General features: G+C 74.2%; 53 protein-coding genes, 2 pseudogenes and 1 riboswitch (2 of these 56 only partly in view). Of the genes and pseudogenes, 31 read left to right on the top strand and 24 right to left on the bottom strand.

The genetic code is table 11. From position 1 onward, the window contains the following. On the top strand, window positions 1–1,076 hold the 3' portion of the coding sequence (locus BJ961_RS15730; protein ID WP_271413454.1) for an MDR family MFS transporter. Its footprint begins 541 nt before the window's first position; 1,076 of the gene's 1,617 nt are visible here — the last part of the coding sequence; its start codon lies beyond the left edge, outside the window; it ends in the stop codon at window positions 1,074–1,076. A 77-nt stretch (window positions 1,077–1,153) separates the two neighbouring features. Here BJ961_RS15730 and BJ961_RS15725 read toward each other — a convergent pair whose 3' ends face one another. The 7 genes from BJ961_RS15725 to BJ961_RS15695 all read right to left on the bottom strand — a co-directional run bounded on the left by BJ961_RS15725 (window position 1,154) and on the right by BJ961_RS15695 (window position 9,409). Next, a complete protein-coding gene (locus BJ961_RS15725; protein ID WP_271413453.1) occupies window positions 1,154–2,158 on the bottom strand; it encodes a twin-arginine translocation signal domain-containing protein in 1,005 nt (334 codons plus the stop codon). Between the two features lie 25 nt (window positions 2,159–2,183). Next, entirely contained in the window at window positions 2,184–3,464 is a 1,281-nt protein-coding gene (locus tag BJ961_RS15720) for a TRAP transporter large permease subunit (protein WP_271413452.1), read from the bottom strand. Window positions 3,465–3,467: 3 nt separating this feature from the next. After that, on the bottom strand, window positions 3,468–4,082 hold the full coding sequence (locus tag BJ961_RS15715) for a hypothetical protein (RefSeq protein ID WP_271413451.1): 615 nt from the start codon (window positions 4,080–4,082) through the stop codon (window positions 3,468–3,470). Further along, complete coding sequence (locus BJ961_RS15710) at window positions 4,079–6,208, bottom strand: hydantoinase/oxoprolinase family protein (RefSeq protein WP_271413450.1); 2,130 nt, start codon at window positions 6,206–6,208, stop codon at window positions 4,079–4,081. Before BJ961_RS15710 ends, BJ961_RS15715 begins: the two co-directional genes overlap by 4 nt. A 101-nt stretch (window positions 6,209–6,309) precedes the next feature. Beyond that, window positions 6,310–7,908 (bottom strand): FAD-dependent oxidoreductase, encoded by a 1,599-nt coding sequence (locus tag BJ961_RS15705; RefSeq protein ID WP_271413449.1) that lies wholly within the window; start codon window positions 7,906–7,908, stop codon window positions 6,310–6,312. A 45-nt stretch (window positions 7,909–7,953) separates the two neighbouring features. Continuing rightward, window positions 7,954–8,988, bottom strand: a complete 1,035-nt coding sequence (locus BJ961_RS15700) for a LacI family DNA-binding transcriptional regulator (protein WP_271413448.1) — start codon at window positions 8,986–8,988, stop codon at window positions 7,954–7,956. 172 nt (window positions 8,989–9,160) lie between these two features. After that, window positions 9,161–9,409, bottom strand: a complete 249-nt coding sequence (locus tag BJ961_RS15695; RefSeq protein WP_271413447.1) for a hypothetical protein — start codon at window positions 9,407–9,409, stop codon at window positions 9,161–9,163. A 128-nt stretch (window positions 9,410–9,537) separates the two neighbouring features. On the opposite strand from BJ961_RS15695, the gene BJ961_RS15690 reads away from it, so the two are divergent. Further along, the gene (locus BJ961_RS15690; protein ID WP_271413446.1) at window positions 9,538–10,122 is read left to right on the top strand and encodes a sigma-70 family RNA polymerase sigma factor; all 585 of its coding nucleotides are present in this window, start codon (window positions 9,538–9,540) and stop codon (window positions 10,120–10,122) included. Further along, window positions 10,122–10,873: pseudogene (locus tag BJ961_RS15685) on the top strand (anti-sigma factor). Before BJ961_RS15690 ends, BJ961_RS15685 begins: the two are co-directional and overlap by 1 nt. Before the next feature lie 43 nt (window positions 10,874–10,916). On the opposite strand, the gene BJ961_RS15680 reads toward BJ961_RS15685, so the two are convergent. The 5 genes from BJ961_RS15680 to BJ961_RS15660 are packed head-to-tail and all read right to left on the bottom strand — an operon-like array spanning window position 10,917 to window position 16,339. Further along, complete coding sequence (locus tag BJ961_RS15680; protein ID WP_271413445.1) at window positions 10,917–11,732, bottom strand: DUF1295 domain-containing protein; 816 nt, start codon at window positions 11,730–11,732, stop codon at window positions 10,917–10,919. Beyond that, on the bottom strand, window positions 11,729–13,039 hold the full coding sequence (locus BJ961_RS15675) for an SAM-dependent methyltransferase (RefSeq protein ID WP_271413444.1): 1,311 nt from the start codon (window positions 13,037–13,039) through the stop codon (window positions 11,729–11,731). The genes BJ961_RS15680 and BJ961_RS15675 overlap by 4 nt, the downstream gene beginning before the upstream one ends. Then, window positions 13,036–14,322 (bottom strand): SAM-dependent methyltransferase, encoded by a 1,287-nt coding sequence (locus BJ961_RS15670; RefSeq protein WP_271413443.1) that lies wholly within the window; start codon window positions 14,320–14,322, stop codon window positions 13,036–13,038. Before BJ961_RS15670 ends, BJ961_RS15675 begins: the two co-directional genes overlap by 4 nt. After that, a complete protein-coding gene (locus tag BJ961_RS15665) occupies window positions 14,319–15,062 on the bottom strand; it encodes a DUF1365 domain-containing protein (protein WP_271413442.1) in 744 nt (247 codons plus the stop codon). Before BJ961_RS15665 ends, BJ961_RS15670 begins: the two co-directional genes overlap by 4 nt. Next, window positions 15,059–16,339, bottom strand: coding sequence for an NAD(P)/FAD-dependent oxidoreductase (locus BJ961_RS15660; RefSeq protein ID WP_271413441.1), 1,281 nt, complete (start codon window positions 16,337–16,339; stop codon window positions 15,059–15,061). Before BJ961_RS15660 ends, BJ961_RS15665 begins: the two co-directional genes overlap by 4 nt. Window positions 16,340–16,525: 186 nt before the next feature. On the opposite strand from BJ961_RS15660, the gene BJ961_RS15655 reads away from it, so the two are divergent. From BJ961_RS15655 to BJ961_RS15640, 4 genes are all read left to right on the top strand, one after another. Further along, window positions 16,526–17,287 (top strand): alpha/beta fold hydrolase, encoded by a 762-nt coding sequence (locus BJ961_RS15655; RefSeq protein WP_271413440.1) that lies wholly within the window; start codon window positions 16,526–16,528, stop codon window positions 17,285–17,287. A gap of 203 nt (window positions 17,288–17,490) precedes the next feature. Next, window positions 17,491–19,125 (top strand): ABC-F family ATP-binding cassette domain-containing protein, encoded by a 1,635-nt coding sequence (locus BJ961_RS15650; protein WP_271413439.1) that lies wholly within the window; start codon window positions 17,491–17,493, stop codon window positions 19,123–19,125. An 80-nt stretch (window positions 19,126–19,205) separates the two neighbouring features. Then, the gene (locus BJ961_RS15645; protein WP_271413438.1) at window positions 19,206–20,951 is read left to right on the top strand and encodes an ABC-F family ATP-binding cassette domain-containing protein; all 1,746 of its coding nucleotides are present in this window, start codon (window positions 19,206–19,208) and stop codon (window positions 20,949–20,951) included. Continuing rightward, window positions 20,936–21,391 carry a flavodoxin family protein gene (locus BJ961_RS15640; protein WP_271413437.1) on the top strand — a complete coding sequence of 152 codons (456 nt, stop codon included), beginning with the start codon at window positions 20,936–20,938 and terminating at the stop codon, window positions 21,389–21,391. Before BJ961_RS15645 ends, BJ961_RS15640 begins: the two co-directional genes overlap by 16 nt. Window positions 21,392–21,432: 41 nt before the next feature. On the opposite strand, the gene BJ961_RS15635 is transcribed toward BJ961_RS15640, so the two are convergent. The 6 genes from BJ961_RS15635 to BJ961_RS15610 form a co-directional block, all read right to left on the bottom strand. Then, window positions 21,433–22,206 carry an ABC transporter ATP-binding protein gene (locus tag BJ961_RS15635; RefSeq protein ID WP_271413436.1) on the bottom strand — a complete coding sequence of 258 codons (774 nt, stop codon included), beginning with the start codon at window positions 22,204–22,206 and terminating at the stop codon, window positions 21,433–21,435. Next, entirely contained in the window at window positions 22,203–23,231 is a 1,029-nt protein-coding gene (locus tag BJ961_RS15630; protein WP_381161112.1) for a FecCD family ABC transporter permease, read from the bottom strand. Before BJ961_RS15630 ends, BJ961_RS15635 begins: the two co-directional genes overlap by 4 nt. A 32-nt stretch (window positions 23,232–23,263) precedes the next feature. Next, window positions 23,264–24,340 (bottom strand): ABC transporter substrate-binding protein, encoded by a 1,077-nt coding sequence (locus BJ961_RS15625; RefSeq protein WP_271413435.1) that lies wholly within the window; start codon window positions 24,338–24,340, stop codon window positions 23,264–23,266. A gap of 63 nt (window positions 24,341–24,403) precedes the next feature. After that, window positions 24,404–24,589: riboswitch (cobalamin riboswitch) on the bottom strand. A gap of 74 nt (window positions 24,590–24,663) precedes the next feature. After that, window positions 24,664–25,323, bottom strand: a complete 660-nt coding sequence (locus BJ961_RS15620) for a fasciclin domain-containing protein (RefSeq protein WP_271413434.1) — start codon at window positions 25,321–25,323, stop codon at window positions 24,664–24,666. 320 nt (window positions 25,324–25,643) lie between these two features. Continuing rightward, window positions 25,644–26,576 carry a M56 family metallopeptidase gene (locus tag BJ961_RS15615; RefSeq protein WP_271413433.1) on the bottom strand — a complete coding sequence of 311 codons (933 nt, stop codon included), beginning with the start codon at window positions 26,574–26,576 and terminating at the stop codon, window positions 25,644–25,646. Between the two features lie 6 nt (window positions 26,577–26,582). Beyond that, entirely contained in the window at window positions 26,583–27,011 is a 429-nt protein-coding gene (locus BJ961_RS15610; protein WP_381156201.1) for a BlaI/MecI/CopY family transcriptional regulator, read from the bottom strand. A 112-nt stretch (window positions 27,012–27,123) separates the two neighbouring features. On the opposite strand from BJ961_RS15610, the gene BJ961_RS15605 reads away from it, so the two are divergent. Beyond that, window positions 27,124–27,699: a TerD family protein gene (locus tag BJ961_RS15605; RefSeq protein ID WP_059296699.1), complete on the top strand. Its 576-nt coding sequence runs from the start codon at window positions 27,124–27,126 to the stop codon at window positions 27,697–27,699. Here the strand turns inward: BJ961_RS15605 and BJ961_RS15600 are convergent. The 4 genes from BJ961_RS15600 to BJ961_RS15585 form a co-directional block, all read right to left on the bottom strand. After that, window positions 27,689–29,407, bottom strand: a complete 1,719-nt coding sequence (locus tag BJ961_RS15600) for a tetratricopeptide repeat protein (RefSeq protein ID WP_271413431.1) — start codon at window positions 29,405–29,407, stop codon at window positions 27,689–27,691. The two genes, BJ961_RS15605 and BJ961_RS15600, sit on opposite strands and share 11 nt — an antisense overlap. Before the next feature lie 119 nt (window positions 29,408–29,526). Then, window positions 29,527–30,213 carry a lytic polysaccharide monooxygenase auxiliary activity family 9 protein gene (locus BJ961_RS15595; protein WP_271413430.1) on the bottom strand — a complete coding sequence of 229 codons (687 nt, stop codon included), beginning with the start codon at window positions 30,211–30,213 and terminating at the stop codon, window positions 29,527–29,529. A 190-nt stretch (window positions 30,214–30,403) separates the two neighbouring features. Then, complete coding sequence (locus BJ961_RS15590) at window positions 30,404–32,479, bottom strand: DUF1996 domain-containing protein (protein ID WP_271413429.1); 2,076 nt, start codon at window positions 32,477–32,479, stop codon at window positions 30,404–30,406. Between the two features lie 110 nt (window positions 32,480–32,589). Beyond that, window positions 32,590–33,603, bottom strand: coding sequence for a zinc-binding dehydrogenase (locus BJ961_RS15585; RefSeq protein ID WP_271413428.1), 1,014 nt, complete (start codon window positions 33,601–33,603; stop codon window positions 32,590–32,592). Between the two features lie 112 nt (window positions 33,604–33,715). On the opposite strand from BJ961_RS15585, the gene BJ961_RS15580 reads away from it, so the two are divergent. The 21 genes and pseudogenes from BJ961_RS15580 to catB all read left to right on the top strand — a co-directional run bounded on the left by BJ961_RS15580 (window position 33,716) and on the right by catB (window position 51,570). After that, on the top strand, window positions 33,716–34,300 hold the full coding sequence (locus BJ961_RS15580) for a TetR/AcrR family transcriptional regulator (RefSeq protein ID WP_271413427.1): 585 nt from the start codon (window positions 33,716–33,718) through the stop codon (window positions 34,298–34,300). Window positions 34,301–34,391: 91 nt separating this feature from the next. Beyond that, the gene (locus tag BJ961_RS15575; RefSeq protein ID WP_271413426.1) at window positions 34,392–35,189 is read left to right on the top strand and encodes an SDR family NAD(P)-dependent oxidoreductase; all 798 of its coding nucleotides are present in this window, start codon (window positions 34,392–34,394) and stop codon (window positions 35,187–35,189) included. A 78-nt stretch (window positions 35,190–35,267) separates the two neighbouring features. Next, on the top strand, window positions 35,268–35,966 hold the full coding sequence (locus tag BJ961_RS15570) for a class I SAM-dependent methyltransferase (RefSeq protein ID WP_271413425.1): 699 nt from the start codon (window positions 35,268–35,270) through the stop codon (window positions 35,964–35,966). A gap of 108 nt (window positions 35,967–36,074) precedes the next feature. After that, the gene (locus tag BJ961_RS15565) at window positions 36,075–36,392 is read left to right on the top strand and encodes a gas vesicle protein GvpO (protein ID WP_271413424.1); all 318 of its coding nucleotides are present in this window, start codon (window positions 36,075–36,077) and stop codon (window positions 36,390–36,392) included. A 36-nt stretch (window positions 36,393–36,428) separates the two neighbouring features. Then, window positions 36,429–36,937: pseudogene (locus BJ961_RS15560) on the top strand (gas vesicle structural protein GvpA). Then, a complete protein-coding gene (locus BJ961_RS15555) occupies window positions 36,934–37,755 on the top strand; it encodes a GvpL/GvpF family gas vesicle protein (RefSeq protein WP_271413423.1) in 822 nt (273 codons plus the stop codon). The pseudogene BJ961_RS15560 and the gene BJ961_RS15555 overlap by 4 nt, the downstream one beginning before the upstream one ends. Before the next feature lie 4 nt (window positions 37,756–37,759). Next, window positions 37,760–38,038 carry a gas vesicle protein GvpG gene (locus BJ961_RS15550; protein ID WP_271413422.1) on the top strand — a complete coding sequence of 93 codons (279 nt, stop codon included), beginning with the start codon at window positions 37,760–37,762 and terminating at the stop codon, window positions 38,036–38,038. Further along, complete coding sequence (locus BJ961_RS15545) at window positions 38,035–38,583, top strand: hypothetical protein (protein ID WP_271413421.1); 549 nt, start codon at window positions 38,035–38,037, stop codon at window positions 38,581–38,583. Before BJ961_RS15550 ends, BJ961_RS15545 begins: the two co-directional genes overlap by 4 nt. Further along, on the top strand, window positions 38,580–39,560 hold the full coding sequence (locus BJ961_RS15540) for an SRPBCC family protein (RefSeq protein WP_271413420.1): 981 nt from the start codon (window positions 38,580–38,582) through the stop codon (window positions 39,558–39,560). Before BJ961_RS15545 ends, BJ961_RS15540 begins: the two co-directional genes overlap by 4 nt. A gap of 27 nt (window positions 39,561–39,587) precedes the next feature. Beyond that, on the top strand, window positions 39,588–39,932 hold the full coding sequence (locus BJ961_RS15535) for a gas vesicle protein (protein ID WP_271413419.1): 345 nt from the start codon (window positions 39,588–39,590) through the stop codon (window positions 39,930–39,932). Further along, the gene (locus tag BJ961_RS15530; protein ID WP_271413418.1) at window positions 39,929–40,768 is read left to right on the top strand and encodes a GvpL/GvpF family gas vesicle protein; all 840 of its coding nucleotides are present in this window, start codon (window positions 39,929–39,931) and stop codon (window positions 40,766–40,768) included. Before BJ961_RS15535 ends, BJ961_RS15530 begins: the two co-directional genes overlap by 4 nt. Next, window positions 40,765–41,013 (top strand): gas vesicle protein, encoded by a 249-nt coding sequence (locus tag BJ961_RS15525; RefSeq protein ID WP_271413417.1) that lies wholly within the window; start codon window positions 40,765–40,767, stop codon window positions 41,011–41,013. Before BJ961_RS15530 ends, BJ961_RS15525 begins: the two co-directional genes overlap by 4 nt. Further along, window positions 41,010–41,306: a gas vesicle protein K gene (locus BJ961_RS15520; RefSeq protein WP_271413416.1), complete on the top strand. Its 297-nt coding sequence runs from the start codon at window positions 41,010–41,012 to the stop codon at window positions 41,304–41,306. The genes BJ961_RS15525 and BJ961_RS15520 overlap by 4 nt, the downstream gene beginning before the upstream one ends. Window positions 41,307–41,385: 79 nt before the next feature. Then, window positions 41,386–42,492, top strand: a complete 1,107-nt coding sequence (locus BJ961_RS15515) for a substrate-binding domain-containing protein (protein ID WP_271413415.1) — start codon at window positions 41,386–41,388, stop codon at window positions 42,490–42,492. Between the two features lie 126 nt (window positions 42,493–42,618). Then, entirely contained in the window at window positions 42,619–43,950 is a 1,332-nt protein-coding gene (locus tag BJ961_RS15510; RefSeq protein WP_271413414.1) for an ABC transporter substrate-binding protein, read from the top strand. Between the two features lie 26 nt (window positions 43,951–43,976). After that, window positions 43,977–44,963: a carbohydrate ABC transporter permease gene (locus tag BJ961_RS15505; protein ID WP_271413413.1), complete on the top strand. Its 987-nt coding sequence runs from the start codon at window positions 43,977–43,979 to the stop codon at window positions 44,961–44,963. After that, on the top strand, window positions 44,960–45,823 hold the full coding sequence (locus BJ961_RS15500; RefSeq protein WP_271413412.1) for a carbohydrate ABC transporter permease: 864 nt from the start codon (window positions 44,960–44,962) through the stop codon (window positions 45,821–45,823). The genes BJ961_RS15505 and BJ961_RS15500 overlap by 4 nt, the downstream gene beginning before the upstream one ends. Beyond that, the gene (locus tag BJ961_RS15495; RefSeq protein WP_271413411.1) at window positions 45,820–46,851 is read left to right on the top strand and encodes a hydroxyacid dehydrogenase; all 1,032 of its coding nucleotides are present in this window, start codon (window positions 45,820–45,822) and stop codon (window positions 46,849–46,851) included. The genes BJ961_RS15500 and BJ961_RS15495 overlap by 4 nt, the downstream gene beginning before the upstream one ends. Then, window positions 46,848–48,743 (top strand): DUF2264 domain-containing protein, encoded by a 1,896-nt coding sequence (locus BJ961_RS15490; protein WP_271413410.1) that lies wholly within the window; start codon window positions 46,848–46,850, stop codon window positions 48,741–48,743. The genes BJ961_RS15495 and BJ961_RS15490 overlap by 4 nt, the downstream gene beginning before the upstream one ends. A 184-nt stretch (window positions 48,744–48,927) precedes the next feature. Next, window positions 48,928–49,155, top strand: coding sequence for a hypothetical protein (locus BJ961_RS15485; RefSeq protein WP_271413409.1), 228 nt, complete (start codon window positions 48,928–48,930; stop codon window positions 49,153–49,155). A 135-nt stretch (window positions 49,156–49,290) separates the two neighbouring features. After that, entirely contained in the window at window positions 49,291–51,570 is a 2,280-nt protein-coding gene (gene catB / locus BJ961_RS15480; RefSeq protein ID WP_271413408.1) for a catalase CatB, read from the top strand. A 54-nt stretch (window positions 51,571–51,624) separates the two neighbouring features. Here catB and BJ961_RS15475 read toward each other — a convergent pair whose 3' ends face one another. Next, entirely contained in the window at window positions 51,625–52,506 is an 882-nt protein-coding gene (locus tag BJ961_RS15475; protein ID WP_271413407.1) for a YegS/Rv2252/BmrU family lipid kinase, read from the bottom strand. Between the two features lie 72 nt (window positions 52,507–52,578). Beyond that, window positions 52,579–54,177, bottom strand: coding sequence for an FAD-binding oxidoreductase (locus BJ961_RS15470; RefSeq protein ID WP_271413406.1), 1,599 nt, complete (start codon window positions 54,175–54,177; stop codon window positions 52,579–52,581). A 71-nt stretch (window positions 54,178–54,248) separates the two neighbouring features. On the opposite strand from BJ961_RS15470, the gene BJ961_RS15465 reads away from it, so the two are divergent. Both BJ961_RS15465 and BJ961_RS15460 read left to right on the top strand, forming a co-directional pair. Continuing rightward, window positions 54,249–54,866 (top strand): TetR/AcrR family transcriptional regulator, encoded by a 618-nt coding sequence (locus BJ961_RS15465; RefSeq protein ID WP_271413405.1) that lies wholly within the window; start codon window positions 54,249–54,251, stop codon window positions 54,864–54,866. Then, on the top strand, window positions 54,863–55,603 hold the 5' portion of the coding sequence (locus tag BJ961_RS15460; protein ID WP_271413404.1) for a glycerol-3-phosphate dehydrogenase/oxidase. The gene runs 843 nt beyond the window's last position; 741 of the gene's 1,584 nt are visible here — the first part of the coding sequence; its start codon is at window positions 54,863–54,865; the stop codon falls past the right edge of the window. The genes BJ961_RS15465 and BJ961_RS15460 overlap by 4 nt, the downstream gene beginning before the upstream one ends.

Below are 55,603 nucleotides of genomic sequence, written 5' to 3'. Positions count from 1 at the left end.
TCTTCATCGGAGTGCCGTTCGCGCTGCTCGCCATCGCGCTGCTGCAGCGCACCCTGCGCCTGCCCACGGTGAAGCGCCAGGTGCGCATCGACTGGCTCGGCGCCTTCCTGATCGTCGCCGGTGTCTGCGCCCTGCTGATCTGGGTGTCGCTGGCCGGCAACGAGTTCGACTGGGCGTCCTGGCAGACCGGCGCCCTCGCGGGCGGCGGCGTGGTGCTGCTGGTCGCGGCGGTGTTCGTCGAGGCCCGCACCGCCGAGCCCGTCATCCCGCTCGACATCTTCAGGAACCGCACGGTCACCCTGACCACCGTCGCCAGCCTCCTGGTCGGTGTCGCCATGTTCGGCGGGACCGTCTTCCTCTCGCAGTACTTCCAGATCTCGCTCGGCAAGACGCCGACCGTCGCGGGTCTGATGAGCCTGCCGATGATCCTCGGCCTGCTGGTGTCGTCCACCGTCGCCGGACAGGTGATCAGCAGGACCGGCAAGTGGAAGCGGTACCTGGTGGCGGGCGCGGTCGTCATGGCCGTCGGCCTCGCCCTGCTGGCCACCATCGACGCCAAGACCAGCTTCGGTCTGCTGAGCCTCTACATGGCGGTCCTGGGTGTCGGCGTCGGCATGCTGATGCAGAACCTGGTGCTGGCCGCCCAGAACGACGTGTCCGCCTCCGACCTGGGCGCCGCGACCTCCGTGCTGTCCTTCTTCCGCAGCATGGGCGGCACCATCGGCGTCAGCGTCCTCGGCGCGATCCTCGCCAACCGGGTCGCCAGCGAGACGGCCAAGGGACTGAGCGACGCGGGCATCACCGTCCCGGGCGGTGAGGGCTCCGGCGGGAGCAGCGTCCCGGACATGTCCACGCTGCCCGCCCCGATGCGGGCCATCGTCGAGCACGCCTACGCCGTCGCCACGGCCGACCTGTTCCTGGTCGCCACGCCGTTCGCCGTGCTGGCGCTGGTCGCCGTGGTGTTCATCAAGGAGAAGCCGCTGAAGACCACCAGCGGCATGGAGCGCCTGGCCGAGGAGTCCGGCGAGGGCCCCGCCACGCCGGTCGACAAGGACCCGGCGGCGCCCGTCGCCTAGGCACACCCGACGACAGCGGGGCCGCCCGTCCGATCCGGACGCGCGGCCCCGCTGTCGTGTGCGGCGGCGGGCCGGGGTCAGCCCCGGGCCATCGCGATCGAACCGGCCAGCCGCTCCCCCGCCTCGTAGATCATGTAGGGCACGCCGTGGTCGGTGCCGAAACTCGGCGCCGCCGCGCGGCCGTTCTCCGGTGCCGAGCCGCGGGAGTCGTAGAAGACGCCGAGGTGCCGGCGGAGCGAGAAGTCGTTGCCGACCTCGGTGATCATCAGGTCGCCGCCGCTCCCCTTGTCCTTGTTGTAGACGACGTACGTGCTGTCGTTGCGGTGCAGCAGGTGCGGGCCGCCCACGTTGACCGCGCCGACGTCGCCGTGGCGCACCAGGGGCTCCTGGGCGAACGTCCAGGTGCGGCCGTCCGCGGACCAGCCCCAGCCGATGTCGCGGTGGTCGGACGTGTTGTTGGTCATGAACACCATGGCGTAGTGCGCGCCGCGCGAGGGCAGTTCGTGCGGGAAGACCCGCGCGTACGAGGTCTCGGTGGTGCCGGAGGGCAGCATCGAGGTGGTCAGCACGACCTTGTCGTAGGTGAAGTGGATGCCGTCGGTGGAGCGGGCGAGCCTGGTCGTGGTGTTCTCGCCGTGGAAGTACAGCCACATCTCCTTCCTCCCCGCGTGCCACATGACGTGCGGTGAGGAGACGTGGCTGACGGAGTAGTGCGGCGACCACTTGTTGGAGACGATCGGGTTGTGGGGGTACTCCGTGAAGGGCCCCTCCAGTGAGTCGCCGTAGGCCAGGCAGATGCCGCCGGGGGCGTCGTGCGGGGCGTAGTAGAGGTAGTAGCGGCCGAGCCGGCCCTTCGCGGGCAGCCGGTCGTAGACGCCGCGGACGGTCGGGAAGATGATCTCGCCGGTGGGGTTGTAGGCGAGCCGGGACGGCGTCAGCAGGGTGCGGACGTAGGTGTAGTCGGGGAATCCGCCGGGCGCTGCGGAGGCGGTGGGCACGGTGGTGGTGCCCAGGGCGAGGGCGGCGCCGGTGACGGCCGTGCCCTTCAGGAACAGACGGCGGTCGAGGTGCGGCTCGTGCATGTCGACTCCTGGGGAGAGGGGGGTGTCACACGTACAGGGCGGCGGTGACGCACATGCCGCCGAGGGCGACCAGCCACACGTAGGGCAGGGTGCGGACCATGACCTGCTGGGGGCTGACGCCCGCGTACTGCGCGGCCCACACGGTCTGGGTGCTGGTGGGGTCGGCGACGCCGAAGACTTGGTTGTAGGAGGTGGCCATGCCGAGGACGGCGACGGCCGGGTAGATGCCGGTGGCGATGAGGACGCCCGCGATGCCGGCGCCGAGACCGAAGACGTTGAGCGGGCCCCGGTACAGGCACAGCGGCACCAGCGCGGTGAAGACGATGACGAACAGCACCGGGTTCTGCGGGCTGACCGCCTTCATCAGCGGCTCGAGCGCGTCGACCGCACCCGGGAGTTTGACGGCCGCGAGCAGGATGCCGATCGCCACGAACAGGGCGAGCGGCGGCGCGGCCACCTCGAAGCCGCCGTAGAGGGTGCGCAGCAGCCGCTTGTTCATCTCGCCGGGGCGGGTGGTGCTGACCAGTGCGTAGAGCACGCCGGCCAGCATGGAGGGGATGATGGCCACGTCCAGGCCGAGGGCCAGGACCAGCGGGATCACGGGGGCGAGCAGCGCGTACCAGGGCGCGTCGCCGAGGCGTTCGCGGCGCGGTGCCGGGCGGGCGGAGACCGACTTGAGCGACCAGGCGTGCTCGGTGCCGCGCCGCCGGTTCTCGATGACGACGTAGGCGACGGCGGCGACCAGCGCGAACGGGAACAGCTTCACCATGAAGCCGCGTACGGTGTCGACGGGCAGGTCGAGGGCGGTGGAGAAGAACTGCCAGACGGGCAGTTCGAAGGGGACGCCGACCGCGATGCCCATCAGCACGGTGCCCGCGGCGGTCACCTTGGGCACGCCGACGGCGACCATCGCGGGGATGCCGATGATGCCGGCCAGCATCGCGGCGGGCGCGGAGCCGGTGACGGTGCCGACGAGCGCGGAGACGGCGAGGACACCGAGGGCGACGACGGTGGGCCGGTCGCCGCCGAACTCGACGATCTTGCGGACGAGGGTGCCGGCGATGCCGGTCTCGTCGAGCAGTCTGCCGAGCCAGGAGCCGAGGATGATCGCGACCATCGTCGCCGCGAGCGCCGGGGCACCCTCCTGGAGCACCGTGTCCAGGACGCTGTTCTCGCCGGTCAGGGGGGCGCCGGAGAGGAAGGCGATGACCACGGCGAGCAGGACCAGCGCGAAGGCGGTGGGGAGCTTGCGGGTGAGCATCGCGGCGACACCGGCCGCCATGACGAGGAGGATGACGACACCCATGGGTCAGTTCTCTCTTCTTGCGTCACGTGCGGGTGAGGGGACGGTTCCGGTCTCGGCCTCGGCGGCCAGGGCGGCGGTCAGCAGCAGGGGGCTGCGGCCGAGTCCGCAGACGGTGCGGGCGTAGGCGTGCGCGGCCACCTCCTCGGCCCCGGCGACGTGGCCGGGAACGCGCAGCCGGCCCAGGCGCAGGGCGTTGTGCCCGAGGGCGCGCTTCAGCGCGGCCTTCGCCGCCCGGTGGTGGAGGTGGACGTGCACCGCCTCGTGGGCGAGGGCGGCGGCCCGTACGGAGCCGGGCGGGTACCAGTCGCGCCAGCCGCGGGCGTCGACGACCCGCTCGGCGAGCGCGAGGGTGTCGGTGAACAGCTCCACCGTGGGCGGTCGGGAGGTGTAGCGGGCCAGCAGTCCGAGTCGCAGCCCGCCGTCGCTCTCCACGGTCCGCGCGGTGCACTCGACGGGCGCGAGCGCGGCGCCGAACGCGTCGGCCGCCCGCGCCCAGTGGCGCAGCAGTTCCGGGTCGCGGTGCTCGTGGGTCGGGGTGGCGGCCAGCAGCCGTACGGCCCAGCCGATGTCGTCGGTGGCGGCGAGGCCGTCCGTCACCGGGGCCCGGGAGGCGCTCATTCGCGCACCTCCAGTACGGCGACCACCGGCTCGTCGGCGGCGCGTGAGCGCAGTTCGCTGCGGGCGAGGGCGAGCAGCGGCTGCGGGTCCAGGACGCCGGAGAGGTCGGCGACGCGGGAGCCGAGGAGCAGCCGTACGGCGGGGGCGCGGACGCCTCCGTCGCCGTAGGAGGTGTGCTCGGTGACCAGCTTGGCGAGGACCTCGGGGGCGGCGGCGACGGTGGTGGCCTCGACCCGGGCGTCGGGGGCGTGGTGGCGTACGACGCCGTCGGCGTCCACGACGCGGACCGGGTGGCGGACGGGCCGGAAGCGGCGGTGGACCTCGGTGCCGTACACGGTGTGGGCGGGGGTGCCCGCGAGGACGTGCACCTTCGACGGGTCGGTCTTGAGGCTGGCGGCGGCCAGCCGCAGGCGCTCGGCGTCGTCGGCGCGGTGGGCCCGGTCCTGGGTGCGCAGTTCGGTGGCGCCGGTGGCGATGGCGCGGACGACATTGGTCTGCGGGTCGACGGTGACCTCGACCTCGACGCCGTCGGCGGCGGCGCCCTGTTCGACGACGGCGCGCTCGGCCTCGGCGCGGACGGCGAGGATCTGCTCCTGGGTGGCGCCCGGCACGATCCGCTCGACCTGTTCGCGGACCAGGGCGAGGGCGACGCCGATGGGGCTGATGACCTCACTGTGCCGGGCGATGCGGCCGGTCATGCCGGTGCGGGCGGCCAGGTGCGGGGTGACCGAGGCCGCGCCGCCGCCTCCGCCGATCAGGACGGCGGTGTCGGTGTCGAGGCGGTACTCGCGCACCAGGTCGTCCACGACGGACTTCACCTGGCCGGTGCCGGCGTCCAGCAACCGGGCGGCGGCGGTGGGTACGTCGGTGCCGAGGGCAGCGGCGAGCGGGGCCAGCGCGGCGCGGGCGGTCTCGGGGTCGGCGTGGGCGAAGTCGCCCTCGGGGACCCGGCCGAGCGCGTTGGCGGCGCAGGTCATGGTGAGCGCGAACCGGCCCCCGGCCGCGTCGAGGACCGCGTAGTCGGCGGCGTCGCCGGGCAGCGGGCTGATCGTGCTCAGCTTCGCGTCCCGCAGGTCGGCCGGGTCGGCGTAGCAGGCGTACGGCAGCCCGGCGATGTGCGCGCTGCGCGGTCCGGTGCCGGTGACCCGGCCGCCGGAGACCCGCACCATGGAGCCGCCGCCGACGCCGACGGTGCGGACGTCGAGGGCGTTGAGGTAGGAGGTCCGGCCGAGCAGCACTGCGTGCCGCACCGCGACCTTGCCGCGCCTGACGACGCTGATGTCGGTGGAGGTGCCGCCGGTCTCCAGGAACACGCCCTCGCTGACGCGTTCCTGCATCAGCGCTCCGGCGACCCCGGCGGCCGGCCCGGACAGCACGGTCAGCAGGGGCCTGCGCCGCATCTCGTCCAGCGACATCACTCCCCCGTCGCAGCGCATCACCATCAGCGGGGCGGTGACGCCCGCCTTGGTGATGGAGGCGTCGACGAGGTCGGCGGTGGCCAGCATGCGCGGCAGGATCGCCGCGTTGACCACGGCGGTGCGGGTGCGTTTGCGCAGCCCGTAGAGGGAGGTGATCTCGTGCGCGGCGGTGGTGGGCAGGCCGGTGACGCGGGCGGCCTCCGCGACCGCCTCCTCGCCCTCGGGCCGGTCGACGCCGAAGGGTTCGCTGGCGACCAGTGCCTGGGCGCCCGCGGCGGTGAGCTGGTCCACGGCGGCCCGTACGGCGGGAGCGTCCTCGGGGTCGGAGACGTGCGCGTAGTGCAGCGGCAGCCGCTTGCCGGGGGTGAGTTCGAGCTTGGCGAGGGTGGCGAGCCGGCGGGTGAAGTACGTTCCGCCGCCGGTGCCGATGCCGAGCAGGCCGACGGTGGCGACGTCGCCCTCCAGCAGGGCGTTGGTAGCCTGGGTCGTGCCGTGCGCCAGGAAGGCCACGTCGGCGGGTGCGTGTCCGGTCTGTGTCAGCAGCCGGTCGAGCGCCTCGACGATGCCGTGCGCGACACCGTCCTCGTGATGGTGGCTCGTGGAGACCTTCACCTGGCCCACGAGCCGGAGCGTCGTGGCGTCGACCGCCACGGCGTCGGTGAAGGTTCCGCCCACGTCGATGCCGACGCGGATGCGGTGGGTGGTCATGTCCGGGCACCTCCTTGTGCTGGGTCGGTCCACGCGCGGGCGGTCACCGGGCGGGGCAGGTGGTGCTGCCCCGCCCGGACTCGCTCCGCGCGCGGGGTCGTTCAGTAGCCCCTGACGTCGGGCCAGTGACGCTGTACGCCGTCGCGGTCGAGTACCTTGGCGAACTCCTCGAACCTCTTGTCCTCGGCCTGCACCTGGTGCGGCTCGACGTCCTCGGCGAGGCAGTGCGCGGCGAGGGCTCCGGCGACCTCGCCGACGTTCCACTCCACCGGGTGCAGCCGGTAGCAGCCGTTGGTGATGTGGGTGGTGCCGAGGTTCTTGCCGGCCGGGAGCAGGTTGCGCACCCGGCGCGGGACGAGCGCGCCGAGCGGTATCTCGAAGGGCACGGAGCCGATGTCGACGTAGCCGTCGCCGCCGGTGGAGGGGTGCAGGTCGATGCGGTAGTTGCCGACGCCCACGGAGTCCCGGTGGCGGGTGCGGCCGTAGGGGCCGATCAGGTCGATGGAGACGTCGTGCTCGGTGACGGTGGTGACGGCCTTGATGCGGCGGGACTCGCGGACGTAGGCCGCCTTGGCGAGGCCGTCGGCGGTGCCGGTGACGTCGGGGCGCGGGCGGAGTCCGGGGAATCCGGTGCCGCCGTCGGTGCGGGGCGCCTCGGTCTGGAGCCAGTACAGGACCGACAGGGACAACTGCCGTGCCTCGCGCAGGGCTTCCGCCTCCTGGCCGATGTAGGGCCTCAGCCAGTAGTCGTTGAGCGGCCAGTTGACGAGGGTGATGTCCGAGTCGAAGGCGCCGTCGGTGTGCAGCTTGCGGGCGAGGATGCGGCGGAAGCCCCACAGTTCCTTGTCGCCCGCGTCCGCGCTCTGGTCGGCGCTGACGGCCAGCGGGTCGAGGTCCGGGTTGGGTTCGAAGGTGCGCGGCACCGGTTCCAGGGTGCGCGGGTCGGGGGCCTCGAAGCCGAGCAGCGGGCCGGGCCAGAAGTCGGGCTTGTAGTCGCGCCAGAAGTCGTAGTCGGCGGGACGGTCGATCGTGTGGTCCTCGCCCTCGTGGTGGGAGAGGGCGAAGCAGACCGTGATGCCCTGCTGATTGTTCGGCTGGGCCTCGTCGGGGGCGTGCGGTTCGTCGAACTCGGCGCGGGACTCGGCGCCGTTGACGTGCTCGACGCCGGCGAGGTGCAGCAGTTCGCCGGTCTCGGTGGCGTCCAGGACGTAGCGGGCGGGGACGGTGCGTCGGGTGCCGTCGCGGACGTCCTCCAGGGTGACGGCGCGTACGACATCGTTGTCCGCCTCGGCGGCCACCGGCCGGTGCTCGGTGAGGACGGTGAGGCGTCCGGCCGCCCGGTGCGGGGCGAGCATGCCCTCCAGGACCGCGAGGGCGACGCGCGGCTCGTGGCAGAGCTTGCTGACCCGGCCGGCGCCGGGGTTGAGGTCGGTGAGGGCCGCGGCCTCGGCGCGCAGGGGGTACCACTGGCGGTAGTACTGCCGGATGCCCTCGCGCAGGCGCCGGTAGGTGGCGGTGGTGCCGAACTGTTCGACCCAGGGGTGTTCGTCGGGCGGTACGGCCTGGCTGGTGAGCTGGCCGCCGATCCAGTCCGTCTCCTCGGTCAGGACGACACTGCGGCCGGCCCGGCAGGCGGCGAGGGCCGCAGCGACGCCGCCGAGGCCGCCGCCGACGACGAGGATGTCGGGTTCCGGTATCACGCTGCTCCTTGGGTGGTGCGGTCGGTTCTGTGGGTGGGGCGAGGTTCAGGGGCGGGTTCGAGGGGCGGTCGGCGGGCCCGCGGTCGCGCCCGGTCTGAAGGCGCAGGCGACGAGGGTGCCCTCGGCGGGCCCGCCCGCGATGCGGGCGGCGAGCAGCCGTACGGCCTCCGCGCCGAGCGCCGGGCGCGGGATGTCGAAGCCCATCGGCGCCGGTCCGTCGGCGAGGTCGGCGGGCGGGCTGCCGAGCAGGGCGAGGGACACCTGGCCGGGGCAGTCCAGGCCCGCCTCGTCGACGGCTGCGCGCAGGGCACGCCAGGCGGCGCCGGTGTCGGTCTCCTCGGCGACGAAGGCGGTGACCCCGTCGGCCAGCCAGCCGCGGAGCCGCTCGGCGGTGAGGTCGCGGCGCGGTTCGCCGGAACGGAACACGGCCCCGGGGCCCGCGGGCAGTCCGCTGTCGGCGAGCCCGTCGAGGAAGCCGCGTTCACGGTCGGTGGAGGCGGGCGCGTCGTCGTCCTCGCGGACGAGCAGGACGCGGCGGTGGCCCAGCCCGGCGAGCGCGGTGACGACCTCGCGGCTGGCGCTGACGTAGTCGGCGCCGACCCAGGCGAGGCCCTCCGGCTCGTCGCGGCGGCCGACGTGGACGACGGGGAAGTCGTCGGCCACCAGGCGGCTCAGTTCGTCGGCGGGGGCGTGGCGGCCCAGGAAGAGGCAGCCGTCCGCCAGCCGTACGCGGTTGAGCGCCCCGGCACCCCCGGCGCCCGCTCCCCCGGTGCTCGACCCGGTGAAGAGCACCAGGTCGTAGCCCTGCGCGGCGGCTTCCTGCTCCACGCCGACGAGGAACGGGTAGTACGAGTGCCGCACGTCGGTCGGGAAGGTCGCGGTGAAGCTGAAGACGCCGAGCAGGTTGTTGCGGGCGGCGGCGAGGCGGCTGGCGGCCGGGTCGGGGACGTAGCCGAGGCTGCGGGCGGCGTCCAGGACCTTGGCCCGGGTCTCCGCGGAGATCGGCCGCCCCGTCGCGAGGTCGCGCCCGGAGAGCACCAGGGACACCGTCGCCTGCGAGACACCGGCGAGCCCGGCCACCTCCGCCTGCCTCGGCCGGGCCCGCCGACCGGCCGGCGCGGGAGCCCTCCCCGGCCTCGCCCGCCCTGCGGCTTCCTTCGCCACCACTGCTTCCCCTCTGTCGCGCCGACGTTGTTAATGCGCATTACCTCATGCGCATTAACCAGTAATGTGGAGGACCGCGGACGTCGGGTCAAGGGGTTGCGCGGAGGAAAGTGCCGCGGGACGGCGGGTGGACGGCGACGGGGGCCGGGCACAGCGCCGGGCGGTCGCCGATGTGGCAGCGGGCCGGCAGGGCGCGGCCGACCGGGAGGCCGGCGTCGTCCACCGCGACGCGGGACAGGCCCTCGGTCCACGCCCCGGGGACGGCGCGCGGCGCGTCGACGAGGGCGGCCTCCTCGGGGGGAAGGCGGCGCGGACGGGTCCGGGACCCCCCGTGCACCCGTGGGAGGGTGGGCTGCGGGCGAGGCCACCGCGGCTTCGCGCGACCCGCGACCAATCCGCGGGGGGCGCTGCCTCGTATTACGCGGGGACCTCCCCGCCGTCGCACATTCTTTTGGAGCAACCGTCGTGAAGGAAGCCGTACACATCGGCAGAAATCCATCGTCCCAACCCGATCTGCAGCAGCTGATCCGTGAGGTGGCCCTGGGCGATCAGGACTCCTTCGCCGCCGTGTACGACGCGGTGGCGGGGTCCGTGCTCGGGGTCGCCCGGGCGGTGCTGCGCGACCAGGCCCAGTCGGAGGAGGTCGCGCAGGAGGTGCTGGTCGAGGTGTGGCGCACGGCGCCCCGCTACCGGCCCGAGCGCGGCACGGTGGTGAACTGGATCCTGACCCTGGCCCACCGGCGGGCCGTGGACCGGGTGCGGTCGGTGGAGGCCGCCGCGGCCCGCGACCACAAGGCCGCCCTGCTCGACCGCACGCCCGAGTACGACGAGGTGACCGAACAGGTCGAGTCCCGCCTGGAGCGGGAGCAGGTGCGGCGCTGTCTGCGCACCCTGACCGAGATCCAGCGCCAGTCCGTGACCCTCGCCTACTACCGCGGCCTGACCTACCGGCAGGTGGCCGAGGCGCTCGCGCTGCCGCTCGGCACGGTCAAGACGCGACTGCGCGACGGTCTCATCCGGCTCCGCGACTGCCTGGGGGTGAGCGCGTGATGCGCACCGAGGACCTGCACAGCCTGACGGGCGCCTACGCCCTGCACGCCCTGCCCGACGACGAGCGGGACGCCTTCGAACGCCACCTGGCGGACTGCGCCACCTGCGGGCAGGAGACCCGGGAGTTCGCCGCCGCGACGGCCCGGCTGGGGCTGGCCGCGACGGTCGTACCCGGACCGGTGCTCAAGGACCGGGTACTGCACCGCATCACCACCGTGCGCCAGGTTCCGCCGGGCGGCGGCACGGCCGGGAAGACGCGCCGCGTCGTGCCCGCGGGCGCGGTCTGGCCCGCTGGGCGCTGGCCGCCTGCCTGGCCGCCGCGGCGGGTCTGGGCGGCACGGCGGCGTGGCAGTACGACCGCGCGCAGGACGCCGGGGAGCGGGCCGCGCAGGCCGAGCGGCGGGCCGAGACCCTCGCCGGAGTGCTGGCCGCGCCGGACGCCGAGTCCCGCACGGCGCGACTGGCCGACGGGGCGAGCGGCACGCTGGTCGTCTCCGAGGGCCAGGACCGGGCGGTCTTCCTCGCCTCGGGCATGGCCGAACCGCCGCGGGGCAAGGTGTACCAGCTCTGGTTCGACGACCACGGCACGATGCGCTCGGCGGGCCTGATGGACCCCGGCAGCACCAGCCAGGCGGTCCTGATGGAGGGCGCCGTCGACGGTGCGGCCGGTGTGGGCATCACGGTCGAGCCGTCCGGCGGGTCGGAGCAGCCGACCTCGGACCCGATCGCGCTGATGAGCATGCCGGCCTGAAGGGGGTGAGGGCCGCGGCCCTCACCCCCTCCCGGGTCCCGTCCTACGCGGACCGGCGCGGCGGACGCGGGAAGAAGCCACTGGTGCGCGCCGCGTACTCGGTCCACCCCGGCCGGTCCGCCATGTGCCGCTCGAGGAGTCGCTTCCCGCTGCCGCCGATCAGCAGGTACGTCATCACCAGCGGGGCGACGACGGACACCGCGGCGGCGGCCGGGCCCGCGTCGCAGGCGATCAGGAACAGGCCCCACCAGACGCAGAGGTCGCCGAAGTAGTTGGGGTGCCGGGTCCAGCTCCACAGGCCGCGGTCCATGATGCGGCCCCGGTTGGCCGGGTCCGCCTTGAACCGGGCCAGCTGGGCGTCCCCGACGGCCTCGAAGGCCAGCCCCACCGCCCACACGGCCGCCCCGGCCCAGGCCAGGACCGACAGGGGCCCCGGCCCGTACGAGGCGGCCTGCACCGGCAGCGACACCAGCCAGACCAGGGCGCCCTGGAGCAGGTACACCATGCGCAGGGCGTAGAGGTTCCGGTTGCCGCGCGCCTTGGCGAGCATGGCGTCGTAGCGCGGGTCCTCGCCGTGGCCCCGGCCGCGCCGCGCGATGTGCGCGGCCAGCCGCACTCCCCATACGACGGTGAGGGCCCCGACCAGGGCCTGGCGCCCGGCATCGCCCTCCCCCCTCGCCGCCGCGACCGCGCAGGTCACGACGGCGACGGCGGCGAAGCCGAGGCCCCAGGCCACGTCCACGACCCGGTGGACGCCCTTGCGCAGGGCGACGGCGAAGGTGGCCAGCATGACGGCGAGCGCGGCCGCCGCGGCCCAGCCGAGGCCCACGGCGAACGCGCCCCACGGGAAGCCGCTCACGGGCGGTCCAGCCGCTCGTACCACTCCCCCGGCGTCGCGGGCATGCCGCTGACGCCCTCGGCGGTGGGCCGGACGCTCAGGATCTGGTCGACGCCCATGCGCCGCTGCTCGAAGGCGAGCGCGCCGCCCACCAGGTAGAGCCGCCACACCCGCGCGGTCTCCTTCCCGACCAGCGCGACGAACTCGTCCCAGCGCTCCTCCAGGGTGCGTTCCCATGCCGTGACCGTGCGGACGTAGTGCTCGCGCAGCGACTCGACGTGGCGCACTTCGAGACCGGCGTCCTCCAGGAGCTGGACCGTCTCGCCGAGGGGCCGCATGTGCATGTCCGGGGCGATGTACGCCTCGATGAAGGCGCCGCCGCCGGGGGCATTGCGGCCCCGGGACATCTGCTGCACCAGGACGCGTCCCCCGGGGCGGACCATGCGGTGCAGGGCGGCGGTGAAGGCCGGGTACTCGGCGTCGCCGACGTGCTCGCCCATCTCGATGGTGGAGACGGCGTCGTAGCCCCCGCTGGTGATGTCGCGGTAGTCCTGGCAGACGACCTCGACCCGGTCCTCCAGGCCGCGCTCCCGCACCTGTTCGCGGACGTGCGCCGCCTGCTCCTCGGCGAGCGTGACGGCGGTGACCTTCGCCTTGTGCCGTTCGGCCGCGTAGAGGGTGAGCGAACCCCAGCCGCAGCCGATGTCCAGGAGGCGGGAGCCGACGGTGAGGCCGAGCTTGCGGCAGATCAGCTCCAGCTTGGCGCGCTGGGCGTCGGCGGCGTCCGCGTCGGTGTACTCGTCCGCCCACACCCCGCACGAGTAGGCCATGGTCTCGTCGAGGAGGAGGCGGTAGAAGTCGTTGGAGAGGTCGTAGTGGTGGCTGATGGCGGCGCGGTCGCGGGACCTGGTGTGCAGGCCGCCGCGCAGCCGGGCCTGCGAGGCGGGCGTCGCGGGGCGCGGGCCGAGGGCGCCGAGGCGGACGGCGGTGCCCGCCGCGCGGGCCCGGTCGGCGAGGGAGAGGCGGGGCGGACGCAGCCGGCGTTCGCGGGTGGCCGCCCACATCCGGCGCAGGCCGTCGGCCAGGTCGCCGTCGACGTCCAGTTCGCCGGTGACGTAGGCCTGCGCCAGGCCCAGTTCGCCGGGCTGCCACAGCAGGCGGCGCAGCGCCCGCCGGGAGCGGACGACGACCACGGGGCCGTCGGCGGGGCCGGTCTCGGAGCCGTCCCAGGCGCGCAGCCGGACGGGGAGCGGGCCGCCGAGCGCGTCCTCGACGAGCGCGGCGAGCCGGTGGGCGGCGCCGGTCCTGGCGGTGCGGGCGGTGCTCATCGGGCGGGGCCCTCCTTGGTGAACAGGTACTGCTGGACGTCGAGGTAGGCGGCGCGGAAGCCGGCCTCGGAGTAGGCGAGGTAGAAGGTCCACAGGCGCCGGAAGGTCTCGTCGAAGCCGAGGGCGTCCACCTCGGCGGCGCGCTCGGTGAACCGCTCGCGCCACAGCCGCAGCGTCTCGGCGTAGTGCGCTCCGTAGTCGTCGCGGCGGGCGACGCGCAGACCGGTGTGGTCGCGGACCGTGTCCTCTATCGCGTCGGTGGAGGGGATCAGGCCGCCGGGGAAGACGTACTTCTGGATCCAGGTGTGGGTGTGGCGGGCGGCGAGCATCCGGTCGTGCGGCATGGTGATGGCCTGGAGGGCGGCCCGGCCGCCGGGGGCGAGGCGCTCGTCGAGGGTGCGGAAGTACACCGGCCAGAACTCGGCGCCGACGGCCTCGATCATCTCGACGCTGACGAGCGCGTCGTAGGTGCCCTTCTCCTCGCGGTAGTCGCGCAGTTCGACCCGGACGCGGTCGGCGAGGCCCGCCTCGCGGGCGCGTTCGAGGGCGCGGTCGCGCTGTTCGCGGGAGAGGGTGAGGGAGGTGACGTGGGCGCCGCGGGCGGCGGCGCGCAGGGCGAGTTCGCCCCAGCCGGTGCCGATCTCCAGGAGGCGGGTGCCGTCGCGGACCTCGGCGAGGTCGAGCAGCCGGTCGATCTTGCGCTGCTGGGCGGCGGCGAGGGACTCGCGGCGGGCCGGGAAGGCGGGGAAGACGGCGGAGGAGTAGCTGAGGGTGTCGTCGAGGAAGAGGGCGAACAGGTCGTTGGACAGGTCGTAGTGGCTGCTGATGTTGGACCGGGCGCCCTCGGGCGTGTTGCGGCGGGCGGCGGGCCGGCGCTGGTGCCACAGGCCGCGCAGCCGTTGGAGCGGGGCGGGGACCAGGTCGGCCGCGTGGGCGGCGAGCACGGTGAGGGCGCCGACCAGGTCCGGGGCGTCCCACTCGCCGGCCATGTAGGACTCGCCGAAGCCGATGAGGCCCTGGGCGCCGATCCGCCCGTGGAAGGCGTCGGGGTCGTGGACCTCCACCAGCGGACCGCCGAGGCCCACGGTGGCGCCGTCGGCGAACCGTACCCGCAGCGGCAGTCGGCGCAGGGCGCGGCCCACGACGGCCGCGGCGATGGCCCGGCGGGCCCGTGAGGTGCGGGGCGGTGCGGCGACGTCGGGCCAGCGGTGCGGGTCGACCGGGGTGCCGCGGCCTTCCGTGACCGGGGGCGCGGCGGCGGGGCGTGGGTGGGTTGCGGTCATGATGCCTTCTCCGTGGTGCGGTGACTCGGGCGCGGCTGGACGGGCAGGCCGCGCAGGTAGAGGCGGATGCCGTGCCTGCGGATGCCGGCCGACACCGCGAGGGTCGACAGGGGGTGCCGCAGCGCCAGCCGCAGGAGGGCGGCGGGGGTCGCCTCCCGCCGGGTGCCGCGGACGGTCGCGGTGAACGGCCGGGCGCCGGGGCGGTCCAGGCGTACGGTCAGGTCGAGGTGGTCGGCGGGCAGCGGCAGCCGCATGCGGTAGGCGCCGTCGACGGGGTTGAACGGCGAGACGTAGAACTCCTTGTCGACGTGCGCGACACCCGCCTCGTCGGGGTCCAGCAGGTACGCGTGACGCTCGCCGTAGGTGTTGTGCACCTCGGCGACCACGCGGCGCGGGGTGCCGTCGGGGCCGTGGCACCAGTACAGGGTCAGCGGGTTGAAGACGTGTCCGAGGACGCGGGCGTGCGTGAGCATCAGCACCCGGCCGCCCTCCAGGTCGACGCCGTGGGAGGCGAGGAAGCGGTCAAGGCCCGCGCGCGGTGAGGGGGCGTCGCCGGTGAAGTGGTCGCGGGCGCGGAAGCCGGCCAGCGGGCGCAGTGGACGCGGCAGTTGGGGCAGGTGGTCGAGGTCGACGAGCCACATGTAGGTCCGGTGGCGCATGGCGTACCGGATCGGGTCGAGGCGTATGTGCCCGATCTCGCAGGGGTACAGGCCGGGGCGTGCCGTCGGGTCCGGGGTCACCAGGTCACTCCGAGCGCCGCGGCGGCCTCCACCCCCGAGCGGCAGCCGTCCTCGTGGAACCCCCAGCCGTGGTAGGCGCCGGCGTAGGCCGTGACCGGGGTGCGCAGGCCGGGCAGGCGGCGCTGGGCGGCGACCGACTCGGGTGTGTAGACGGGGTGTTCGTAGGTCATGCGGGCCAGCACCCGGCCGGGGTCGACACGGTCCTCGCCGCCGAGCGTGACGACGTAGGTGTCGGCGGCGTCGAGGCGCTGCAGCCGGTTCATGTCGTAGCTGACGCGGACCCGGTCGGCGCCCGCGTCGCAGGCCGGCATGAGGTAGTTCCAGGAGGACCGGGCGCCGCGCGAGCGGGGCAGCAGGGCGGTGTCGGTGTGCAGAAGGGTGGCGTTGCGGGAGTACCGGAAGGCGCCGAGGACCTCCTTCTCGTCGGGCGTCGGGTCGGCCAGCAGCGCCAGTGCCTGGTCGGGGTGGACGGCGACGACGAGGTGGTCGTAGGTGTCGGTGGTGCCGTCGGCCGCGGTGATGTCCACGCCGTCCGCGTGCCGGGTCACCGAGCGGACCGGGGCGGCGGTGCGCACGTCGGGCAGCCGCTCGGCGATCCGGTCGACGTAGGAGCGGGAGCCGCCGGTGACCGTGCGCCACACCGGGGAGCCGCCGACGGCGAGCATGCCGTGGTGGTGCAGGAAGCGGAACAGGTAGGCGGCCGGGTAGCGCAGCGCGGTGGCGGCGTCGCAGGACCAGACCGCGGAGACCACGGGCGTCGTGAAGTGGGCCCGGAAGTACGGCGAGAAGCCCTCGCGGTCCAGGAACTCGCCGAGGGTCAGGGACTGGTCGGCGCCGTCGGTGAGCAGCTCGCGGGCGGCGCGGTGGAACCGGGGCACCTGGGCGAGCATCCGCAGGTAGGGGCCGTGCAGGGCGTTGCGCGGGCGGGCGAGCAGTCCGGCGGGGCCGCGGGCACCGGCGTACTCGAGACCGCAGCCCTCGCACCGTACGGACATGCTCATCTCCGACTCCTGCGTGGCCACCCCGAGTTCGTCGAAGAGGCGCAACAGGTTCGGGTAGGTGCGGCGGTTGTGCACGATGAATCCCGAGTCGACCCGGTGGACGCGGCCGTCGGACGCGGTCAGGTCGTGGGTGTGGGCGTGCCCGCCGAGGCGGTCGTCGGCCTCGTAGAGGGTGACGCGGTGCTCGCGGCCCAGTACGTGGGCGGCGGTCAGACCCGCCACTCCGCTGCCGACGACGGCACTGCGGCGCACGGCCTCCCCTGACACTCGCGGCATTTCGCTGCTCCTCCACCCCACTGTGATCAACGCTTGCGTGAGTAATCCGGAGCCGCGGGGCGGGCGGATTGCCGCAGGTTGCGGACCGCTCGGACGACCACCAGTCCGGGGGCGGCCCGGCAACGGATCATCTGGGGCGGGCAGGGGCGGGGAAGATGAGGGAAACGGGAAGGGAAAGGGACCGACATGGGTGTGGAGCAGGATCCGTCGACCGGTGGCGCGCTGGAGGTGCGGCGCCGTCCGGTGCGGACCCGCGCGGCCGTGCTGGTACTGCACGGCGGGCGGGCGGAGAGCCGCAGCGCCGCGCGTCCCTGGCAGCTCGCGGCCCTGCGGATGCGCCCCTTCCTGCGGGCGCTGGAGGCGGGCACCGGCCGCGACGACGTGCTCCTGGCCCGGGTGCGCTACCGCAGCCGCGGCTGGAACGGTGCCGCCGCGGAGCCACTGGCCGACACCCGGCGGGCGCTCGCCGGGTTGCGGGCCCTGGTCGGTGACGTGCCGGTGGTCCTGCTGGGCCACTCCATGGGCGGCCGGGCGGCCCTGCGCGCGGCGGACGCCGCCCCGGTCCGGGGTGTGGTCGCCCTCGCGCCCTGGTGCCCTCCGGGCGAGCCCGTCGCCCAGCTGCGAGGCCGGGACCTGTTCGTCCTGCACGGCACCCGCGACCGCGTCACCGATCCCGCCGAGTCGGCCGCGTACGTCTTGCGGGCCCGCGCCGCCGGGGCCCAGGCGGGGATGGTGCTGCTGGACCGCGGCGACCACGCCATGCTCCGCCACCACGCTCAGTGGCACCGCACCGCGACGGCGGCGGTCGCCCACCTGCTCTCCCCGGAGGCGGCGCCCTCCGAGCTGGTCGCCCGGGCCTTGGAGGCGGCCGAGCCGCCGGTTCTCGGCCCGGCTCGGGGTGCCTCGTCCGACCCGGCGCCGGGTCCGGTGCGGGAGCCCGGCTGCTAGTCTGGGAGAGACGTTGATCGTGCAGCGAGGAGTCGCGGACATGGTGGGTGACGACGACATCTCCGGGTGAGACCCGGTCCCGGTAGGCCGCAGCGGGCGCGTTCGAGCGCCGTCGCAGTGGCCTCCTCGTCGTGCCCTTTTCCCTGTCTCGCTTCCCGGGCAGAGGTCTGTGCCCTGCCCTTCACCGCCACGAGGTCGTCTCCATGTCCGACGCCGCCGTCCGCTGTTCCGACCTGTCCTTCTCCTGGCCCGACGACACCCCCGTCTTCGAGAACCTGTCGTTCACCGTGGGAGCCGGCCGTACGGGCCTCGTGGCCCCCAACGGTGCAGGCAAGTCCACCCTGCTCAAGCTGATCGCCGGCGAGCTGCGGCCCACCGCCGGCTCGGTGTCCGTCTCCGGTGTCCTCGGCCATCTGCCCCAGGCCCTCCCCCTGACGGGCGGGCTGACCGTGGCCGAGGTCCTCGGCGTCGACGCCGTGATCCGGGCCATCGACGCCGTGGAGTTGGGGGACGTGGCCGAGGAGCACTTCACCGCCATCGGCGACGACTGGGACATCGAGGAGCGCACCCGCGCCCAGCTCGACCGCCTGGGCCTGGGCGGTCTCGACCTGGACCGCCGGCTGCGCACGCTCAGCGGCGGCCAGGTCGTCTCCCTCGGACTCGCCGCCCAGCTGCTGAAGCGGCCCGACGTGCTGCTGCTCGACGAGCCCACCAACAACCTCGACGTGGACGCCCGCGGCAGACTCCACGACGTGCTCGGCGACTACCACGGCTGCCTGCTGCTGGTCAGCCACGACCGGGAGCTGCTCGACCGCATGGAGCGCATCGCCGAACTCGATCGCGGTGAACTGCGCTTCCACGGCGGCAACTTCACCGAGTACGAGGAGGCCGTCCGCTCCGAGCGGGAAGTCGCCGAGAAGAACGTCCGCAACGCCGAGCAGGAGCTGAAGCGGGAGAAGCGGGAGCTGCAGCAGGCCCGCGAGCGCGCCGACCGCCGCGCGAGCAACGCCGCCCGCAACCTCAAGAGCGCCGGGCTCCCCCGGATCTTCGCGGGCAACATGAAGCGCGGGGCCCAGGAGTCCGCCGGCCGGGCGGGCCAGACCCACGCCAACCGGGTCGGTGAGGCCAGGGCACGGCTCGACGAGGCGGAGCGGTCGCTGCGCGAGGAGGAGCGCATCGCCCTGGACCTGCCGGAGACCCGCGTCCCCGCCGGCCGCACCCTCTTCCTCGGCGAGGGGCTGCGGATCCGGCTCGGCGACCGGGACCTGTTCGGGGCGCAGGGCGTCGACCTGACGGTCCGGGGCCCCGAGCGGATCGCGCTGACCGGGGCCAACGGCGCGGGCAAGAGCACGCTGCTGCGTCTGGTCCACGGCGGCCTGGAGCCGGAGGGCGGCGGGATCAGGCGGGCCGACGGACGCGTCGCGTACCTCTCCCAGCGGTTGGACCTGCTGGACGACGAGCGCACCGTCGCCGAGAACTTCGCCGCCTACGCCCCGGACCGGCCGGAGGCCGAGCGGATGAACCTCCTCGCCCGCTTCCTCTTCCGGGGCGCCCGCGCCCACCTGCCGGTCGGCCTGCTCTCCGGCGGCGAGCGGCTTCGGGCCACGCTGGCCTGCGTCCTGTGCGCGGAACCCGCCCCGCACCTGCTGCTCCTGGACGAGCCGACGAACAACCTCGACCTGGTCGGCGTGGGCCAGTTGGAGAGCGCCCTGAACTCCTACCGGGGGGCCTTCGTCGTCGTCAGTCACGACCGGAGGTTCCTGCGCGGGATCGGCGTCGGCCGCTGGCTGCGGCTGGCCGGCGGGGAGCTGACGGAGACGGGGGCGCCCGAGGTGTGAGCCGCCGGCGTGCCGACCCGGCCCGCGTCCGAGGCGCAGTGCCCCGCGGGCCGTCCACCGACCACGCTGAACGGACTCCCATGTCTCACCCCGCTCTGCTCGCCCACGACCTCGTGCACACCCTCGGCGCCCGGCGCGTCCTCGACGGTGTCTCCCTGACCGCCTCCCCCGGCCACCGCATCGGCCTGATCGGGGAGAACGGTGTCGGCAAGTCGACCCTGCTGCGTCTGCTGGCCGGCGCCGACGAGCCGGACTCCGGCAGCGTCGTCCGCCCGCCCGACCTCGGTTTCCTGCACCAGGAGATGCCGTACGAGGCCGGGGCCACGATCGCCGACGTGCTCGACGACGCCCTGCGGGAGGCCCGCGCGGACCTCGCCGAACTCGCGGCCCTGACCGAGCGGCTCGCCGTGACCGCCGAGGACGCCCCCGGCTACGCGACGCTGCTCGACACGTACGGCGCCCGGCTCGAACAGGCCCGGGAGCGGGAGGCCTGGGACGCCGACCGGCGCGCGGCCCTCGTGCTCGGCGGACTCGGTCTCGGCGCCGTCGCGCACGACCGTCCCCTCGGCTCCCTGTCGGGCGGGCAGCGCGGCCGGCTGGCGCTGGCCGCGCTGCTGGTGCGCAGGCCGTCCGCGCTGCTGCTCGACGAGCCGACCAACCACCTCGACGACGACGCCGTCGCGTTCGTCGAGGAGCAGGTGCGCGGGCTGCCCGGCGTCGTCGTGGTGGCCGGCCACGACCGGGCGTTCCTCGACGCCGTCTGCACCGACCTGATCGACCTGGATCCGGCGGTGGACGGCCCCGTCCGGCACGGTGGCGGTTACAGCTCCTACCTGGCCGCCCAGCACGCCGAACGGGAACGCTGGGAGCGGCGCTGGGCCGAGGAGCAGGAGGAACTGGCGGCGCTGCGCCGGTCGGCCGGGGTCACCGCGCACCGCGTCGCCCCGGACCGGGGGATGCGCGACAACGAGAAGATGGGCTACGGCCGTCGCGCGGGCCGGGTGCAGCACCAGATCTCCCGACGGGTGCGCAACGCCACTCGCAGGCTGGAGGAACTGGAACGCGGCCAGGTGGCCGAGCCGCCGCGGCCCCTGCGGTTCGCGGGCACGGTGCCGGCCGCCCCGGCCGAGCCGGGCGAGGAGCCGCTGGTGTCCCTGCGCGACACGCGGGTTCCGGGCCGGCTCGCGCTGGACGGGCTGGAGGTGTCGGCGACCGAACGCCTCCTGGTCACCGGCGGCAACGGCACCGGGAAGTCGACCCTGCTGGCCGTGCTCGCCGGGCACCTCGCGCCCGGGGGCGAGATGCGGCGCCGGCCGGGACTGACGGTGGGGCTGCTCGCGCAGGACACGGTCTTCGAGCGGCCGGAGCGGACCGTGCGGGAGACCTACGACGCGGTGCTCGGGGCGCGGCGGGCGGACGCGGTGCCGCTACGCTCCCTGGGGCTGCTGCACGACGCGGACCTCGACCGGCGGGTGGGCCACCTGTCGGCCGGGCAGCGCCGCCGTCTCGCCCTCGCCCTGCTGGTGGCGTGCCCGCCCCAGTTGCTGCTGCTCGACGAGCCGACCAACCACCTCTCCCCGCGGCTCTGCGACGAACTGGAGGACGCGCTCGGCGGCGGGCCCGGCGCCGTCGTCGTCGCCAGCCACGACCGGTGGCTGCGCGGCCGTTGGGAAGGGCGGGAGGTCCGGCTCGCCGGCGGGACGGGACCCGCGGGCCGGGGCGAGGGGCCGGCCGGTGACGGCCCGTACGGGGGCGGTCGTGCCCGGGGCGCCTGTTGCGACGCGCGGGGCCGGGCGGCAGGCTTCGCGGTGTGGCCACTTTGCTGATCGTGCATCACACGCCGTCGCCGAACTGCCGGGCGATGCTGGAGTCCGTCGTGTCCGGGGCGACCGCGCCCGAGATCGAGGGGGTGCGGGTGGTCCGGCGGGCGGCGCTGGCGGCCACGGCCGTCGACGTGCTGGAGGCCGACGGCTACCTGCTGGGCACCCCGGCCAATCTGGGGTACATGTCCGGAGCGCTCAAGCACTTCTTCGACCAGGTCTACTACCCGTGCCTGGACGACACCCGTGGCCGCCCCTTCGGCTACTACGTGCACGGGGGCAGCGACACCACGGGCGCGGTACGCGGCATCGAGTCCGTCACGACCGGTCTCGGCTGGCAGCGTGCGGCGCCCGCGGTGACCGTGGCCGGTGAACCGGGCAGGGCCGACCTGGATGCCTGCTGGGAGCTGGGGGCCGCGCTCGCCGCCGGCCTGACGGACGACTGACCTCCTCCCGGGGTGCCGCGTCCTCGGCCGACGCGCGGCCCCTAGCCCGGCAGGGTGCCCAGGAAGCGCACGTGGGGGCGGTCGGCCGGGGCGGTGCGGGTGATCTCGGCGTGTACCCGGTAGACCTTCGCCACCAGGTGCGCCGTCAGGACGTCCGCCGGTGCGCCGCGGGCCACGACCCGGCCCTCCGAGAGGACGACGAGGTGGTCGCAGTACATCGCCGCCAGGTTGAGGTCGTGCAGGGCGACCACGCTGGTGACGGGCAGGGCGGCGACGAGGGCCAGTACGTCGAGCTGGTGCTGGATGTCGAGGTGGTTGGTCGGTTCGTCGAGCAGGAGTTCGCGCGGCTCCTGGGCGAGGGCGCGGGCGATCTGGACGCGCTGGCGTTCGCCCCCGGAGAGCGTGTGCCACAGCCGGTCGGCCCGACCGGCCAGGGCGGTGCGCTCCAGGGCGTCCGTCACCGCCTCCTCGTCGGCCGCCGACGCCGGTGCCCAGGCGCGGCGGTGCGGGATGCGGCCCAGCCGGACGACGTCGCGGACGGTCAGTTCCACCTGGGTGTCCGTCTGCTGCTCGACCACGGCCACGCGCCGGGCGACGTCCCGGCGGCCCACCCGGTCCAGGGGGCGTCCGTCGAGGGTGACGACGCCCGAGGCCGGGGCGAGCACGCCGGCGAGCAGCCGCAGCAGGGTGGACTTGCCGGAGCCGTTGGGTCCGAGCAGGCCCGTCATGGCGCCGGTACGGGGGCTCAGGTCGACGCCGTCCAGGATGAGCCGCCCGCCGGCGGAGCGGGAGACCCGCTCGGCGCTCAGTGTCACCGTGCCCTCCGGGTGCGGTACAGGACGAGGACGAAGGCCGGGACACCGATCAGCGAGGTCACCACGCCCACCGGGACCTCCTGCGGTTCGAGGACGGTACGGGCCAGGGTGTCGACCCACACCAGGAACACCGCCCCGGCGAGTGCGCACACCGGCAGCAGCCGGGCGTGCCCGGGACCGGTGAGGGCCCGAACCGCGTGCGGCAGCACCAGGCCGACGAAGCCGATCGCACCGGCCGAGGCGACCAGGACGGCGGTGAGCAGGGCGGTGGCGCACAGCAGGACCAGCCGGGTACGGGCCACCTGGACGCCGAGCGTGGCCGCCGCGTCCCGGCCGAAGGCGAAGGCGTCCAGGGTCCTGGCGTACCCGAGGCACACGGCGAGGACCAGCACGAGGACCGCGGCGGTGGTCCACACGTCGCTCCAGCCCGCGCCGCCGAGCGAGCCGAGCAGCCAGAACAGCACGCCGCGGGTGGTCTCGGCGTCGGCGGCGGTCATGACCACGAACGAGGTGAGCGCGGAGAACAGCTGCATCGCCGCGACGCCCGCGAGCACCACCCGGTCCGTGGTGCCGCCGAGACTGTGGCTGAGCAGCATCACCAGCGCGAAGGAGCAGACCGCGCCGATGAACGCCCCGCCGGGGACCGACAGCGCGCCGCCGCCGACGCCGAGCACGACGACCAGGACGGCGCCGGTCGAGGCACCGGAGGAGACGCCGAGGACGAAGGGGTCCGCGAGCGGGTTGCGCAGCAGGGACTGGAGCACGGCCCCGCACACCGCGAGCCCGGCACCGCACACGGCCGCGAGGAGGGTGCGGGGCAGCCGCAGGTCCCAGACGATGCCGTCGCGGATCGGCGACACGTCCGCGGCGGGGGTGCCGGCGCCGAGGTGGGCGGCGATCACGGACCACACGTCGCCGACGCCGATGTCGGCGGGGCCGAGGGTGACGGCGACGGCCAGGGAGGCGCACAGGGCGACGATCCCGGCCGCCGCCCACACGAGGTGGGGGCGGCGGGATGCGCGTATGCCGGAACCGGGGGCCGCCCGGCCCGCGGAGGTCACTTGGTGAGCCCGTACGCGCGCAGCGCGGCCGCCACCCGCTCCACACCCTCGACGGTACGGATGGTGGGGTTCATGGCCTGCCCGCTGAGCAGCACGTAGCGCTTCTCGCGTACGGCGGTCAGGTTCCTGGTCACGGGGTTGGACTCCAGGAACTCGATCTTCTTCGCCGCCGTCTCGGCGGTCTGGGACCTGCGGGTGAGGTCGCCGAGGACCAGGACGTCTGGGTTCCGGTCGGCGACGGTCTCCCAGCCGGTCTGCGGCCACTCCTCGTGGGTGTCGTCCATGGCGTTCTCGGCGCCGACCGCGCGGGTGATGATGCCCGGGGCACCGCAGCAGCCCGCCAGGTAGGGCGAGGTGGAGTTGGCGAACCAGTACATGAGGGTGACGCCGGAGGCGTCGATGCCGGATGTCGCCTTGTCGACCCTTGACCTCAGGTCGGCGACGAGCTTCTCGCCGCGCTGTTCGACGCCGAAGAGGCGGGCCAGGTCGCGGACTTCGCCGTAGACGGTGTCCATGGTGAGGGGCTCGGCCCGGACGCCGTCGCCGTCGCCGCTGTTGTCCTTGCCGGCGCAGTCGGACGGGGACAGGTAGGCCGGTACGCCGAGTTCGGTGAACTGTTCGCGGGTGGCCACGCCGCCGGTGCCGAGGGTGGAGGCGAAGGAGGCGGTGACGAGGTCGGGTTCCGCGTCCAGGACCGTCTCGAAGGACGGCATGTCGTCGGCGAGCCGGGGGACGCCCGCGTTCGCCTTCTCCAGTCCCTTCATGACCGGGTCGGTCCAGGTGGCGGTGCCCGCCATGCGGTCGGCGAGGCCGAGCGAGAGCAGGATCTCCGTGCTGCCCTGGTTGAGGGAGACCGCCCGCCGGGGCGGCGCGGCGACCCGCACCTGGTGCCCGCAGTCACTGACGGTGCGTGGCCGACCGGCGGCGTCGGCCGGGGCGGCCGGGGCGTCGGTGCTCGCGCCGGCGCCGCAGCCGGAGGCCAGCAGGGCGGCGGACAGCAGCAGGGCGGGGGCGCGGACGGCGCGGTGGGGGCGGAGGAGGCGGCGGAGACCGCCGGGGCGCGCTGCGGGCACGGAAGATCCTCTGGCGTCGAGGGCTCGTACGCGAAGCCCGTTCGTACGGTGCGGCCCGCGCCGCACGCGGCACGGGTGCCAGCAGGTCTTCGGACTCGGGTTCGACCGGACGGAACGCCTTCCCGGCCGGCGTACGCCGGCCAGTGGCCCGTGTTCCGCCCGTCCCCCTCACCGCTGCGCGTCAGTTCCGGATTCGCACCGGATTCCCTGACCCACCAGGTGGGTTCGACTGGCTTGCGCAAGCTACCACAGGGTCGGCGCGTGGGCCGGGGGCGGGCCTCTGCCCGACCTGTCCCCGGCCCACGTGTCCGCCCGCCCGCGTGTCAGCTCTTCGGCATGAGGACCGTGTCGATGATGTAGACGTTGGCGTTGGCGGTCTTCACGTTGCCGCAGACCACGCCGGCGGAGTCGTTGACCTTGTAGGACTCGTCCGAGCCCGAGGTGGTCAGCTTCGACTTCTGCAGGGTGTCGAAGGAGCCGTTCTCCAGGTCCTTGGGGGCGAGCTTCTGGCCCACGACGTGGTAGGTCAGGATGTCGGTGAGCATCGCCTTGTCGTTGAGGACCTTGTCCAGGTCGGCCTTCGGGATCTTGGCGAAGGCGTCGTTGGTCGGCGCGAAGACCGTGATGTTCTCGGCGTTGTTGAGCGTGTCGACCAGTCCGGCCTTCTTGACCGCGGAGACGAGCGTGGACAGGGCCGGGTTGTTCGAGGCGGCCGTGGCGACCGGGTCCTTGGCCATCCCGTCGAACGAACCGGCGCCCTCCTTCGGCACCGTGGAACAGGCCGGGCCGAACGGCTCGTCGGAGTCCGCCATGCCGCCGGAGGTGTCGGCCGACTTGTCGTCGTTCGCCGCGGGCGCCGAGGAGGCGGCCTGGGCGGAGTCCGAGGAGCCGCTGTCGCCGTCGTCGGAGCAGGCGGCCAGGGACAGGGGCAGGACGGCGGCCGCGACGACGGCGACGGCGGAGCGGCGGATGCGGGCGTTCATGGAGAATCTCCCTGAAAACGGGCAGCTTGAGGGCTGCGTTGAAGCGGTGTCGTGGTGCAGAGCTGCGGTGGTGTGCGGCGGTCCGCCGAGTACGCGGCGCCGTTACGTGAAGGCCGGCCGACCCGGTTGCGGGGTCAGCCGCCGGTTCGCTGTCGGCGTGGTCTCGGTTCTTCGCTCACACGGGTAATCCGAAGCCGGCTCGGGTCCGGATTGGTCGCCCACCCGATCGAGTGAAGAAATTTCGGGGGCACCTCTGTGACCTGCGGTTTTCCGAAGGGAACTGTGGAATCCGGGACGACCGGCGACGGGGTGACGGGCGCTCAGAGGTGTGTCGCGGTCCGCAGGATGAGGAACATCGTGACGGCGGCGTTCGCGGACGACATCGCCGAGACGGCGGTTCCTGCGGCCGCGGCCCACGCCGCCAGGCCCACCGAGGTGAACACCGGGGGCCAGGTGCGGGCCGCGGGAGCGGGGCCGAGCAGGGCCGCCACCCGGCGCGGCACCGGGCCCGGCGCCGCGAGTCCGGCGAGGGTGGCGACGGGGGTGCCGCGGGAGACGAGGGCGGCCTTGCCGATCGCCGTCGCCACCGACCGGCGGTCGCCGACCGCCCGTGCCGCCGCCTCGTCCGCCCACCGCTCCGCCGTGTAGGCCACGGCCGTCCGCAGGGGGCGCAGGAAGGGGTTGGCCAGGGCGGCGAGCCGGACGGCGAGCAGGAACCGGTGGTGCCGGGCCGCGAGGTGGGCGCGCTCGTGGGCGAACAGCGCCCGCCGTTCACCGGGTTCGAGGCAGTCGAGCAGGGCCGTGCTCACCACCACGCGGTCCCGGCGCCCGCCGGGCAGCGCGTAGGCGTAGGGCACGTCGTCCGGCAGTACGGCCACCGAGGTGCCCGGCAGCCCGGCCAGCGCGCGGTGGGCGCGGCGGCGCACCCTGCCGTGCCGCCACAGGGCCCGGGCCGAGGCCGCGACCACGGCGCACAGCGCGGGGATGGCCGCCTTGCCGGCGACCTCGTCCTGGGGCACCGCCGCCCGCACCTCGGGGTCGGACCAGCCGTCCGGCAGCGGGTTGCCGGGCAGTTGGGCGGTGCCGACCACCATCACCAGGGCCAGGCACAGCGTGCTGCACAGGGCCATCACGGCGGCGACGGCGGTGAGCAGCCGGGTCGCGGTCCGCGGGTGCAGGTGCTGCTCGGCCAGCCTGGCGATCGGCCATGCCGTCAGCGGCAGGACCAGGGGCAGGAAGACGAAGACCCCCATGCGGTGTCAGCCGTCCTCCGCGGCACGCGCGTGCCCCAGCAGTTCGCGCAGCAGCCTCTCGTCGTCCGGGGCGAGACCGGTGACGAAGCTGGCCAGCACCGCCTCGCGGTCGCTCTCCGCGTCCAGGACCTTGCGCATCCTGCGCGCGGCCAGTCCCGCCTGGTCCGAGGCGGGTGTCCAGGCGAAGGACCGGCCCGCGCGCTCGCGGCTGACGACGCCCTTCTCCAGCAGCCGGGTCAGGATGGTGATCACCGTGGTGTAGGCGAGGTCGCCGCCGAGGTGCTCCTGCACCCAGCCGGCCGTCGCGGGGCCCTCCGCCTCCCGCAGTGCGGACAGCACCAGGGCCTCCAGTTCGCCCTGGCCCCGCCGCCGCGGTCGCCGGTCATCCGTCACGGCCCGCCTCCTTCCGCCGCCGATCCTCTTCCGGGGCGCCATCGTATAGAAGGCTTGTCTTCTACAGTGTTGTAGATTGGCGGGCAGGAACATGGACGTCATCGGCAGACGTGATCGGCGGACCTGATCACTGGACGGAACGAAGGAGAACGCAGTGGGAGTTTCCCTGGCCAAGGGCGGCAACGTCTCGCTCAGCAAGGAGGCGCCCGGTCTGACCGCCGTGCTGGTCGGTCTGGGCTGGGACGTGCGCACCACGACCGGTACCGACTACGACCTCGACGCCTCCGCGCTGCTTCTCGACGCGTCGGGCAAGGTGCTCTCCGACGGGCACTTCGTCTTCTACAACAACCTCACCAGCCCGGACGGCTCGGTCGAGCACACCGGTGACAACCTCACCGGTGAGGGCGAGGGCGACGACGAGGCGGTCAAGGTGAACCTCGCCGCGGTCCCGGCCGAGGTGGACCGGATCGTCTTCCCGGTCTCCATCCACGACGCGGAGAACCGCGGCCAGAGTTTCGGCCAGGTCCGCAACGCGTTCATCCGCGTCGTCAACCAGGCGAACAACCAGGAGCTGGCCCGCTACGACCTGTCCGAGGACGCCTCGACCGAGACCGCGATGGTCTTCGGCGAGCTGTACCGGCACGGCGCCGAGTGGAAGTTCCGGGCGGTCGGACAGGGCTACGCCTCCGGTCTCGCGGGCATCGCCGCCGACTTCGGCGTCAACGTCTGATCCGGGACTCCCGGAGGGGCCGGCGGTCCGTGGCGCAGCAGTCGGTCCCTCCACCGGCGGCCCGTACTGTGTCGAGGCGGCAGTAGCAGGACGCCTCGACCGGTACGTCCGCCAGAGCGGCGGCGAGCTTCAGCTGCTGTGCCACGATCCGCGCCTCCCCCGTCCTGCCCAGCCGCACCAGGCACTCGTGGAGTCCGTGCAGGGCCCAGACGTTGTTCGGGTGCTGGAGCGGGCGGGGCAGTGTGTCGTCGAGGCCCAGGTCGGCCCGGTAGACCGCCTCGGCCTCGGCGATCCGGCCCTGTTCGAGGAGCAGGGCGCCGTAGGCGTGCCGGGTGGGCTGCATCCAGCCCCAGGGCTCGTCGTAGGGCAGGTTGTCGTCCAGCTCGATCGAGCGTTCCAGGGCGGCGAAGGCGGCGGTGTGGTCGCCCCTGCGGTACTCCAGTTCGCCGTCGAGCATGGCCGAGGCGACGGCGAGGATGTCGGCGCAGGTGTTGTTGAACAGCGTGCGGGACTCCGGCACCCGGGCGACCGCCGCGCGGAACAGGTCGCGTTCGGCCTCCGCCGCCGGGACCCGGCCGGTGGCCGAGAGGGCGACGCCGCGGGCGTAGTGCAGCATGGCGGTCGTCACGCAGTACAGGCGCGGGTCGGCCGGCAGCGGCAGGGCGAGGATGTCCGCCCAGCGGCCGAACCGGATCAGGACGTGCACCCGCATCGCCAGGAACCCCTCGAGCCAGTCGGCCATCGGCGGGCTCTCCACCCGCAGCAGTTCCTCGGGGACGGACGCCTCCAGCCGCGCCGCGGTGTCGAGGGCGACCTCGTACTGCCCCAGGAACATCGCGCCGTAGATCCTGAAGTGGAGGTTGTGCGAGCGGTAGAGGGTGTAGAAGTTCATCGCGCCCGACCGCGCGCGGTACTTCTCGTCGGCCGCGATCGCGGCGGCGTTGTCCGACACCACGCGGCGGTAGTCGCCGCACAGCACTTCGAGGTGCGACGGCATGTGCTGGAGGTGCCCGGCGTCGGGGACGAGGCCGCGCAGCCGGTCGGCGACGGCGAGGGCCGCCTCGGGCGTGGGGGACATCTCCATCAGGTGGATGTAGAGGTGCAGTACGCCGGGGTGGTCGCGCCCCCCGCCGGCGGCCAGGGCCCGGTCCAGCACCTCCTTCGCCGCCAGGGTGCGGGCGCCCTCGGCGGGCCGTCCCGTGCGCAGGTCCCACAGCCGCCAGGGCGTGAGGTTCATCAGGGCGTCGGCGTAGAGGGTGGCCACGTCCAGGTCGTCCGGGGCCAGTTCGTACACGGCGCGCATGCTGTCGGCGTACGGCGCGTTCCACACCGAGCAGTCCTCGACGGCGCTCGCCCGCGGGTAGCGTGCGCGCAGGGCGCCGATCAGGGCGCGCTCGACGGGGGTGGCCCGGTCGGCCAGGTCGTGAGCGCGTTCGACGGCGGCGTGGGTGCGCCCGACGGTCCGGGTCAGCTCCTCGGCGCCGAAGGCCTCCCACGGCTTGTTGTAGTTGGGGCCCAGCGCGTGGGCGATGCCCCAGTGGGCCATGGCGCAGTCCGGGTCCGCCGCGGCGGCGGCCTCGAAGCACGCGACGGCCTCCTCGTGGTGGAAGGCGTACGTCCACACCAGCCCGCGGTCGAACCACCGCTGGGCCTCGGGCGACGAGGTCGTCACCGGGCGGCCGTGGCCGCCCAGGTCGTAGTAGTCCATGAGGGGACGTATACCGCACCCGCAAGCGGACGCGGAGCGGTTCGGCGGGCCGTCGCACGACCGGTGTCCCCGCCGGGTGCGACGCGCCCGGCGGGGGTGGGGGGCGGGAGTGGCGCGGGTCAGCCGAAGTCGACGTCGGAGCACAGGAAGTACGTCTGGTCCATGTGCGACGCCTGCCAGATCGTGTAGACGACGTGCCGGCCGCTCAGTCCCGAGGTGCTCACCGGGATCTCGTAGTCCTGGCTGGGCCCGTAGCTGCCCGTGCGGGCGACCTGCTGAAGGTCTCCCCACGTCAGGGCCTGCGTGGCGGGGTCGAAGCCCTGCTTGGTGACGTAGACCAGGAAGTAGTCGGCGCCGTGGCTGGCCTGGTCGTGGAGCTTGACGGTGAAGTCGTCGGTGACGTCGGTGGTCTGCCACGCGCCCACGGCGTCGAGGGAGTTGTAGCGTCCGCCCTCGGTCCGGCCGCCGCTGCAGAGCCGGCCGTCGGGGACGACCGCCTGGAAGTCACCGGCCGAGCCGTTGCGGTACAGGCCGTTCCAGTTCCACATGGCGTTGGGGTTGTCCTGCCACGCCTGCCAGCACATGGGGTCCTGGTCGGCCATGGCCGGGTTCTGGAAGTCGTCGCCCCAGCGTTCCCAGCAGCCGTAGTTGCGGGAGGCCGGGTCGACGACCGAGCCGTGGGCGACGGCGGTGCCGCTCCAGGGGATCAGGGTGAGCAGGACCGCCGTGAGGGTGCTGAGGACGAGGGTCGCCGCCCGGCGGGTCGTTCCGCGGGGCGTGTCTTTGGTGTGATCATGACAAGTCATGACGTCCTTCTCTCGCGTGGGGGGACAGCGTGGAGCGGCGGCATCGCGAGCGCATGGGAGCGCTCCCAAAGTCGGCTCGAAGACCAGGCTGCGCCCGGGTAAAGGAATTGGCAACACCCGAATCGAGCCACTCCCCGTGGGCGGGGGCAGCCTCCCCCGCCCACCCGTCGTCATGCCGGCGGGGCGGTCGTCACGGCGCACGCCGCCTGGAACGGATCAGCAGCACGCATCCACCGGCGAAGAGCACGCCGCCGACCGCCGCCGGCCACAGGCCGAGCCCGGAACCCGTCTCGGCGAGCCCGCCCCGCGCCTGCGGTCCGGGCGCCGGCCCGGCACCCCCGGCGTTGCCACCGCTGCCGGTGTCGCCGGTCGCGGCCGCGGCTCCGCTCACGTCGTCCGGGGTGTCGGCGGCCGGCGTAGCGGCCCTGGGCTCGGCGCTCGCGGACGCACCGGTGTCCCGGCCGTCGGCCGGGGGCGCGGGCTCGCCCCCGCCGGTCCGCCCCGCGTTCTGCTCCTCGTTCCGGCCTGGGGCCTTCCCGTCGTTCTCCCCGTCGTTCTTCCCGGCGTCCTTCCCGGCGGTCCCGCCCGTCTGGCCGTCCTGCTGGTCCTGGCCGTCCTGGCCGGTGCCCGCGGGTGCCGAGGCCGTGGCGGTCTGCCCGGCCGGGGGCTCGGCGGTCCGGCCGCCGTCCTCGCCGCCGGGCTGCTCCTCGCCCCCGCCCGGCTCGGACGCCGGGGGTGCGTCCGGGCCGCACGCGCGGCCGGAGTTGATGCATTCGACCATCTCGCGCATCAGGCCCTCGTCGAAGACGTTGATGAAGTCGCTGTGGTCGGTGACCGGCTTGTGCAACTGCTCGGGGAAGGAGTCCACGGCGAACAGCGGCACGGTCCTGCCCCCGTCCTCCAGGCTTGGCGCGGCCACGTCGTAGACGACCCGCTGCACCAGTCGTGGAACGGGCCGGAAGCCCTCGGGGCAACCGCCGTCGGCGGCGGCGAAGGCCATGTGGGTGCGGTGGTTGGCGCTGTCGGTGTTGCGGCCGTCCCAGCAGCTCTGGAAGGTGAAGGTGCGCACCACGTCGCTGCCGGAGGGGCACAGCGGGTACTTGTCCTTCAGCTGCCGGGACTCGAGGCCGGTGCAGCTCCAGGAGGCGTTCGCGTTGGTGTCGCCGTTGACGAACGCCTTGGCGTCGCCGGTGATGATGCGCAGCAGGCGCGGCATCTCGGTGACCTTGCCGCGCTCGTTGCCCTCGAACGTCAGGGTGACCTCGGCCGGCGTGACGATCTCTCCGGCGTTGCCCTCCACGCCGCCGCCGGGCGACTGGGCGTCCTGTTCGGCGGTGCCGTTCTGGAGGCGCAGCACGGGCCAGTAGTACGAGGACTTGTCGCCCTGGTCGGCGCAGCTGGTGTCGCCGGCGGCCAGGTCCTCGTCGCTCGCGAAGGCGTCGTTGGCCTGGTTGCCGACGTAGTCGTGGAAGTGGTGGGCGCCGTTGCCGACGCCGGGGGCGGCGATCAGGTTGTCCGAGTTGAACAGGCCCTCGGCGTTGACGCCGCAGCTGGTGGTGAAGGAGCCGGTCGACGCCTTCTGCTGCCGGGGTGCCCGTACCGGGCCCGGCCGGACGGACTCGATGTCGGCGTAGTCCGCCGTCACGGGGCCGTTGCCCGCCTGGCCGCCGTTGCCGGGCGGCTGTTGCTGCCCCGCACCGGACTCGCCGCCCTTGCCGTCCCCCTGGCCCTGCTCCCGCTTCCCCTCCTTCTGCCCCTGCTCCTGGCCCTGCCGGTCCGGGCTGCCGCTCGTGTCCGCCGACGCGGTCCCGGTGCGGCGCAGGGTGCACTCGGCCAGGGTGTCCAGGCCCTCGGGGCGGTCCCCGGCCTTGTCGACGGCGGCGGCGATGCGTTCGATCGTCGCCGCGCGCTCCTTCTTCAGGGGGTCCAGAATCGCGCCCTCGTCGAGGGTGCCGTCGTCCGCGGTGCGGGCGGCGTCCTGGAGCCCGCGGTAGGCGGCGGCGATCTGCTCGTCGAGGTGCGCGAGTTCGGTGTCCACCTCGGGCCTCGCCTGCTCCGGAACGGCCGTCAGGCGTTCGGTCGGGTCGGGGCAGTCGACGGTGGCCGCGACTCCGGAACTGCCCAGGGGAACGGCCGCGTTGCCGGACTCCGTCGCCGAGGCGAAGACGTTCACGGCCGCCAGGCCGCCGCCTCCCAGTATCAGCGCGACCGCTGCGAAGGTCGCGCGCCGCGCCCCGGTCGGGCGTCTGCGCCTGTCGTGTCCCAAGGCGTGCTCCAGTGTCGTGACGGAACTCGGACGTGAAATGCCCCCGGCTCCATACGGAACCGGGGGCTCAAGCGTTCAGCCGCCGCGGGAGTTCTCGGCGCTCCCTCATCTCACGGGCGGAGCACCAGCCGGATCGGGTCGCCCTCCTTCCGCTCCAGCCGGGCGACCGCCTCGGCGGCCTCGGCCAGCGGCAGCACCCCGCTGACGGAACCGGAGAAGTCCAGCCGTCCGCCCTGGATCAGCCGCAGGAGCTGTGGCAGGGCGACCGGCATGTCGGAGCCGTAGTGGCCGAGGACGCGCTGCTGGAGGTAGCTGAAGCGGGTCCCGTCCGTGACGGTGAGGGGCTTGTCGGTCAGGCCCACCAGGACGAGTCGCCCCCTGGGTGCCAGGACGGAGACCGCCTGCTCCCGCACGGGCGGCACGCCCGCGAAGTCGAAGGCGGCGGCGAGCCCGAGGCCGCCGGTCGCCGCCCGGACCGTCTGCCCCAGTTCGGGGTCGGCGGAGTCCAGGGCGAGGTCGGCGCCCGCGGCCAGGGCGCGTTCGCGGGCGACGGGGTTGGGGTCGACGGCCACGACCGGGCAGGCGCCGATCGCCCGGAGCAGTTGCAGCGCGTGGACGCCGAGGCCGCCGGCGCCCCACACGCCGACCGCCTCGGCGGGCCGGACCACGGCGGTCTCGGTGATGGCGCCCCACGGGGTGGACACGGCGTCCGGGATGATCGCGCCCTGTTCGAAGGGGATGGCGTCGGGCAGCGGTGTCATGGCGTCGGCGGCGGAGAGGGCGTACTCGGCCCAGCCGCCGTCGTAGTCGACGCCACGGGTGTAGGTGACGCCGTCCCGCGTCTCACCGGCGTGCAGCACGACCCGCTGTCCGGGCGACCAGGCGGTGACGCCCGCGCCGGTCTCGGCGACGGTGCCGGAGACCTCGTGGCCGAGGGTGACCGTGTCGCCCCGCAGGAGGAGCGGGGTGAGGGTGCCGTCGATGAGGTGCACGTCGGACAGGCACACGCCGGCCGCCTCGACCTTGACCAGCACCTCCCCGGGGCCCGGCTGCGGGCGGGGCACCTCGTCGAGTCGCAGGGTGCGGCTCGGGACGTGCAGGCGGGCGGCGAGCATCTGCGCCATGACAGGACCTCCTCGGTGCGGCGGCGACCCCGGACGGCCCCAGCGGTCCATCGCAGGTCGACTTGCGTTAACCGTACACCCAACGCAGGGCAACTTGCTTTAGGCTGGTCCGATGAACTCACCGGACCCCGTCGCCCCGCCCCTGCGCCGCCGCGGGGAGCGGATGCGGCGGGCCGTGCTGGCCGCCGCCGTGGACCTGCTGTCGAGTCAGGGCCTGGCGGGCGTGACGGTCGGCGCCGTGGCCCGCGCGGCCGGGGTGCACGAGACGTCCGTGTACCGGCGGTGGGGCACGCGCGAGAACCTGATCCTGGACGCGCTGACCACGGAACTGGACACCGCGCTGCCGGTCCCGGACACCGGACGCGTCCGGGACGACCTGCTGGCGTTCTTCTCCGCCCTGGCCCGGTTGCTGGCCACCCCGCAGGGCCGGGCGCTGCTGCGGCTGAGCGTCGAGGACGACGACACCCTGGCGGACCGGCGCGGCCCCTACTGGCGCGAGCGTCTCGACCGGGCCGTGGTGATGGTCCGGCGCGGCGCCGAGCGGGGCGAGCTGGCCGCGGACACCGACCCCGGGCTGCTGATCGAGGCCGTCAGCGGTCCGCTGTTCGTCCGGGTCCTGCTCAGCGGGGCGCCGCTGGACGACGTACTCGTACGGGGGCTGGTGGACCTGGCCCTGGACGGGGCGCGGCCCCGGTGAGCGGTCCGGCTCGGGCCGGGCGGTGATGTGCGGACGCGGATCGGGGCACCCGGAGTCGGCACGGCGCGGGTGCGCCGAGGACGGAGGAGCCATGGACGGCAGCAGGCCGCTCGCCCTGGTCACCGGGGCGTCCAGCGGGATCGGGTACGAACTCGCCGCGCTGTTCGCGGAGCACGGCTACGACCTCGTGGTCAACGCCGAGGACGAACGGCTGGAGCACGCCGCGCGGCGGCTGCGGGAGACCGGCGTCGAGGTGCGGGCCGTACGCGCGGACCTGCGGACGGCCGAGGGCGTGGACCAGCTGGTCGCCGCCCTGACCGGGCTCGCGGTGGACGTGGCGGCCCTCAACGCCGGGGTGGGGCAGGGCGGCGCCTTCGTCGACACCGACCGCGCCGACGACCAGTCCGTCATCGACCTCAACGTGTCGTCGACGGTGCGGCTCGCCAAGCCCCTGCTGCGGGACATGGTGGCGCGCGGGGTGGGGCGGCTGATGTTCACGTCCTCGGTCGCGGCGACGATGCCGGGTTCCTTCCAGTCGGTCTACAACGCGTCGAAGTCGTTCGTCCAGTCCTTCGCCCAGGCGTTGCAGGAGGAGGTCGGGAACACCGGTGTCACGGTCACCTCCTTCATGCCCGGTCCGACGGAGACGGACTTCTTCCGGCGGGCGGGCATGGCGGACACCAGGGTCGGGACGATGCCGAAGGACGACCCGGCGCAGGTCGCCCGGCAGGCGTTCGACGCCGTCATGAAGGGGCGCGGGAAGCTGGTCACCGGTTCGGCGAGGACCAAGGCCCAGGGGGTGGCCGGCAAGGTGCTGCCGGACCGGGTCAAGGCCGCGGTGCACCGCCGGACGGCCGAGCCGGGGACGGCGCGGGACGACGGCGGATAGCACGTCCCGCCCGGGCCCGCCGCCCGGCGGCCCGTCCCCCCAAGGGCCCCTTGTCGGCGGCTCTGTCCCGGTGGAACGATGCTCCGGGGGCACCCGGCCCACCGCACCGAAGGGACCGCCGTGACCGACGACCAGCAACGCCCGCAGGCCGCCGCCGCGTTCGACGCGCTGGGCGCCGAGTACGAGAGGGCGTTCGCCGGGTCGAAGACGCACCGCCGCTCACTGGAGTGGCTGCTCGCGCGGCTCGCGCCGGGCAGCCGGGTCCTCGACGTGGGCAGCGGCACGGGCCGGCCGACCGCCGAGACCCTCGCGGACGCCGGGCACGAGGTGCTGGGCGTCGACGTCTCCCCCGTCATGGTGGAGCTGGCCGCACGGCAGGTGCCGACCGCCACCTTCCGGTGCGCCGACATCCGCAACGTACCGCTCGCGGAGGGCTCGTTCGACGCCGTCTGCGTGTACTTCTCGCTGCTCCAGCTGGACCGGCGGGAGCAGCAGGACCTCGTGCGGCACCTGGTGCGGTTGCTGAAGCCGGGGGGCCATCTGGTCCTGGCGACCGTGCCGCTGGACGTCGAGGGCGTCGACGCCACCTTCATGGGCCAGCCGGTGCGCGTGACCAGCTTCCCCACGCAGGACCTCACCGCCCTGGTCGAGGACGCGGGTCTGGAGGTGCTGGCGCAGGAGGCGTCGATGTTCACCCCGGCCCACCCGGAGGCCCGGCCGGAGCCGCACCTCTTCCTGCACTGCCGACGCCCGCCGGCCGGCACCCCGGACGCCTGACCCACCGCCCCGTCCCGGGCCGCCCCGGGCGCCTCACCGCGCCGGAGGCGACCCCGGATGGGGTAACTGCGCACGCGGGGACCGGGGTCCGCGGTCAGAGTGGGCAGCATGACAGAACCTGGCGAGCGACGGCGCCGCACGACTTCCACCGCCACGCGCGAGCGCGGCGTGCGGGACGCCCGTGACGCCGCCCGGCACGCGGCCGACGCCCTGTCCGAGCTGATCCGGCACCACCTGGAGGGGGTCTCCGCGGTGTGCCGGAGCCAGGACGGCGGCTGGACCGTCCACGTGGACGTGCTCGAGGTCGCGCGCATCCCCGACACCACCAGCCTGCTCGCCACCTACGAGGTCGGGCTGGACGCGGCGGGCGACCTGATCCAGTACCGCAGGATCGCGCGCTACCGGCGCGGTGCCCAGGACCAGTGAGCGGACCGTGAGGCCCGCACCCGGAAGGACCACCGCATGATCACCTACGACGACGAGGTCGTCTGCGCGCCCCGCGCGGGAACCCTCTACGACGTCCTCGAACTCATCCTCGACCGCGGCATGGTGATCGACGTCTTCGTGCGCGTCTCCCTGGTCGGCATCGAGATCCTCAAGGTGGACGCCCGCATCGTGGTCGCGAGCGTCGACACGTATCTCCGGTTCGCCGAGGCCTGCAACCGCCTGGACCTGGAGCACGACGTGCGCTCCAAGACCGTGCCCGAGCTGTTCGGCGGTCCGGTCGCCAAGACCGTGGGCAAGGCGGGCGCCAGGCGGACGGCGCGCTCCCTGACCGACAAGGTGCGCGACGTCCTCGCGCCCGAGCACGAGCCCGAGCGGGAGGAGGCGGAGGAGGTCCTGCCCCGCGAGCGCGCGGAGCGCGGCCGGGGCACGCAACGGCCCCGCGGCCGGACGGCCGCCCCCGCCGCGACGAGGACGACCGCCCTCGCTCCCGCCCCCGCCGGCGCACTGAGACGGAGGACGAATGACCGCGCCCGCCCCCACCACGGCCACCGGCACGGTCGCGGCCACCGACACCGCCGCGTCCCCCGGCGCCGCCTCCGCCTCCGCCTCGGTGCCGAAGGCGCTGTATGTCTACGGCATCGCCCCCGCCGGGATGCGCGCGCCCCGCTCCCCCGGTGTGGACGGCGCCCCGGTACGGCTGCTCACCGAGTCCGGGCTGTGCGCGGCGGTGTCGGCAGCTCCCCCGCGGATCCGGCCCAGGCGCCGGGACCTGCTGGCCCACCAGGCCGTGCTGGACGAACTCGCCGCGCAGGGACCGGTCCTGCCGATGCGGTTCGCCGTCCTCAGCCCCCGGACCGACACCCTGCTCTCCCAACTGCGTTCCGACGCCGTCCACCTGACGGAGCAGCTCGAAGGCGTCCGGGGGTGTGTCGAACTCAACGTCAAGGGGGCGGTGGTCCCCGGCCACTTCGCCGATCTGGTGCGCCGGGACGACCAGCTGCGGAACCTGGCCCTGCGCACCCGTCGCCGGCCGGACTACGAGGCCAACGTCCGGCTGGGCGAGGCGATCGCCCTCGGTGTGCGCCGTGAGGCGCGGCGCGCGGCCCGGGAGGTCGTCGACCGTCTGGCCCCGCTCGCCGTGCGCACGGTCCAGGGCGCGACCGACGACGAGCAGGTGCTCAGCGCGTCGTTCCTGCTGCGTGCGGACGACGAGCAGCGGTTCCGGGAGGCCGTGGCGGCGCGGGCCCGTGCCTGCGGGGACCGGCTGGCCCTCAGCGTGACCGGGCCCCTGCCGTGCTACAGCTTCGTCGACCCGCGCCCCTCGACGCCGGCCGGCCGGTGACGCGGTGGGCATCGTGAGCGGACTCCTCCTGCTGCCCCTCGCACCGGTGCGCGGCACGGCGTGGATCGCCGACCACCTGCTTCAGGAGGCCCGTCGGCAGGTCCATGACCCGCGCGCGGTACAGGCGCGGCTGGCCGCGCTCAACCGGGCCCTGGACGAGGGCGCCGTCGACGAGGCCGTCTTCGAACGGGAGGAGGAGCGTCTGCTCACCCTCCTCGAACGCCCGGCCCGGACCACCGGCCGTACGACCACCACGAATCGAGCACGGAGAAGGCACGTATGAACGACAGCAGGACGGCCATGGCGGCGGCCGTGGCGAGCGGATATCTCCTGGGGCGCACGAAGAAGGCCAAACTCGCCTTCGCGGTCGGCTCCTACCTCGTGGGCCGGCGTGCCGGTCTCTCCCCCGGCCAGGTACTCAGCCAGGGGCTGGGCGGCCTGCAGCGGACGCCGCAGTTCCAGGAGCTGACCGAGCAGGTCAGGGGCGAGCTGCTGACCGCGGGGCGTGCGGCCGTCACGGCCGCGGCGAACCGGCGGCTCACCGGGCTCGCGGACACGCTTCGCGACCGGACCGACGCGCTCACCGGCGAGGGCCGGCGGGACGAGGGTGCCGACGACGCCCGGGACGACGACTCCCGCCGGGACGAGGACGCCTACTTCGACGAGGAGGACCGGGAGGAAGACCGGCGACCCGCGCCGTCGCCGCCCCGCAAGACGGCCAAGAAGGCCGCGAAGAAGACCGCGGCGAAGAAGGCGGCGGCCGGGAAGGCCGTACCGGCGAAGCGGGCGGTGGGCCCGGGCGTCGGGCGCGGAGGTGGGCGCGGATGACCCCCGACCGGCAGGGCGACGGCGGCGCGTCTCCGCTCGGCGACCTCAAGGACGCACTGGGCGGCTACCTGTCCGCGGCGGGACACGGCCTCGTCGGCAGGGCGGGGGAACGGATCGGGTCCCTGACCGACCGTCTGACCGAATCGTCCGACGGCGGTGGCTCCGGGGGCGGCGGCGGCGGCAACGGCACGGGCGGCGGCGGCTCCAGGAACGGCAACGGCGGTTCCAAGAGCGGTGGTGGCGGTTCCAGGAGCGGTGGCAGCATCAAGGCGACGCACATCATGGAGACCGTCGACATCGGCGTCCCCCTGCGCGCCGTCTACGACCAGTGGACGCAGCTCCAGGACTTCAGCGACTTCACCAAGGGTGTGCAGAGCGTCAGCCCCCACGACGAGACGACCTCGGACTGGACCGCCAAGATCGCCTTTTCGAGCCGCAGTTGGAAGGCGACCGTCCAGGAGCAGATCGCCGACGAGCGGATCGCCTGGACCTCCGAGGGCGCCAAGGGCAGTCCCAACGGGGTGGTCACCTTCCACGAACTGGCGCCCCGGCTGACCCGGGTCGTCGTGGTCGTCGAGTACTACCCGGCCGGCTTCTTCGAGAAGACCGCCAACCTCTGGCGTGCCCAGGGACGCCGACTGCGGCTGGACCTCAAGCACTTCGCGCGGCACGTGACCCTGACGAGCGGCGAGGAGGTCGAGGGCTGGCGCGGCGAGATCCGCGACGGCGAGGTCGTCAAGAGCCACGAGGACGCGCTGGAGGAGGAGAACGCCGACGAACCCGACGACGCCGAGGGGGACGAGGGGGACGAGGGCGAAGAGGACCGGTACGAGGACGACGAGCAGGGCGAGTACGACGACGAAGAGGACCCGTATGAGGACGAGGAAGACGAGGAAGACGACGCAGACGCCGAGGACGAGGACGAGGACGGGGAGTACGAGGACGACGAACGCCCCCGTCGCCGTCGCCGCCACTGACGCTGACGCTCCCTCGGGGAGTACGAGGTGACGGACCTCGACCACCGGTATCCGGGCCCGGAGGCAGAGCCCTACGGGCCCCCCTCCGGCAGCCTCGCCGACCTCCTCGAACGCGTCCTCGACAAGGGCATCGTCATCGCGGGCGACATCAAGATCGACCTGCTCGACATCGAGCTGCTGACGATCCGGCTGCGGCTGTTCATCGCGTCGGTGGACACCGCGAAGAAGGCGGGCATCGACTGGTGGGAGACCGACCCCGCGCTGTCGTCCCGGGCCGCGCGGGACGCGCTCGCCGAGGAGAACGCGCGGCTGCGGGAGCGCCTCGACGCCCTGGAGGGGGCCGCCGGGGAGACCGCGGGAGCCGTGCGATGAGCACGACCGCCGCCACAACGGCGGCCACCGGCATCGTCTGCGCCTTCGCCGTCACCCGCACCCCGCCGGACCCGGCCGGGCTGGCGTCGGTGAGGGGGCACGAGGAGGGCGGGCCGCTGCGTGTGCTGCGCGCGGGCGGCCTGTACCTGGTCGTCCAGGACGTCCCCGCGGCCCTGTTCGACGAGGAGGCGCTGACGGAACGCCTCAACCGGCCGGACGACCTGGAACGCTGCGCGCGTGCCCATCACCGGGGCGTCGAGGCCGCGGCCGGGCGGGGCCCGGTCGTGCCGCTGCCGATGGCGACCCTGTACCGCGGGGACCTGACCGCCGCACGGGCCGTCGCCGCCCGGCAGCCGGTGCTGGACACACTGCTCGACCGGCTCAGGGACCGTACGGAGTGGGCGGTGAAGGTGCATGCCGCCGAGAGCGCGCCGCAGCCCGCCGCGGACACCGCGGCCCCGAGCGACGCCGGCGGCGGGCGTGCCTACCTCGGCCGGGCCAGCGCACGACGGCGCGACCGGCGGACCGCCCACGGCAGGGCGCTGGCCGAGGCGGAGGCGGTCGACGCGGAGCTGCGGTGCCACGCCGTCGCCACGACACGGCACCGCCCGCAGAGCGAGCGGCTGACGGGCCGTCGTGCCCCGCAACTGCTCAATGCCGCCTACCTGGTGGACGACGCGCGGCGCACCGCCTTCACCGAGGCCCTGGCGCGGCTCGCCGCCGACGGCCGGTGTCCGGCCGTGCGGGTCGACGCCTCGGGCCCGTGGATCCCGTACTCCTTCGCCCGCTGGGACCAGGACCCGCAGGCCGGCCCGGAGCAGGAGGTCCGCCCATGACCGTCCCGGACGCCCGTGCGCCGGGTCCGGCCCCGGTGCCCTGGGGCGGCCCGGATCCGTACGCGCCGATCGGCGTGCCCCTGGTCGACCTGCTGGACCGGGTGCTGGCGACCGGTGTCGTGGTGAGCGGCGATCTCGTCCTGGCCATCGCGGACGTGCCGCTGGTGCGGATCTCCCTGCACGCGCTGCTGTCGTCGGTGAACGAGCGGGTGCCCGCTCCCTGGCCGGACAGCGGGCCGCTGTGACCGGGCCCCGGGCCGCGCACGCCCTCGACCTGGATCCCGAGCGGGTCACGAACGACCTGGCCGCCCTGGTCCTGACCGTGGTGGAGTTGCTGCGCCAGCTCATGGAGCGCCAGGCCGTGCGCCGCTTCGACGAGGGCACCCTGAGCGCGGACCAGGAGGACCGGCTCGGCACGGCGCTCATGCTGCTCGACGAGCGGATGGACGACCTCTGCGCCCAGCACGGCCTGAGCCGCTCCGACCTGAACCTCGACCTGGGTCCGCTGGGCCCCCTCCTCGCGGACCCCGAACCGTAGGGACACCGGCACCCGGCGCGGGCGATCGTTATGATGACTCCCAATCGCTCAAACGAACATTCTCGGGTGGGGAGCCCTGATGCGCGAGCCGGTCGATCTCAGGCGCCAGCGGATACTGGCGGCGGTCCAGTCGCGCGGTACCGCGCGGGTCCGTGACCTCGCCGACGAGTTGCAGGTGTCGGTGGTCACGGTGCGCCGCGACGTGGAGGAGCTGACGCGGGAGGGGCGGCTGAGCCGCGGCCACGGGGTCGTGCGGTCGACGCTGCCCGCCCGGGAGACGGCCCACGACCCGGCCCCGGCGGGCGGGGACCGGGTGGCCGTGGTGGTCCCCGTCCGGCACTCGTACCTGACCGAGACCCTGCACGGGGCCCGCACGGTCCTGGAGCGGGCCGGGGTGCGCATGGCCCTGCATCTCGCGCCCCAGGCGTCCGGCGCCGAACGCCCGCTGGTGGAGCGGGCGCTGTCGGACGGCGCCGACGGGCTGCTGATCGCCCCGCGCTGGCGCGGCCGGACCGACGAGGAGGCCGACCACGCGTGGCTGGCCGGGATCGGGGTGCCGACCGTGCTGATGGAGCGCCGCCCGTGGCGCGGCAGCGCGCCGCACGCCCTGGACTCGGTGTGCTCGGACCACTGGTACGGCGCGCATCTGGCGGTGGAGCACCTGGTGGGTCTCGGTCACCGGCGCATGGTGTTCGCGACCCGGCACGACAGCCCCACCGCCCGCTCGCTGCGGGCCGCCTTCACCGAGATCGCCGGGGCGCACCCCCTGGTGGAGGGGTGGGCGTGGACGCTGGTCGCGCCGGAGGCCGGGGCCGACGGGCCGTACTCGGCGGACGAGACGGCGGAGTTGCCCGCGCTGATGCGCAAGGTGGGTGCGACCGCGATGGTGCTGCACGGTGACGTGGACGCGCTGATGGTGGTCCAGCGGCTGGCGGAGGAGGGCGTGCGCGTGCCGCAGGACTGCTCGGTCGTGGCGTACGACGATGTCGTGGCCGGGCTGGCCTCGCCTCCGCTGACGGCCGTGTCGCCGCCGAAGGCGGAGGTCGGGCACGCGGCGGCGGAGCTGCTGCTCCAGCGGTTGTCCGAGGCGCCCGGCGGCAGGCAGCCGGGCCGACGCGTCGAGCTGCTGCCGCGTCTGATGGTGCGGGGGTCCACGGACCGGTGGTCCGCACCGCTCGACGAATGAGCGTTTGAGCGTTTCATTTTCTTCTGATCGATCTATTGACCGTTTGAGTCAGGGCGTTCAGGATTCCGGTGTCTCGAAGAGTCGTGTCCGCGTCCCGCGCGGACCCGCAGGAGCCGCGGAGGCGCCATGCCCGGACGACCCAGCCGTCGCTCCGTGCTCGCCGCGATGACCGCCCTACCCCTTGCAGGAGCCGCGAGCGCCTGCAGCGGGGGGAGCGGCGCATCGTCGGCCCGCACGGGCACCACCACCCGCATCACCTTCTGGTCCGCCCTGCGCGGCAGCCAGGAAGTGGTCGACGCGTTCAACCGCACCCACCGCACCATCCAGGTGGAGTTCCAGCAGATCCCGTCCGGCGGGCAGGGCGGCTACGCCAAGCTCAGCAACGCCGCCCGGGCCGGGAACGCCCCCGACGTCGCCACTCTCGAATATCCGCAGGTGCCGGGGTTCGCCATCGACGGCGTCGCCCGCGACCTCACCGACCTGATGAGCGACGGCCTGCGCCGCAAGCTGCTGCCGCAGGCGCTCGGCCTGACCACCTTCGAACGGCGGGTGTTCGCCGTGCCGCTGGACGTCGAGCCCATGGTGATGCACTACCGCGCCGACCTGTTCGACCACTACGGGCTCGACGTCGCCCGCACCTGGGACGAGTTCGCCGAGCAGGCCGCGACGGTGCACCGCACGGCGCCCGACCGGCGGCTGGTGCTCTTCCCGACCGACGGCATGACGCAGTTCGCCTGCTACGCCTGGCAGGCGGGCGCCCAGTGGTTCGACACCTCGAAGGGTGCCTGGAACGTCTCCCTCGCCGACTCGCCCTCACGGCGGGTGGCCGAGTACTGGCAGGGGCTGATCGACCGGGACGACGTCTTCATGAACGCCGTCGAGAGCAGGCAGTCCGACGCGCAGATCGGCAACGGCCTGGTCCTCACCCGGCTCAGCGGCGCCTGGGACGCCGGCGCGCAGATGAACGCGCGGCCCGGGCAGAAGGGCCAGTGGCGGATCGCGCCGATGCCGCAGTGGGACACCGGCAGCCCCTCGACCGGCACGCACGGCGGCTCGACCTTCGCGATCACCGAGGACAGCAGGCACCCGGAGGCCGCCATGGAGTTCATCGAGTGGCAGGTCTCCCACCCCGACTCCCTGCGCGCCCGGCTCTCCAGCGGCACCAGCAGCCAGTACCCGGCGGCGCCGGGGCTGGTCTCCGTGGGCCGCGAGGCCTTCGACCGCTCGTACTACGGCGGGCAGGACATCTACGCCCTGTTCGAGCAGGAGGCCGAGAAGATCGGCGACCAGTGGCTCTGGGGTCCGCGGATGAGCGCCACCCAGAAGGTCATGCAGGACTCCTTCGCCCGGGTCGGCGGGGGCCAGGGCAGCCTCGTCGAGTCGCTGCGCAGCGCGCAGGAGGGCACCATGCCCGACCTCAAGGCCCTCGGCCTGTCCACCACCCAGCACAGCACCTGAGCCGACGAAAGGCAGGTGACACACCCATGACCACGACCACCCACGCACGGGTGCCGGCCGGCGCCGCCCGCGCCGCCTCCCCGGCACCCTCCGACTCGGGCCCGCGCGCCCGCAGAGCGGCCAAGCGCCGTCAACTGACCGCAGCCGGCGTCCTCATGACGCCGTTCTTCGCCCTGCTGGTCACCGTCTTCCTGATCCCCGTCGGCACCGCCGTCTACCTGAGCTTCTTCAGCGACGACCAGCCGGGCCTCGGCTTCGGCCCGGAGCGCCAGGTCTTCGTCGGGCTGCGCTCCTACGCGGCCGTCCTCACCGACCCCACCTTCCTCGGCGGGCTCGGCACGGTCGCCCTGTACTGCCTGATCTACATCCCCCTGATGGTCGTCGGCGCGCTCGCCCTCGCCCTGCTCCTCGACTCGGGCGTGGTCCGGCTGCGCGGCCTCGCCCAACTGGGCCTGTTCCTGCCGCACGCGGTGCCCGGCATCATCGCGGCACTGATCTGGCTGTACCTCTACACGCCCGGCATCAGCCCGGTGATCGAGCTGTTCGCCAAGGGCGACCTCACGATCGACTTCCTCGGCGTGCACACCGTGATCCCGTCCATCGTGAACATCGCGCTGTGGAGCAACCTCGGCTACAACATGGTGGTCTTCTACGCCGCCCTCCAGGCCGTGCCCCGCGAGGTCATCGAGGCGTCCGTCGTCGACGGCGCCGGCCCGGTGCGCACGGCCCTCCAGGTCAAGACGCCCCTGGTACGCGCCTCGATCGTCATGGTCGCCATCTTCACCCTGATCTGGGCGCTCCAGCTGTTCACCGAGCCGATGCTGCTCAGCCAGTCCTCCCCGATGATCAACTCGCGGTTCTCGCCCAGCATGTACATCTACGACGCTGCCTTCACCCGCAACAACTACAGCCTCGCGGCGGCCGCCTCGGTGGTCCTGCTGGTGTGCACCATCGCCCTGTCCTACGGCGTCACCCGCTTCACCAGCCGCGCCGACTCCGAGGAGGCCCGATGAGCGCCACCGACAGCACCCTGCTCCGCCCGAAGCTCCTGGGCCGCGCCACCGTCAACGTGGTCGTCGCCGTCTCCGTCCTCTACACGCTGCTGCCGGTGCTGTGGCTGGTGCTCGCCTCGACCAAGAACCGCGACGCCCTGTTCAGCAGCGACCTGCTGTCCCTGAGCGACTTCTCGCTCCTGCAGAACCTCAAGGACCTGTTCGCCATGGACGGCGGACTGTACGGCCGCTGGTACGTCAACAGCCTGCTGTACGCGGTGATCGGCGCCGCCGTCGGCGCACTGGTGAGCGTGGCCTGCGGCTACGCCTTCGACAAGTACCGCTTCCGGCACAAGGAGAAGCTGTTCGGCCTGGTGCTCGCGGCGGTCATGGTGCCGCAGACGGTGCTCGCGCTGCCGCTGTACCTGATGGCCTCGGAGGCCGGCCTGGTCAACACCTTCTGGGCGGTGTTCATCCCGGTGCTGTTCAATCCGTTCGGCGTCTACCTCGGCCGGATCTTCGCCCGGGGCTACGTGCCCGACGAGGTGCTGGAGGCGGCGCGCGTGGACGGGGCCGGGGAGCTGACCACGTACGCGCGGGTGGCGCTCAGGATGCTCGGGCCCGGTCTGATCACCGTCTTCCTCTTCCAGCTGACCGCCATCTGGAACAACTTCTTCCTGCCCATGGTGATGCTGTCCGACCAGGACCTGTATCCCGTCAGTCTCGGCCTGTACCAGTGGAACAGCTCGGCGTCCGTGTCCCCCGAGTACTACCCCGTGGTGATCATGGGTTCGCTGCTCGCCGTGCTGCCGCTCATCCTCGCCTTCGTGCTGCTCCAGCGTTTCTGGCGCAGCGGCCTGACCGCCGGAGCCGTCAAGTGACCGTGCACGCCCCCGGACCCGGCCGCCGGCCCCGTGCCGCCGTGGCCATGTCCCCGGACGCCGCCTCGGCCGTCCTCGACCCCGAGTCCCTCGCCGCCTTCCGTCGGGTCTGCGACCTCGCGCCGTTGCCGGTGCTGGACGACCTGACGACGGCGCGGGCGAGATCCGTACTGGCGGACGTGGAGCTGCTGATCACCGGGTGGGGCTGTCCGCCGCTGGACGCTCAGGTGCTGCGGGCGGCGCCCCTGCTGCGGGCCGTGGCGCACACGGCGGGCAGTGTCCGCGGGCATGTCACCGACGCGTGCTGGGAGCGGGGCGTCGAGGTCTCCTCGGCCGCCGCGGCCAACGCGCTGCCGGTGGCCGAGTACACGCTCGGCATGATCCTGCTGAGCGGCAAGCGGGTGCTGGAGCGGGCCCGCGACTACCGGGCCTCCCGGGTGCGCGGCAACTGGCTGCGTACCCCGCGCGGCGTCGGCAACTACCGGCGCACGGTGGGCATCCTGTCGGCCTCGCTGATCGGCCGCCGGGTCGTGGAGCTGCTGCGTCCGCACGATGTACGGGTCCTGCTGCACGACCCGTACGTGAGCGACGCGGAGGCCGCCGAGCTCGGCGTGGAGAACGTGACGCTGCCCGAGCTGTTCGCGCGCTGCGACACCGTCAGCGTGCACACCCCGCTGCTGCCCACGACCCGTGGCCTGGTGAGCCGTTCACTGATCGACGCGATGCCCGCCGACGCGGTGCTGATCAACACCTCCCGCGGGGCGGTGATCGACCAGGAGGCGCTCACCGACGCCGTCCTTGCGGGCCGCATCCGGGCCGTCCTGGACGTCACCGATCCCGAGGCGCTGCCGCCGGAGCACCCGCTGTGGGACTGCGAGCACGCCCTGATCACCCCGCACCTGGCCGGTTCCGAGGGCAACGAGTGGCGTCGGCTGGCCGACCTGGCGCTCGCCGAGACCACCCGTTGGGCCTCCGGTTCCGGTTTCCTCCACCCCGTACGACGCGAAAGGCTGGCGTTCCTGGCATGAGCATCCCGTTCGAACTGCCCACCGAGGACCGTGCGTCGAGCCCGTACACCGGTTACACCCGCGCCCACTGGGAGGCCGTCGCGGACGGGCTGCTGTGGGCCGCGTGGCGCTGGAGCACCCCGGGCCGCGCCCTGCTCGACCTGCCCGGACGGCCCTCGCGCTCGGGGGTGCGCTCCGACGGTCTGGAGGGCTTCGCGCGGACCTTCCTCGCGGCGGGCTTCCGCGTCGCGGGCGCCGGCGGCGCGGACCCGCACGGCTGGCTGGACCGCTACGCCGAGGGCCTCGCGTCGGGCACCCGCACCCCCGGCCGCGACGACACCGAGTCCTGGCCGCTGATCCTCGACCACGACGTGCAGGGCCAGCCCATGGTGGAGTCGGCGTCGGTCGCGCTCGGGCTGCGGCTGACCGCGCCGTGGCTGTGGAAGCACCTCGACTCCGCCGTCCAGGACCGGGTGGAGGAGTGGCTGCGCGGTGCCCTGCGGCACGTTCCGGCGCCGAACAACTGGTACCTGTTCCCGTACACGGTCGCCGGGTTCCTGGAGTCGGTCGGCCGCGGCGACGCCGAGACGGCCGCGGCCCGGGAGCGGGCGCTGGAGCTGATGGAGGGCTGGTACCGGGGCGGGGGCTGGTACGCCGACGGCGACGGACGCGCCTTCGACCACTACAACGGCTGGGCGCTGCACCTCTACCCGGTGCTCGACGCCCACCTCGGCGGCGACACGGACGCGCTCTCCCGGTACGGGGACCGGCTGCGCGCCCACCTCGACGGTTTCGCCCTGATGTTCGGGGCCGACGGTGCGCCGCTGCACTTCGGCCGCTCGCTCACCTACCGCTTCGCCGCGTCGGCGGCCGTGGGTCTGGGCGCGCTGACCGGACACACCCCGCTGACGCCGGGTGCCTCGCGGCGCCTGGTCAGCGGCAGCCTGCGGTACTTCGTGGACCGAGGGGCGCTGACCGACGAGGGGCTGCTGAGCCTGGGCTGGTACGGCCCGCACGAGGCGACCCTGCAGCCGTACTCGGGTCCGGCCTCCCCGTACTGGGCGTCGAAGGCCTTCGTCTCGCTGCTCGCCCCGGCGGACCACCCGCTGTGGACGGCGCCCGAGGAGCCCGCGCCGGTCGAGGAGGCGGACCGGGTCCTGGCGCTGCCCGCACCGGGACTGCTGGTGCAGGCGACGCGGGGCGACGGCATCGTACGGCTGCACAACCACGGCAGTGACCACGTCCGGCCGCACGAGGGCGAGTCGGCGGCCGAGGAGGACCCGCACTACGGCCGGCAGGCCTACTCGACCCGGACGGGACCCACGGCGCGGGAGAACGTGGCGGACAACCACCTGTCGGTCGAGGTGAACGGCCGGTCCAGTGCGCGTCGCCGCGTCCGTCCACTGGGGGCGGGTCAGGGCGAGGGCTGGGGCTGGGCGGCGTCCTGGCACCGGCCGGTGTTCGCCGGGGGGCCGCCCATGGTGCCGGGGCTGCGGGTGGAGAGCGTGACGGTGGTCCGGGGGCCGTACGAGCTGCGCGTGCACCGGGTGGTCGGGGCGCCGGCCGGGGCGCGCGTCACCCACACCGGGTGGGCGACCGGCCCCGAGGAGCCCCTGACCTCGGCGCTGCACGGCCTGTACGGCTGGGATCCCGGGGCGGAGACCGTGCGCGCCCCGCAGGGCACCGCGTACGTGCCGTGGGCGGAGCTGCCCCGGCTGTCCGGCGCGGCCGGCGGCACCTCGGTGCACGTGAGCCTGGCCGCGCTGACCGGTGAACCGGTGAGCGTCGCGGCGGGCGACGCGATCGCGGAGGTGGTGCCCGGTGCGGACGGCGTGGAGGTGGTCTGGGCGGCCGACGGCGCCCGCACCCGGGTCTCGTTCGGGCCGGTGGGGGTGACGCACACCCAGGGGTAGCCCGGTACGGCGGTTCGAGGGCCCCGGTCCGCGGACGCGGTCGGGGCCCTCCGCCATGCTTGCCGCCCCCGTGCACCGCATGCGCGCCCCCGCCGTGCGCGCTCCCCCGCGTGCACGCCCCCGGTGGCGTGCCCGGCCCGGGACGGTGACGCTGGGACGGCACCGGTGAGAAGGAGCCGTCCCCATGCGCAAGTCGTCGTGGACCGCGATCGCGGCCCTGGCCGTATCGGTCCTGTGTGCCGCCGGAGCCCAGGCCGCGGAACGCGGCGCACCGGCCCGTCCGGGCGAGGTGACGGCGACCGAGTGCGTCCGGGGCGGCGGAGTGATCGTCATCTCGGCGGACGGGGACGGAACCGGCTCCTTCACGCGGCTCTGCAGTGGCGGCGCCCACGACGGACAGACCGTCACCTGAGCCAACCGCTCCGGTTCCCCGCGCCCATGCCTTGAGTCCCGAACCCTGGGTACGCGGTCACGGCCCACCACGGCAGTCGGTACTCGAACACGACCGGGCGCGTGCAGCGGCCCGCCCAGAAACGGAGAACGGCCGATGAGCGAGGCCAACCCCCTCAAGCGAGCAGTCCGCAAGGTGACCGAGGGCCTGCACGGCGAGGCCGGCGGGCCGCCGGACGGTATCCCCGGCCGGCCCGCCCCCGAGACGCCGGCCGTGGCCGAGCCCACCGAACCGCGGGAGCCGCTGCCCCCGAAGCCGGACCAGAGCGGCCCGGACACCGTGTCGCCGACCGGTCAGCCCACGGGAGCCGACCAGGCCCGGGTGGCGCAGTCCGGCAGCTATCTGACGGACGCCCAGGGGACGCGGCTGTACGACACCGACCACTCGCTGAAGGCCGGGCCGCGCGGGCCGGTGCTGCTGCAGGACCACCACCTGCGCGAGAAGGTGATGCACTTCGACCACGAGCGCATCCCGGAGCGCGTGGTGCACGCCCGGGGCGCGGGCGCGCACGGCGTCTTCCAGAGCTACGGCACGGCCGCGTCGGTGACCAAGGCCGGGTTCCTGGCCGCCGACGTGGAGACACCGGTGTTCACGCGGTTCTCCACGGTGGTCGGCTCACGGGGATCGTCGGACACCGTGCGGGACACCCGCGGTTTCGCGACGAAGTTCTACACCAGTGAGGGCGTCTTCGACCTGGTCGGCAACAACATCCCGGTCTTCTTCATCCAGGACGCCATCAAGTTCCCGGACGTGGTGCACGCGGCGAAGCCGCACCCGGACCGGGAGATCCCGCAGGCGCAGAGCGCGCACGACACCTTCTGGGACTTCGTCTCGCTGCACACCGAGGCGACGAACCACACCATCTTCTTCATGGGCGACCGCGGTATCCCGCGCTCGTTCCGGATGATGGAGGGCTTCGGCGTCCACACCTTCCGGCTGGTGAACGCGGAGGGCGCCACGACGCTGGTGAAGTTCCACTGGAAACCCAAGCTGGGCGTGCACTCCCTGGTGTGGGACGAGGCGCAGCTGATCAACGGCGTCGACCCGGACTTCCACCGCCGGGACCTCGCCGACGCCATCGAGGCGGGCGCCCACCCGCAGTGGGAGCTGGGCATCCAGACCTTCCCCGACAACCCGGAGCAGACCTTCGAGGGCATCGACCTGCTGGACCCGACCAACTTCGTGCCCGAGGAGCTGGCGCCGGTGCAGCCGGTCGGGCTGCTGACCCTGAACCGCAACCCGTCCAACTACTTCGCCGAGACCGAGCAGGTCGCCTTCCACGTCGGGCACCTGGTGCCGGGCATCGACGTCACCGACGACCCGCTGCTCGCGGGGCGGCTGTTCTCGTACCTGGACACGCAGATCACGCGTCTGGGCGGCCCCAACTTCCCGCAGCTGCCGATCAACCGGCCGCAGGCGCCGGTCAACGACATGCTGCGCGACGGCATGCACCAGAGCGCCGTGCACCGGGGCGTGGCTCCCTACCGGCCCAACTCCCTCGACGGCGGCTGCCCGTTCACCGCGGGCGCGGACATGAGCGCGTTCGTCGAGGCGCCGGTGCGGGTGCCGGAGTCGAAGAAGGTGCGCGAGGCCCCGGAGTCGTTCGCGGACCACTTCAGCCAGCCGCGCCGCTTCTGGCTGAGCATGAGCCCGGTGGAGCGCGAGCACATCATCGGCGCCTACACCTTCGAGCTGGGCAAGTGCTACGAGCAGGCGATCCGGGAGCGGACGCTCCAGGTCCTGGCCAACATCGACCCCGAGCTGTGCGCGGGCGTCGCCGAAGGGCTCGGCCTGCCCGCCCCCGGCCCGACGGTGCCCCTGGCCGACGTCGAGCCCAGCCCGGCGCTGTCCCAGGTGGGCGGTGTCTGGCCGTTGGACGGCCGGGTCATCGGCATCGTGACCGGCGGGGCGGACCTGGAGGGCGTGGCCGCGGTGCGGGAGGCGGTGCTGAACGCCGGGATGGTGCCGCTGGTGGTGGCGCCGACCGGCGGCACCCTCGGCTCGGGCGACGCCGCGCTGACCGTCCAGCGCAGCTACGTCACCGCGCGGTCGGTCGAGTTCGACGCCGTGCTGATCGCGGGGACGCCCGACATGGGCGGCGACGCCTACACCCCGCGCGACTACAAGGCCGGTCCGGCGCCCGCCGGGCCGGGGACGATCGACCCGCGGGTGAGCCTGCTGCTGTCGGAGGCGTTCCGGCACGGCAAGGCGATCGGCGTCTGGGCGGGCGGCGAGCCGGCGCTCCAGGCGTCGGGGGTGCCCGCCGACGCCGCGGGTGTGATCGTCGCCGACTCCGGCACCGCGGCCCTGGAGCAGGTGACGCAGCTGATGGGCTCGCACCGGGTGTGGGAACGCTTCACCACGCCCCGGGGCTGATCCACCGGGCCGTGGGGCCGGGCACCGAAGCGGGCGTCCGGCCCCGCGGTGTGTTCAGCACAGGACGCGCAGCGCGCCGGGCAGCACCCTGGCCGTGACCGGTACGACGGCCTCGACCTCGCCGTCGGCGCCGTAGGGTATCGCCCGGTCCGCCTCGATGCGGACCTCCCGGCCGCGCAGGACGCGTACTTGGGGCCGGTGGACGTGGGCGCCGGTCGACAGTTCGTTCATCAGGGCGAAGAACAGCCGCCGCGGCGCCTGGTGGATCATCACCACGTCCAGCAGGCCGTCGTCCACACGGGCGGAGGGTGCGACGAGGCGGTTGAACCCGTAGTAGCCGGAGTTGGCGGCGACCACCGTGTAGCCGGTGAAGGCGTGCTCGTCGCCGTCGACCGTGACGCGGTAGCGCGTCGCGCGCCAGCCCGCGACGGCCCGGACGGCCCCCGCGTAGTAGGAGGCGGCCCCTCGCAGCAGGCGGGTGGTGTTGGCGTGCCGGTTGGCGAGCGCGTCGACACCGGCGTAGACGCTGCCGAGGACGACGGTGCGGTCGTGGACGGCGGAGGTGACCTCGACGGTGTCGACGGGGCGGGGTTCGCCCCGCAGCAGCACCTCGGCCAGGGCGGCGGACTCGGTGGGCAGTTCCAGGGCGCGGGCGAAGTCGTTGCCGCGCCCGGCCGGGACCAGCCCGAGCACGGCACCGGTGCCGCTGAGGGCGCCGCCGATCCCGCCCGCCATGCCGTCACCGCCGACGGCGAGCACCACCCGCCCCGACTCCCCGGCCCGCCGGGCGAGTTCGCGGGCGTGCGCGAGGCTGTGGCTGTACTCGGTCTCCAGCTCCGCCCCGGCCTCCCGCAGCAGCCGGGCCACCCCGAGGAGCGCGGCGGCCGAGGTGGCGCCGCCCGCGGTGGGGTTGACGACGGCGGTGAACTGTCGCATCGATGTGCCTCCGGGCTGACGGGTGGTGCCGGACTGTTGTCTCACGGGGTGGCGGCGCTCGGCCCGGCGGGGTCAGTCCGCGGGCAGCAGGACGCCCGGGCTGAGCAGTCCGGCGGGGTCCAGGCTCCGCTTGACGGCGCGCAGCGCCTCGACACCGAGGGGGCCCACCTCCCGGACGTACCAGTCGCGGTGGTCGGTGCCCACCGCGTGGTGGTGGGTGATGGTGCCGCCCGCGGCGAGGATCGCGTCGTTCGCGGCGTGCTTGGCCCGGGTCCAGTGCGCCACGGCGTCCTCGCCCTGGGCGGAGACGACCGTGAAGTACAGGGAGGCGCCGTTCTCGTAGACGTGCGAGATGTGGCACATGACCAGGGGCGGGGTGCCGGACTCGGTGAGGGTGGCGGTGAGCGCCTCGCGGACGGCGGCGTAGAGGGCGGGGAGGCGGGACCAGTGGGCCGCCGTCTCCAGGGTCTCGGCGAGCGCGCCCGCGTCGAGCAGGGAGTCGCGCAGGTACGGCGCCGAGTAGCGGCCGTGGGCCCAGCGCTCCCCCGGTTCGTCTCCGGCGAAGGTGCCGCCGCACTCGCTCAGCACGGCGGCGGCGCCCTCGCGGCGGTGGGCGGTGTCCTCCTCGGTGCCCTCGAAGCCGACGACCGCGAGGCAGCCGGCGTCCCGGTTCTCCAGGGAGGCGCCGAGGGCGTCGGGCTGGGCGAGGCCGATCAGGGTCTCGGTCTCGTCGGACAGCCGCAGCACGGTGGGCCGGGGGCCGTCCTGGGCGAGGCGGCGCAGGGCCGCGGCGCCCTCGTCGAAGGAGGCGAAGCGCCAGCCCTCGTAGCGGCGGACCTGCGGCACGGGCCGCACGCGCACGGTGACGGAGGTGATGACACCGAAGGCGCCCTCCGAGCCCAGGACGAGCTGGCGCAGGTCGGGTCCGGCGGCCGAGCGCGGGGCGCGGCCCGTGTCGAGGGTGCCCCGGGGGGTGGCGAGGGTGAGGCCGAGGACCATCTCGTCGAAGCGGCCGTACCCGGCGGAGGCCTGGCCGCTGGAGCGGGTCGCGGCGAAGCCGCCGAGGGTGGCCCACTCGTAGGACTGGGGGAAGTGGCCGAGGGTGTAGCCGTGCTCGGCGAGCAGCGCCTCGGCCTCGGGGGCGCGCAGGCCGGGCTGGAGGGTGGCGGTGCGGGAGACCTCGTCGAGGTCGAGCAGGCGGTTCATGCGGCGCAGGTCGAGGGCGACGAACGCGCCCCCGCACCCCGGGGCGAGACCGCCGACGACGGAGGTGCCGCCGCCGAACGGCACGACGGACAGGCGGTGTTCCGCGCAGGCGGCCAGCACGGCGAGCACCTCGTCGTGGTCGTCCGGCAGGACCACGGCGGCCGGGGTGTCGGCGGTGTCGCCGGCCCGCATCCGCAGCAGGTCGGGGGTGGACTTGCCGCGGGTGTGCCTCAGGCGGCTCTCCGCGTCCGTGCGCACGTCCTCGGCGCGGTCCCCGACGGCCGCCTCCAGCGCGCGGCGGGCGGCCTCGCCCAGCGGCGGGGCGGGTACGTCGATCTCCTCCAGCGGGAGCGCGGCGGCGTCGCGGGGTGTGACGCCGAGCGCCTCGCGCAGCAGCCCGGTCACCGTGTCGGGCAGTGGCGTCGCCCGGGCCGGGTCGCCCCAGCCGTTCCACAGCATGTCCATTGCCTGTCGTCCTCACGGTCGCTTCGAGGGATGCCGTCCGCACCGCCCCACTGGGCGTTACACTGTGACACATGACGCCCAACCGTCACAACCACTCGAGCAGGCCCGCCCCCTCGGACAACGACACGGTGCTGGACGCCGTCCGCGACTGCGTGATGGCCGTCGGGGTGCGCCGCACGACGATGACCGACGTCGCCCGCCGCGCCGGTGTCTCCCGGATGACGCTGTACCGGCGCTGGCCCGACGTGCGGTCCCTGGTCGGCGACCTGATGACCCGGGAGTGGATCGCGGTGGCCACCGGGGCCGTTCCCGAACGCGGGCAGGGCACCGGCACCCGTCCCCGCATCGTCGACGGTCTGGTGGCCGGGGTGGAGGCGTTCCGCGCCCACCCCCTCTTCCGCAAGATCGTCGACGTCGACCCGGAGCTGCTGCTGCCCTACGTCCTCGACCGGCGCGGGGCGAGTCAGGAGGCCCTGCTGGAGCTGCTGGCCGACTCGCTGGAGGAGGGCCACGCCGACGGGTCGGTGCGCGCCGCGCACACCGGCCGGCAGGCCCGGTCGGTGCTGCTGGTCGTGCAGTCCTTCGCCCTGTCGCTGCGAACGATGACCGACGAGGACGACGCCGAGCTGACCCCCGCGGCCCTCCTCGGGGAGCTGCGCACCATCCTGGAGAGGACCCTCGCCCCATGAGCACCGTCGACCGCCCCGCCGCCGGGGCCTCCCTGTCCGCCGCGCGGCGCTCGCGCGAGCTGGCCGACGCCGTCGGCGGCCCCGTCGTGGACGTGCTGGTCGTCGGGCTCGGCGCGACCGGTGCCGGTGCCGCCCTGGACGCGGCGGCCCGGGGCCTGAGCGTCGTCGCGGTGGACGCCCACGACCTGGCCTTCGGCACCTCCCGCTGGAGCTCCAAGCTCATCCACGGCGGCCTGCGCTACCTGGCCTCCGGGCAGCTGGACGTCGCCCACGAGAGCGCGGTGGAGCGGGGGGTGCTGATGGAGCTCACGGCGCCCCACCTGGTGCGTGCCCAGCCGTTCGTCCTGCCGCTCACGCCGCTGGTCTCGCGCGGCCAGGGCGCGCTGGCGTGGGCGGGTTTCCGGGCCGGGGACACCCTGCGGCTCGCGGCGCGCACCGCACGGGCCACCCTGCCCGCGCCGCGCCGTCTGTCCGCCGTGGAGACCCGCCACCTCGCCCCGGCGCTGCGCCCGGACCGGCTGCGCGGCGGCCTGCTGTCCTGGGACGGCCGGCTCACCGACGACGCCCGGCTGGTGACCGCGCTCGCCCGCACCGCGGCGGCCCGCGGGGCGCGGATCCTGACCCGGGTCAGGGCGCTGGAGCTGACCGGGTCCGGTGCCCGCGTGCGCGACGAGCTGACCGGCGAGGAGGGGGTGGTGCGGGCCCGCGCGGTGGTCAACGCCTCCGGGGTGTGGGCG

Origin of the sequence: Streptomyces lienomycini (assembly GCF_027947595.1) — a bacterium.
GTDB lineage: Bacteria > Actinomycetota > Actinomycetes > Streptomycetales > Streptomycetaceae > Streptomyces > Streptomyces lienomycini.
This window is presented reverse-complemented; position numbering and strand designations above follow the sequence as displayed.

Bases quoted from the DNA above. Each gene is read 5' to 3' on its own strand.
- BJ961_RS15725 (WP_271413453.1), bottom strand. From the start codon at position 2,158: ATGCACGAGCCGCACCTCGACCGCCGTCTGTTCCTGAAGGGCACGGCC.
- BJ961_RS15720 (WP_271413452.1), bottom strand. From the start codon at position 3,464: ATGGGTGTCGTCATCCTCCTCGTCATGGCGGCCGGTGTCGCCGCGATG.
- BJ961_RS15715 (WP_271413451.1), bottom strand. From the start codon at position 4,082: ATGAGCGCCTCCCGGGCCCCGGTGACGGACGGCCTCGCCGCCACCGAC.
- BJ961_RS15710 (WP_271413450.1), bottom strand. From the start codon at position 6,208: ATGACCACCCACCGCATCCGCGTCGGCATCGACGTGGGCGGAACCTTC.
- BJ961_RS15675 (WP_271413444.1), bottom strand. From the start codon at position 13,039: ATGAGCACCGCCCGCACCGCCAGGACCGGCGCCGCCCACCGGCTCGCC.
- BJ961_RS15670 (WP_271413443.1), bottom strand. From the start codon at position 14,322: ATGACCGCAACCCACCCACGCCCCGCCGCCGCGCCCCCGGTCACGGAA.
- BJ961_RS15660 (WP_271413441.1), bottom strand. From the start codon at position 16,339: ATGCCGCGAGTGTCAGGGGAGGCCGTGCGCCGCAGTGCCGTCGTCGGC.
- BJ961_RS15655 (WP_271413440.1), top strand. From the start codon at position 16,526: ATGGGTGTGGAGCAGGATCCGTCGACCGGTGGCGCGCTGGAGGTGCGG.
- BJ961_RS15650 (WP_271413439.1), top strand. From the start codon at position 17,491: ATGTCCGACGCCGCCGTCCGCTGTTCCGACCTGTCCTTCTCCTGGCCC.
- BJ961_RS15645 (WP_271413438.1), top strand. From the start codon at position 19,206: ATGTCTCACCCCGCTCTGCTCGCCCACGACCTCGTGCACACCCTCGGC.
- BJ961_RS15620 (WP_271413434.1), bottom strand. From the start codon at position 25,323: ATGAACGCCCGCATCCGCCGCTCCGCCGTCGCCGTCGTCGCGGCCGCC.
- BJ961_RS15615 (WP_271413433.1), bottom strand. From the start codon at position 26,576: ATGGGGGTCTTCGTCTTCCTGCCCCTGGTCCTGCCGCTGACGGCATGG.
- BJ961_RS15610 (WP_381156201.1), bottom strand. From the start codon at position 27,011: ATGGCGCCCCGGAAGAGGATCGGCGGCGGAAGGAGGCGGGCCGTGACG.
- BJ961_RS15600 (WP_271413431.1), bottom strand. From the start codon at position 29,407: ATGGACTACTACGACCTGGGCGGCCACGGCCGCCCGGTGACGACCTCG.
- BJ961_RS15595 (WP_271413430.1), bottom strand. From the start codon at position 30,213: ATGACTTGTCATGATCACACCAAAGACACGCCCCGCGGAACGACCCGC.
- BJ961_RS15585 (WP_271413428.1), bottom strand. From the start codon at position 33,603: ATGGCGCAGATGCTCGCCGCCCGCCTGCACGTCCCGAGCCGCACCCTG.
- BJ961_RS15580 (WP_271413427.1), top strand. From the start codon at position 33,716: ATGAACTCACCGGACCCCGTCGCCCCGCCCCTGCGCCGCCGCGGGGAG.
- BJ961_RS15575 (WP_271413426.1), top strand. From the start codon at position 34,392: ATGGACGGCAGCAGGCCGCTCGCCCTGGTCACCGGGGCGTCCAGCGGG.
- BJ961_RS15570 (WP_271413425.1), top strand. From the start codon at position 35,268: ATGCTCCGGGGGCACCCGGCCCACCGCACCGAAGGGACCGCCGTGACC.
- BJ961_RS15565 (WP_271413424.1), top strand. From the start codon at position 36,075: ATGACAGAACCTGGCGAGCGACGGCGCCGCACGACTTCCACCGCCACG.
- BJ961_RS15555 (WP_271413423.1), top strand. From the start codon at position 36,934: ATGACCGCGCCCGCCCCCACCACGGCCACCGGCACGGTCGCGGCCACC.
- BJ961_RS15545 (WP_271413421.1), top strand. From the start codon at position 38,035: ATGAACGACAGCAGGACGGCCATGGCGGCGGCCGTGGCGAGCGGATAT.
- BJ961_RS15540 (WP_271413420.1), top strand. From the start codon at position 38,580: ATGACCCCCGACCGGCAGGGCGACGGCGGCGCGTCTCCGCTCGGCGAC.
- BJ961_RS15530 (WP_271413418.1), top strand. From the start codon at position 39,929: ATGAGCACGACCGCCGCCACAACGGCGGCCACCGGCATCGTCTGCGCC.
- BJ961_RS15525 (WP_271413417.1), top strand. From the start codon at position 40,765: ATGACCGTCCCGGACGCCCGTGCGCCGGGTCCGGCCCCGGTGCCCTGG.
- BJ961_RS15515 (WP_271413415.1), top strand. From the start codon at position 41,386: ATGCGCGAGCCGGTCGATCTCAGGCGCCAGCGGATACTGGCGGCGGTC.
- BJ961_RS15510 (WP_271413414.1), top strand. From the start codon at position 42,619: ATGCCCGGACGACCCAGCCGTCGCTCCGTGCTCGCCGCGATGACCGCC.
- BJ961_RS15505 (WP_271413413.1), top strand. From the start codon at position 43,977: ATGACCACGACCACCCACGCACGGGTGCCGGCCGGCGCCGCCCGCGCC.
- BJ961_RS15500 (WP_271413412.1), top strand. From the start codon at position 44,960: ATGAGCGCCACCGACAGCACCCTGCTCCGCCCGAAGCTCCTGGGCCGC.
- BJ961_RS15490 (WP_271413410.1), top strand. From the start codon at position 46,848: ATGAGCATCCCGTTCGAACTGCCCACCGAGGACCGTGCGTCGAGCCCG.
- BJ961_RS15485 (WP_271413409.1), top strand. From the start codon at position 48,928: ATGCGCAAGTCGTCGTGGACCGCGATCGCGGCCCTGGCCGTATCGGTC.
- catB (WP_271413408.1), top strand. From the start codon at position 49,291: ATGAGCGAGGCCAACCCCCTCAAGCGAGCAGTCCGCAAGGTGACCGAG.
- BJ961_RS15475 (WP_271413407.1), bottom strand. From the start codon at position 52,506: ATGCGACAGTTCACCGCCGTCGTCAACCCCACCGCGGGCGGCGCCACC.
- BJ961_RS15470 (WP_271413406.1), bottom strand. From the start codon at position 54,177: ATGGACATGCTGTGGAACGGCTGGGGCGACCCGGCCCGGGCGACGCCA.
- BJ961_RS15465 (WP_271413405.1), top strand. From the start codon at position 54,249: ATGACGCCCAACCGTCACAACCACTCGAGCAGGCCCGCCCCCTCGGAC.